52 protein-coding genes are annotated in these 54,855 nt (G+C 46.3%); 16 read left to right on the forward strand and 36 right to left on the reverse strand.

Annotated elements, in window-relative coordinates; all coding sequences use genetic code 11:
* Positions 1-231 precede the first annotated feature (231 nt).
* The 8 genes from fusA to fkpA form a co-directional block, all read right to left on the reverse strand.
* On the reverse strand, positions 232-2,331 hold the full coding sequence (gene fusA, locus R7Z78_RS22490) for an elongation factor G (RefSeq protein ID WP_005382794.1): 2,100 nt from the start codon (positions 2,329-2,331) through the stop codon (positions 232-234).
* Between the two features lie 75 nt (positions 2,332-2,406).
* Positions 2,407-2,877 (reverse strand): 30S ribosomal protein S7, encoded by a 471-nt coding sequence (gene rpsG / locus R7Z78_RS22495; RefSeq protein WP_005382796.1) that lies wholly within the window; start codon positions 2,875-2,877, stop codon positions 2,407-2,409.
* 101 nt (positions 2,878-2,978) lie between these two features.
* Positions 2,979-3,353: a 30S ribosomal protein S12 gene (gene rpsL, locus R7Z78_RS22500; RefSeq protein WP_004399892.1), complete on the reverse strand. Its 375-nt coding sequence runs from the start codon at positions 3,351-3,353 to the stop codon at positions 2,979-2,981.
* Between the two features lie 177 nt (positions 3,354-3,530).
* Positions 3,531-3,806, reverse strand: coding sequence for a sulfurtransferase complex subunit TusB (gene tusB / locus R7Z78_RS22505; RefSeq protein ID WP_005382799.1), 276 nt, complete (start codon positions 3,804-3,806; stop codon positions 3,531-3,533).
* A gap of 7 nt (positions 3,807-3,813) precedes the next feature.
* Positions 3,814-4,170, reverse strand: coding sequence for a sulfurtransferase complex subunit TusC (gene tusC, locus R7Z78_RS22510; protein WP_005382801.1), 357 nt, complete (start codon positions 4,168-4,170; stop codon positions 3,814-3,816).
* The gene (tusD, locus tag R7Z78_RS22515; protein WP_005382803.1) at positions 4,167-4,562 is read right to left on the reverse strand and encodes a sulfurtransferase complex subunit TusD; all 396 of its coding nucleotides are present in this window, start codon (positions 4,560-4,562) and stop codon (positions 4,167-4,169) included. The genes tusC and tusD overlap by 4 nt, the downstream gene beginning before the upstream one ends.
* Positions 4,559-5,281 (reverse strand): transcriptional regulator, encoded by a 723-nt coding sequence (locus R7Z78_RS22520; RefSeq protein WP_005382804.1) that lies wholly within the window; start codon positions 5,279-5,281, stop codon positions 4,559-4,561. The genes tusD and R7Z78_RS22520 overlap by 4 nt, the downstream gene beginning before the upstream one ends.
* Before the next feature lie 143 nt (positions 5,282-5,424).
* Complete coding sequence (fkpA, locus tag R7Z78_RS22525) at positions 5,425-6,207, reverse strand: FKBP-type peptidyl-prolyl cis-trans isomerase (protein ID WP_017821751.1); 783 nt, start codon at positions 6,205-6,207, stop codon at positions 5,425-5,427.
* A 128-nt stretch (positions 6,208-6,335) separates the two neighbouring features.
* Between fkpA and R7Z78_RS22530 the strand changes: the two genes are divergently transcribed.
* A complete protein-coding gene (locus tag R7Z78_RS22530) occupies positions 6,336-7,322 on the forward strand; it encodes a WD40 repeat domain-containing protein (RefSeq protein ID WP_017633742.1) in 987 nt (328 codons plus the stop codon).
* On the forward strand, positions 7,319-7,546 hold the full coding sequence (locus R7Z78_RS22535; protein ID WP_005381455.1) for a SlyX family protein: 228 nt from the start codon (positions 7,319-7,321) through the stop codon (positions 7,544-7,546). Before R7Z78_RS22530 ends, R7Z78_RS22535 begins: the two co-directional genes overlap by 4 nt.
* Before the next feature lie 83 nt (positions 7,547-7,629).
* Here the strand turns inward: R7Z78_RS22535 and R7Z78_RS22540 are convergent, their stop codons facing one another.
* From R7Z78_RS22540 to kefG, 5 genes are all read right to left on the reverse strand, one after another.
* A complete protein-coding gene (locus tag R7Z78_RS22540) occupies positions 7,630-8,571 on the reverse strand; it encodes an isoaspartyl peptidase/L-asparaginase family protein (RefSeq protein ID WP_031777285.1) in 942 nt (313 codons plus the stop codon).
* Between the two features lie 131 nt (positions 8,572-8,702).
* Positions 8,703-9,254, reverse strand: coding sequence for a peptidylprolyl isomerase (gene slyD, locus R7Z78_RS22545; RefSeq protein WP_005381451.1), 552 nt, complete (start codon positions 9,252-9,254; stop codon positions 8,703-8,705).
* A 92-nt stretch (positions 9,255-9,346) separates the two neighbouring features.
* Entirely contained in the window at positions 9,347-9,547 is a 201-nt protein-coding gene (locus R7Z78_RS22550) for a YheV family putative zinc ribbon protein (RefSeq protein WP_005381449.1), read from the reverse strand.
* Between the two features lie 33 nt (positions 9,548-9,580).
* On the reverse strand, positions 9,581-11,377 hold the full coding sequence (gene kefB / locus R7Z78_RS22555) for a glutathione-regulated potassium-efflux system protein KefB (RefSeq protein WP_017633740.1): 1,797 nt from the start codon (positions 11,375-11,377) through the stop codon (positions 9,581-9,583).
* On the reverse strand, positions 11,361-11,954 hold the full coding sequence (gene kefG / locus R7Z78_RS22560; RefSeq protein ID WP_005381444.1) for a glutathione-regulated potassium-efflux system ancillary protein KefG: 594 nt from the start codon (positions 11,952-11,954) through the stop codon (positions 11,361-11,363). Before kefG ends, kefB begins: the two co-directional genes overlap by 17 nt.
* 209 nt (positions 11,955-12,163) lie before the next feature.
* Between kefG and R7Z78_RS22565 the strand changes: the two genes are divergently transcribed.
* From R7Z78_RS22565 to crp, 6 genes are all read left to right on the forward strand, one after another.
* On the forward strand, positions 12,164-14,083 hold the full coding sequence (locus tag R7Z78_RS22565) for an ABC transporter ATP-binding protein (RefSeq protein ID WP_017633739.1): 1,920 nt from the start codon (positions 12,164-12,166) through the stop codon (positions 14,081-14,083).
* Entirely contained in the window at positions 14,080-14,568 is a 489-nt protein-coding gene (locus tag R7Z78_RS22570; RefSeq protein ID WP_017633738.1) for a TIGR02444 family protein, read from the forward strand. The genes R7Z78_RS22565 and R7Z78_RS22570 overlap by 4 nt, the downstream gene beginning before the upstream one ends.
* 87 nt (positions 14,569-14,655) lie before the next feature.
* Positions 14,656-15,663, forward strand: coding sequence for a hydrolase (locus tag R7Z78_RS22575; RefSeq protein ID WP_017633737.1), 1,008 nt, complete (start codon positions 14,656-14,658; stop codon positions 15,661-15,663).
* A gap of 33 nt (positions 15,664-15,696) precedes the next feature.
* Complete coding sequence (locus tag R7Z78_RS22580; RefSeq protein WP_005381436.1) at positions 15,697-15,909, forward strand: YheU family protein; 213 nt, start codon at positions 15,697-15,699, stop codon at positions 15,907-15,909.
* Between the two features lie 125 nt (positions 15,910-16,034).
* The gene (locus tag R7Z78_RS22585; RefSeq protein ID WP_005381434.1) at positions 16,035-16,904 is read left to right on the forward strand and encodes a phosphoribulokinase; all 870 of its coding nucleotides are present in this window, start codon (positions 16,035-16,037) and stop codon (positions 16,902-16,904) included.
* Positions 16,905-17,144: 240 nt separating this feature from the next.
* Positions 17,145-17,777 carry a cAMP-activated global transcriptional regulator CRP gene (gene crp / locus R7Z78_RS22590; protein ID WP_005381432.1) on the forward strand — a complete coding sequence of 211 codons (633 nt, stop codon included), beginning with the start codon at positions 17,145-17,147 and terminating at the stop codon, positions 17,775-17,777.
* Between the two features lie 136 nt (positions 17,778-17,913).
* On the opposite strand, the gene R7Z78_RS22595 is transcribed toward crp, so the two are convergent.
* The 6 genes from R7Z78_RS22595 to R7Z78_RS22620 all read right to left on the reverse strand — a co-directional run bounded on the left by R7Z78_RS22595 (position 17,914) and on the right by R7Z78_RS22620 (position 24,278).
* Positions 17,914-18,705 (reverse strand): DUF1338 domain-containing protein, encoded by a 792-nt coding sequence (locus R7Z78_RS22595; protein ID WP_042523639.1) that lies wholly within the window; start codon positions 18,703-18,705, stop codon positions 17,914-17,916.
* 248 nt (positions 18,706-18,953) lie between these two features.
* Complete coding sequence (astD, locus tag R7Z78_RS22600) at positions 18,954-20,411, reverse strand: succinylglutamate-semialdehyde dehydrogenase (RefSeq protein WP_085570106.1); 1,458 nt, start codon at positions 20,409-20,411, stop codon at positions 18,954-18,956.
* A 28-nt stretch (positions 20,412-20,439) separates the two neighbouring features.
* Positions 20,440-21,459, reverse strand: a complete 1,020-nt coding sequence (gene astA, locus R7Z78_RS22605) for an arginine N-succinyltransferase (RefSeq protein ID WP_005381422.1) — start codon at positions 21,457-21,459, stop codon at positions 20,440-20,442.
* A 109-nt stretch (positions 21,460-21,568) separates the two neighbouring features.
* Positions 21,569-22,780 carry an aspartate aminotransferase family protein gene (locus tag R7Z78_RS22610; protein ID WP_054575289.1) on the reverse strand — a complete coding sequence of 404 codons (1,212 nt, stop codon included), beginning with the start codon at positions 22,778-22,780 and terminating at the stop codon, positions 21,569-21,571.
* 361 nt (positions 22,781-23,141) lie between these two features.
* Positions 23,142-23,729 (reverse strand): aminodeoxychorismate/anthranilate synthase component II, encoded by a 588-nt coding sequence (locus R7Z78_RS22615; protein WP_104975650.1) that lies wholly within the window; start codon positions 23,727-23,729, stop codon positions 23,142-23,144.
* A gap of 69 nt (positions 23,730-23,798) precedes the next feature.
* The gene (locus R7Z78_RS22620) at positions 23,799-24,278 is read right to left on the reverse strand and encodes a MarR family winged helix-turn-helix transcriptional regulator (protein WP_033907165.1); all 480 of its coding nucleotides are present in this window, start codon (positions 24,276-24,278) and stop codon (positions 23,799-23,801) included.
* A 122-nt stretch (positions 24,279-24,400) separates the two neighbouring features.
* On the opposite strand from R7Z78_RS22620, the gene R7Z78_RS22625 reads away from it, so the two are divergent.
* The 4 genes from R7Z78_RS22625 to R7Z78_RS22640 all read left to right on the forward strand — a co-directional run bounded on the left by R7Z78_RS22625 (position 24,401) and on the right by R7Z78_RS22640 (position 28,790).
* On the forward strand, positions 24,401-25,273 hold the full coding sequence (locus tag R7Z78_RS22625) for an EamA family transporter (RefSeq protein WP_053303042.1): 873 nt from the start codon (positions 24,401-24,403) through the stop codon (positions 25,271-25,273).
* A 39-nt stretch (positions 25,274-25,312) separates the two neighbouring features.
* The gene (locus R7Z78_RS22630) at positions 25,313-25,906 is read left to right on the forward strand and encodes an NADPH-dependent FMN reductase (RefSeq protein ID WP_053303041.1); all 594 of its coding nucleotides are present in this window, start codon (positions 25,313-25,315) and stop codon (positions 25,904-25,906) included.
* 147 nt (positions 25,907-26,053) lie between these two features.
* A complete protein-coding gene (locus R7Z78_RS22635; RefSeq protein WP_104975651.1) occupies positions 26,054-27,226 on the forward strand; it encodes a M20 aminoacylase family protein in 1,173 nt (390 codons plus the stop codon).
* 52 nt (positions 27,227-27,278) lie between these two features.
* Complete coding sequence (locus tag R7Z78_RS22640) at positions 27,279-28,790, forward strand: AbgT family transporter (protein WP_053303039.1); 1,512 nt, start codon at positions 27,279-27,281, stop codon at positions 28,788-28,790.
* Between the two features lie 6 nt (positions 28,791-28,796).
* Here R7Z78_RS22640 and R7Z78_RS22645 read toward each other — a convergent pair whose 3' ends face one another.
* Both R7Z78_RS22645 and R7Z78_RS22650 read right to left on the reverse strand, forming a co-directional pair.
* Positions 28,797-29,711 (reverse strand): LysR family transcriptional regulator, encoded by a 915-nt coding sequence (locus tag R7Z78_RS22645; RefSeq protein WP_104975652.1) that lies wholly within the window; start codon positions 29,709-29,711, stop codon positions 28,797-28,799.
* A gap of 167 nt (positions 29,712-29,878) precedes the next feature.
* Entirely contained in the window at positions 29,879-32,830 is a 2,952-nt protein-coding gene (locus R7Z78_RS22650; protein WP_104975653.1) for an ExeM/NucH family extracellular endonuclease, read from the reverse strand.
* A 543-nt stretch (positions 32,831-33,373) separates the two neighbouring features.
* On the opposite strand from R7Z78_RS22650, the gene R7Z78_RS22655 reads away from it, so the two are divergent.
* Positions 33,374-33,748, forward strand: coding sequence for a hypothetical protein (locus R7Z78_RS22655; protein ID WP_005381401.1), 375 nt, complete (start codon positions 33,374-33,376; stop codon positions 33,746-33,748).
* 57 nt (positions 33,749-33,805) lie between these two features.
* On the opposite strand, the gene trpS is transcribed toward R7Z78_RS22655, so the two are convergent.
* The 5 genes from trpS to nsrR form a co-directional block, all read right to left on the reverse strand.
* A complete protein-coding gene (gene trpS, locus R7Z78_RS22660; protein WP_005381398.1) occupies positions 33,806-34,822 on the reverse strand; it encodes a tryptophan--tRNA ligase in 1,017 nt (338 codons plus the stop codon).
* A 116-nt stretch (positions 34,823-34,938) separates the two neighbouring features.
* Positions 34,939-35,625: a phosphoglycolate phosphatase gene (locus tag R7Z78_RS22665; protein ID WP_047103969.1), complete on the reverse strand. Its 687-nt coding sequence runs from the start codon at positions 35,623-35,625 to the stop codon at positions 34,939-34,941.
* Positions 35,626-35,735: 110 nt separating this feature from the next.
* The gene (gene rlmB / locus R7Z78_RS22670) at positions 35,736-36,479 is read right to left on the reverse strand and encodes a 23S rRNA (guanosine(2251)-2'-O)-methyltransferase RlmB (RefSeq protein WP_047103967.1); all 744 of its coding nucleotides are present in this window, start codon (positions 36,477-36,479) and stop codon (positions 35,736-35,738) included.
* 67 nt (positions 36,480-36,546) lie between these two features.
* Positions 36,547-39,054, reverse strand: coding sequence for a ribonuclease R (rnr, locus tag R7Z78_RS22675; protein WP_047103964.1), 2,508 nt, complete (start codon positions 39,052-39,054; stop codon positions 36,547-36,549).
* 115 nt (positions 39,055-39,169) lie between these two features.
* Entirely contained in the window at positions 39,170-39,595 is a 426-nt protein-coding gene (gene nsrR / locus R7Z78_RS22680; RefSeq protein ID WP_017633731.1) for a nitric oxide-sensing transcriptional repressor NsrR, read from the reverse strand.
* Positions 39,596-39,752: 157 nt separating this feature from the next.
* Here nsrR and hmpA point away from each other — a divergent pair, with 157 nt between their 5' ends.
* Entirely contained in the window at positions 39,753-40,937 is a 1,185-nt protein-coding gene (gene hmpA, locus R7Z78_RS22685; RefSeq protein WP_047103962.1) for an NO-inducible flavohemoprotein, read from the forward strand.
* A gap of 80 nt (positions 40,938-41,017) precedes the next feature.
* On the opposite strand, the gene motX is transcribed toward hmpA, so the two are convergent.
* Positions 41,018-41,653: a flagellar protein MotX gene (motX, locus tag R7Z78_RS22690; protein ID WP_005381388.1), complete on the reverse strand. Its 636-nt coding sequence runs from the start codon at positions 41,651-41,653 to the stop codon at positions 41,018-41,020.
* Between the two features lie 216 nt (positions 41,654-41,869).
* Positions 41,870-43,186, reverse strand: coding sequence for an adenylosuccinate synthase (locus R7Z78_RS22695; RefSeq protein WP_005381385.1), 1,317 nt, complete (start codon positions 43,184-43,186; stop codon positions 41,870-41,872).
* Between the two features lie 172 nt (positions 43,187-43,358).
* Between R7Z78_RS22695 and R7Z78_RS22700 the strand changes: the two genes are divergently transcribed.
* Complete coding sequence (locus R7Z78_RS22700; protein WP_005381383.1) at positions 43,359-43,544, forward strand: DUF2065 domain-containing protein; 186 nt, start codon at positions 43,359-43,361, stop codon at positions 43,542-43,544.
* A 63-nt stretch (positions 43,545-43,607) separates the two neighbouring features.
* Here the strand turns inward: R7Z78_RS22700 and hflC are convergent, their stop codons facing one another.
* The 8 genes from hflC to tsaE all read right to left on the reverse strand — a co-directional run bounded on the left by hflC (position 43,608) and on the right by tsaE (position 52,755).
* Positions 43,608-44,588, reverse strand: a complete 981-nt coding sequence (gene hflC / locus R7Z78_RS22705; RefSeq protein WP_005381382.1) for a protease modulator HflC — start codon at positions 44,586-44,588, stop codon at positions 43,608-43,610.
* A 2-nt stretch (positions 44,589-44,590) separates the two neighbouring features.
* On the reverse strand, positions 44,591-45,796 hold the full coding sequence (hflK, locus tag R7Z78_RS22710; RefSeq protein ID WP_005381381.1) for an FtsH protease activity modulator HflK: 1,206 nt from the start codon (positions 45,794-45,796) through the stop codon (positions 44,591-44,593).
* A gap of 45 nt (positions 45,797-45,841) precedes the next feature.
* A complete protein-coding gene (hflX, locus tag R7Z78_RS22715) occupies positions 45,842-47,131 on the reverse strand; it encodes a ribosome rescue GTPase HflX (protein WP_005381380.1) in 1,290 nt (429 codons plus the stop codon).
* A gap of 38 nt (positions 47,132-47,169) precedes the next feature.
* Positions 47,170-47,433 (reverse strand): RNA chaperone Hfq, encoded by a 264-nt coding sequence (gene hfq / locus R7Z78_RS22720; protein ID WP_005381379.1) that lies wholly within the window; start codon positions 47,431-47,433, stop codon positions 47,170-47,172.
* 194 nt (positions 47,434-47,627) lie between these two features.
* On the reverse strand, positions 47,628-48,560 hold the full coding sequence (miaA, locus tag R7Z78_RS22725) for a tRNA (adenosine(37)-N6)-dimethylallyltransferase MiaA (RefSeq protein WP_005381378.1): 933 nt from the start codon (positions 48,558-48,560) through the stop codon (positions 47,628-47,630).
* Positions 48,557-50,569: a DNA mismatch repair endonuclease MutL gene (mutL, locus tag R7Z78_RS22730; protein ID WP_017633727.1), complete on the reverse strand. Its 2,013-nt coding sequence runs from the start codon at positions 50,567-50,569 to the stop codon at positions 48,557-48,559. The genes miaA and mutL overlap by 4 nt, the downstream gene beginning before the upstream one ends.
* Before the next feature lie 18 nt (positions 50,570-50,587).
* Positions 50,588-52,297 carry an N-acetylmuramoyl-L-alanine amidase gene (locus R7Z78_RS22735; RefSeq protein WP_005381374.1) on the reverse strand — a complete coding sequence of 570 codons (1,710 nt, stop codon included), beginning with the start codon at positions 52,295-52,297 and terminating at the stop codon, positions 50,588-50,590.
* The gene (gene tsaE, locus R7Z78_RS22740; protein WP_005381372.1) at positions 52,291-52,755 is read right to left on the reverse strand and encodes a tRNA (adenosine(37)-N6)-threonylcarbamoyltransferase complex ATPase subunit type 1 TsaE; all 465 of its coding nucleotides are present in this window, start codon (positions 52,753-52,755) and stop codon (positions 52,291-52,293) included. Before tsaE ends, R7Z78_RS22735 begins: the two co-directional genes overlap by 7 nt.
* A 276-nt stretch (positions 52,756-53,031) precedes the next feature.
* On the opposite strand from tsaE, the gene queG reads away from it, so the two are divergent.
* Positions 53,032-54,159 (forward strand): tRNA epoxyqueuosine(34) reductase QueG, encoded by a 1,128-nt coding sequence (gene queG / locus R7Z78_RS22745; protein ID WP_104975654.1) that lies wholly within the window; start codon positions 53,032-53,034, stop codon positions 54,157-54,159.
* The last annotated feature ends 696 nt before the right edge of the window (positions 54,160-54,855 follow it).

Raw genomic sequence — 54,855 nt, forward strand, 5'->3', positions numbered from 1 at the left:
TGTTTTACCGTGGTCAACGTGGCCGATAGTACCAACGTTAACGTGCGGTTTCGTACGTTCAAATTTTTCTTTAGACACGATCGTGTTCCTTCCTAGTTATGATTCGTCGTGATCATTATTGATCGACGACGCGCCAGAAATTGTTATTTTATGCGCCAACGCCCGTTAGCGCAATATTTGGACGCCCTGATCTCGCAAAAAGTCGTAAACTTTTTGCAGTTCAATCGTCAATTAGTAACCACGCTCTGCAATAATTTTATCTGCGAAGTTTTTCGGCACTTCAGCGTACTCGTGAAACTCCATAGAGTAAGACGCACGGCCTTGAGTTGCAGAACGTAGATCAGTTGCGTAACCGAACATTTCGGATAGTGGTACTTGAGCACGGATGATCTTAAGACCAGCCACACCTTCGTCCATGCCTTCAATGATACCGCGACGACGGTTTAGGTCACCAACAACGTCACCCATCCAGTCTTCCGGAGTGGTTACTTCGACATTCATCATAGGTTCTAGAATCACAGGTTGTGCTTCTAGTGCACCTTTCTTGAATGCCATCGAGCCAGCGATCTTAAACGCCATCTCGCTTGAGTCTACATCGTGGTAAGAACCATCAAATAGTGTAGCTTTAATATCTAGTACAGGGTAACCCGCTAGAACACCACTATTCATTTGCTCTTCGATACCTTTCGATACCGAACTGATGTATTCCTTAGGAATCACACCGCCCACGATTTCGTCTACGAATACGAAACCTTCACCAGGCTCAGAAGGCTCAAGTTTGACCCAAACATGACCGTATTGACCACGACCACCTGATTGACGAACAAACTTACCTTCAACTTCCGCTTTACCACGAATGGTTTCACGGTAAGCAACCTGAGGTTTACCAACGTTACAATCAACGCTGAATTCACGCTTCATACGATCAACGATAATGTCTAGGTGAAGTTCACCCATACCTGAGATCAGAGTCTGACCTGATTCGTCGTCCGTTTCCACGCGGAATGATGGATCTTCCGCTGCTAGTTTACCTAGCGCGATAGCCATTTTCTCTTGGTCTGCCTTAGAACGAGGCTCTACAGCAATCTGAATAACTGGTTCAGGGAACTCCATGCGTTCTAGAATCACTTTGTGGTTCTGATCACACAGTGTGTCACCTGTTGTTACATCTTTCAGACCGATAGCAGCTGCAATATCACCAGCGCGAACTTCTTTCACTTCTTCACGCTTATTCGCATGCATCTGAACGATACGACCGAAACGCTCTTTCTTCTCTTTTACTGAGTTGTAAACAGCGTCACCCGAGTTTACAACACCGGAGTAAACACGCATGAAAGTTAACGTGCCCACGAATGGGTCAGTCGCAATCTTAAACGCTAGCGCAGAGAAAGGTTCGTTGTCGTCAGCATGACGCTCAACTTCATTTTCTCTTTCGTCGACACCTTTAATTGCAGGTACGTCAACTGGCGATGGCAAGAACTCAACTACTGCATCCAGTACCGCTTGAACACCTTTGTTCTTAAACGCACTACCACAAGTAGCCAGTACGATTTCGTTATTTAGTGTGCGAGTACGTAAAGCTTGTTTGAGCTCAGCTTCAGTCAATTCACCTTCTTCAAGGTACTTGTCCATCAGCTCTTCGCTAGCTTCAGCAGCGGATTCAACCATGTGGTTACGCCACTCTTCAGCAAGTTCAATCATGTCAGCTGGGATGTCTTCGTAAGTAAACGAAGTGCCTTGATCGGCATCATTCCAGTTGATCATTTTCATCTTGATAAGGTCGATGACACCTCTGAACTCATCTTCCGCACCAACGTTCAGCTGGATTGGAACAGGAGTCGCACCAAGACGATTCTTAATTTGGTTCACAACGCGTAGGAAGTCTGCGCCCGCACGGTCCATCTTGTTTACAAATACCAAACGTGGAACGTGGTATTTGTCTGCTTGACGCCATACAGTTTCAGACTGAGGTTCAACACCAGATGAGCCACAGAACACAACCACAGCACCATCAAGTACACGAAGAGAACGCTCTACTTCGATAGTAAAGTCAACGTGTCCAGGGGTATCAATGATGTTTACGCGATGCTCAGGGAACTGTGCTTCCATACCACGCCAGAATGTAGTAGTCGCAGCGGATGTGATAGTGATACCACGCTCCTGCTCCTGCTCCATCCAGTCCATGGTTGCTGCACCATCGTGAACTTCGCCGATTTTGTGAGAAAGGCCAGTGTAGAACAGAATACGCTCAGTTGTGGTTGTTTTTCCTGCATCTACGTGAGCACAGATACCGATATTACGGTATAGCTCAATAGGAGTTTTACGAGCCACGATTGTATCCTCTTACTAAGGTGTACCTTAGAGTATAGAAAAGTGCTGCGAGAGAACCTCGCAGCACAGAAGGTATTACCAACGGTAATGAGCGAACGCTTTGTTTGCGTCAGCCATGCGGTGAACGTCTTCACGTTTCTTAACCGCAGTACCTTTGTTCTCAGACGCGTCTAGCATTTCAGCAGCTAGGCGTTGAGCCATAGATTTTTCACCACGCTTGCGCGCAGCTTCAACCAACCAACGCATAGCAAGTGCGTTACGGCGAACCGGACGTACTTCTACAGGTACTTGGTAAGTTGAACCACCAACACGGCGAGATTTAACCTCTACCGCTGGGCGAACGTTTTCAAGAGCTTCTTCAAAAATAGCTAAGTGGTCTTTACCAGACTTTTCAGCCATAGCATCTAGTGCAGTGTAAACGATTTTCTCTGCAGTAGATTTTTTACCGTCAACCATTAGGATGTTAACGAATTTTGCCAGCAATTCAGATTTGAATTTTGGATCTGGAAGGATCTTACGCTGACCAATGACGCGACGACGTGGCATGGATTTATCTCCGTTGTCTTCTTCAGGTTTTATCCAAAACTTTTCAGTTTTTTCAAAAAATTAAAAATAATTTAGTGTTTGGCCTTACTTAACGGAATCCATTAAGACTTAGGACGCTTCACACCGTACTTAGAACGACCTTGTTTACGGTCATTTACGCCAGCACAGTCTAGTGCGCCGCGAACAGTGTGGTAACGCACACCTGGAAGGTCTTTAACACGACCACCACGGATTAGAACAACTGAGTGCTCTTGAAGGTTGTGACCTTCACCGCCGATGTACGATGTAACTTCGAAGCCGTTTGTCAGACGTACACGACAAACTTTACGAAGTGCTGAGTTAGGTTTTTTAGGTGTAGTAGTGTAAACACGAGTACATACACCACGTTTTTGTGGGCACGCTTCTAGTGCAGGCACGTTGCTTTTAACAACTTGCTTTGCACGTGGCTTACGTACCAACTGGTTAATAGTTGCCATTAACTAGCTCCTGATTTACTTGAAAGTAAGCTTTGTGAAAAATCTATCCCCAACTGCCAATGCAGTTAGGGACGCAAAATTCTATGCAGCAGTGAGAGGTGTGTCAAGAAATATACGGATCTTTTTTGTTCAATTAGAACAATTCATCCGTAAAGCTTTGTCGACAGCAAATCTTGTTCAATCCCAAGTTAGGGATTTATCCTGTTTTGCTGTTAGTTCAACGAAGCCTGAATAATTCACAATCGTCAGCGATGGACTGATACGATTTGCAATACCGCGAGCTTGTGCATCGCTCTCTAACACAAATACGCTGCGGTTTTTTAGATGGGAAAATGCTTTATGTTGCGAGTTAGCAGCGTACACTGCATCTTCTATAAGTAAGATGTCATCCTGTTCACTGCATAAAGGCATAGCGTCTTCTAGAGCAGAGACTGTTTTTATGATGTGTAACATAACTTCCTCAAAAAGACAGTAGCTTGCCAGCGTGTTGTAACTTATCTTTGAGCTGTTCTGAGCTTAACGCTTGGGCTTCAATGACTAAATCCGCTTGCGCCAAACCTCGCTGGGTTAACGACTCTGAACACACAAAGACTTGTTCGATGTCGTATAAATCGAAAAGCTTTAACATCGGCGCGTAATCTTTACTCAAAATATTGTTGGGGTCTTGTCCGAGTAGAAGCTGGTATACCCCGTCACCCATGAAAATGACGCTAATATCTTCACAGTAAGCCGACGCGGCTAACAGTGCATCCACACCTTCACGACCAGCTGCACTGCCATGCGGCGCACTACGAAATAGATAAGTTAACTGACTCAAAACTGTACCACTCTGTCTTGGGTTAACATCGCTTCAGCTAGGCTACCTAAGCCTGCTTGTTCAAAACCATCGGCTAGATTGTTCTGAACCAAACCATGTTGATTCGCTTCTTCTTCACTTACAATCCCGCGACGCAAAGCGGCCGCGACACAAGTTTCTAGGCGAACACCATGCTCTTTAGCCAAAAACTGCCACGCCTTATTGAGATCAAACTCATCGTTGGCTGGCACACTCAAAGCAGTACCATTAGTCACACCATCTTGATAAAAGAAGACGCTCACTAGCTGATGGCCTTGCTCTATCACCGCTTTGGCGAACTGATAAGCACTGCGCGCTGACTGGCTGCCATAAACGGGACCATTCACCACTAACGTGTAAGTCAGTTTGCTCACCTTTCATCATCCTCGGTTTTACGTTGACGAATGTACAAGTAAACGGTGTGTTTTGAAATATTAAGGCGATCCGCGACACGGTTGATGGCATCTTTAATATCGAAGATACCTTTGTCGTACAACTCCATCACGATCTGGCGATTTTTGGTGTTGTTAGACACGGACTTATCCGCATTGATCTCTTCGATGGTGCGTTCAACAGTTTGATCCACCAGCTCTTCTACATCACTAGCAAAGTTGACCGAGGAAGCCGCTTCTTTCGCTTCTTGCGTCGGCATGAAAGACTGAAGAACTTGCGAGAAAGGCGCATCCAAGTTGACGTTGATACACAACAAACCAATCACGCGATTTTCGCCATTACGAATGGCGACAGTAATCGACTTCATCAACACGCCACCTTTTGCACGGGTAAAGTACGAACGTGAGAAGTTGCGCTCCGAGCCTTCGATGTCTTTTAGCATCTTAAGCGCTAAATCAGTGATTGGTGAACCGACTTGGCGCCCCGTGTTTTCACCATTAGCGATTTTAATTGCAGAGGTATTTAAGTCTTCTAGAGAGTGAAGAACGATTTCACAAAATGGACCTATCAGGCTGGCGATACCATCCACGACCGCCTCATAAGATCTTAAAATGATTTTGTCGTGCTCGGTAAACGGCATCACGTTAACGGATTCCATTTCGAGCAACATCTCCGCGTTTATTGTTTCTGTAGTTGTCATAAGCCTTCGAGCGAAAAATCAACAAATTGGTGTAAGTTTATCAGAAAATTTGAAAAGCAACCTAGCAAACTCACCAACTAGTGACCTAGAACAAAAAAGGCCCGTTAAACGGACCTTTTTCAATAACTTATCGCAGCTTATTGTTATTGCTCTGCGTTGTCGTTCTCAACTTTTAGCAGCTCAACTTCAAATACTAGCGTTGAGTTAGCAGGAATGCTTGGTGTGTCTTGGTCACCGTATGCTAGCTCTGGCGGGATAACGAATTTGAATTTAGAACCCACAGGCATTAGCTGAACACCCTCTGTCCAACCTGGGATTACACGGTTAAGTGGGAACGTTGCAGGTTCACCACGATCGTATGAGCTGTCGAACTGAGTACCGTCGATCAGAGTACCTTTGTAGTGTACTTGAACCGTATCAGTGTCTTTTGGCTTCTCACCTTCAGCTGGTGTCATTACTTGGTATAGAAGACCTGTATCTGTCTTCACTACGCCTTCTTGCTTCTCAAACTCAGCACGGAAGTCATCGCCAGCTTTTTTCGCTTCAGCTGCTTTCTCAGCCGCTTGTGCTTGCATCTTTTCTGCAACACGCTTGTCTAGAGATTCTAGTGCTGCACGTGTTTCTTCTTCATTCAATTCAGCATTGCCTTTGAAGACGTCTTCGATACCTTTTAGTACCAAATCTTTGTTAAGATTAATGCCGATTTCGCTTGGCTTGTCGATGCTTGTGCTTAGGTAGTTAGCAAATGAAACACCGATTGCGTATGCCGCTTTGTCGTCGTCGGTTTTAAAGTGAACCGCTTTGCCGGTTTCTGCTTGAACTTGTTCTGCTTGAGGTGCGGTTTCTGTTTTAGTTTCTTCTTTCTGACAACCTACCGCTAGCATAACTGTTGCAGCAAGTAGCGACACTTTTAAAACTGATTTCATTAAATTCTCCCAATAATGGCTCTGCCATTGGTTGTTGTGCACAAATCTTCTATGAGACTAGTGAAGACAATCGTTATACCAATATACTAGCTATATGTCTTAAGACACAAACCGGATTATTAGATGTGATGCAAAGAATTTTTCATTTATTCCTATATTTAATTGTCATCACCACGTTAAATGGTTGCTTTTTCGCCGAGCGTGAAGTGCAGCGTTGGCCGATAGAACCTCAAGGTGCGACGAGCTTCGCACTTAGCAGAGATGGACGGTTTGCTCTGCTCTATTCTCAACAACGTCATTTGATGTTGTGGGACCTAGAGCAAAATGAACAACTAGCCAATCTGGGTGAACTCGATGCCGATGCCAATGTGGTTTCCCATATCCGCATATCTGACAATGGTCGCTACGCAATTACAGCAAGCCAAATGAACTTCGCAGTTTGGGACCTAGGCTGGACGCAATCCGAAGGCCTTTGGTCTATCTCTGATGCGCTCATTCGCGACGTTGATATCACCAGTAATGGTGAACAAGTTCTGCTTGGGTTATCCAACGGTAAAGCAATTTATGTCAACTTAGTCACCGGGCGTCGCATGGAGTTCCTTGCGCATCGTGAAAAAGTCAATTCCGTGGCCATTTCTCCTAATGGGCGCTTCGCCCTAACCGGAGGTAATGACTATAAAGCGTATCTGTGGGATACCGAAACCGGACAAGTACTACGAACCTTCGAACATGAACAACGAATTGTTCGCGTGGCCCTGCAAAGAGATGGAAAATTAGCAATGACATCTGATGGCGGAAACCAAGCGATTGTTTGGAATTTAAAAACTGGACAAGAAGTCACACAGTTGAGCAGTTGGTCACGCCAATTAATTTTCTCTACCGCACGATTTTCTGACGACGGGACTCAACTAGTCACAGGAAGCCCTTCTGGCCGTGTGTCGATATGGGATACTCAAACCGGAAAACGAATGAGTGGATTTGAAGTGGAGCCCAAAAAAGACACTCGCCCTCCCCGTGCGGTCGTGTATGATGCAGCCTTTGATTCAAAACAACGCGTAATTACTGCTACTTCAGCAGGTATTGCCCAAGCTTGGCAGTTAGAGAACGGATCATGACAGAAAAAATCATTCAGCAATTGGAAGCACGCATTAATGACTTAGAATGTCAGCTTGCGTTCCAAGAACAGACTATTGAAGATCTGAACGGCGCTTTATCGCAGCAACAACTGCAAATTACCAAGATGCTCGATCAGATGAAATATGTGGTAGGTAAAGTAAAAAATATGGACTCGTCGAATTTAGCCGATCCGTCAGAAGAAACCCCACCACCGCATTATTAAAATGCAGGCTCAAATAGCATAAAGCCCAGAACATGTTCTGGGCTTTGTTGTATTAATTACTTAAGAAGGTACTCAAGAAGAAGCTATTCGTCGGCGTAGATTTTAACGCTCAGCTCGCCTTGCGTATTAATGCCTGCTCGGTACATGCCAGAACTGTTCATCGCAAAGTGCATCTCACCTTTAGCATCAATGGCAATCAAACCGCCCTCTCCGCCCATCTGTTTGAGAGCACCTTGGATAATGTGTTCACAAGCCGTATGAATATCTTCTTGTAAGTAACGCATACGTGCTGCAACGTCTTCCGCAACACGTTTACGAATAAAGAACTCACCGACACCCGTAGTGGAAACTGCCACAACGCCATTTTCGGCCACCGTACCACAACCAATCAGAGCCGAATCTCCGACTCGGTTGTATTTCTTATTCGTCACGCCACCCGTACTGGTGGCAGCGGCTAAGTTGCCTTGTTGATCTAACGCTACCGCACCAACCGTACCGTGCTTACGGTCATCTGGGTAACGAGATTCCGACAAAGCAAACAGTCCTTTCTCACGCATAGACAGCAACTGCTCATAACGGCGATCAGTAAAGAAGTAATCTTGCTCGGTATACTCATGGCCTTGCTCAAAAGCAAACTTCTCTGCGCCCTCACCCACCAACAACACATGATTGCTGTTTCGCATCACGTCACGAGCGAGCTCAATTGGGTTTCTAATATGACGAACACCTGCGACCGCACCTGCTGCAAGGTTTCGCCCATCCATCACAGAAGCGTCCATTTCAACCATTTCGTTGTTGGTCAGCACTGAGCCTTTACCCGCATTAAAGTTAGGAGAGTCTTCCAATACTTTCACTGCCGCTACGACGGCATCTAAGGCTTCACCGCCCGTTTCTAGAATTTGATGTCCCGCTTTTACCGCAGCTTCTAAATCCGCCAAGATGGATTGTTGCAGCTCATCGCTCATCTGTTCACGCAAGATGGTGCCCGCACCACCATGAATGGCAATCGAGAAAGGTTTCGTCATCACTTTGTCCAACTGTTATTCCTTGTATGGTTGGCACTACACCTTAGATAAACAAAAAGCGCAAGTTGAAAACTCAACTTGCGCTTTTCAAAGCTTTGCTAGATAAGATTATCTAGTGAAGGAGCTTATGATTAGTGAGAACCACAGCTACCGCCGCCACAGCAGCCGCCTTCTTCTTCGTGATCGTGGTCATGATCGTGACCACCACAACAGCCACCACCTTGGTGGATGTGACCGTGTTCGATCTCTTCTGCTGTTGCTTCACGTGTAGACATAACCTCTACTTCGAAAGTTAGTGTTTGACCAGCTAACATATGGTTACCGTCAACAACCACTTCGTTGCCGTCAACTTCTGTTACTTCAACAGGGATTGGACCTTGGTCAGTGTCAGCTAGGAAGCGCATGCCCACTTCGATTTGCTCAACGCCTTGGAATACGTCCGCAGGAACGCGCTGTACTAGCGCATCGTTGTGCTCACCGTAAGCTTCTTCAGGAGCTACCGTTACTGAGAACTTGTCGCCAGCCACTTTACCTTCAAGTTCTTTTTCAAGACCTGTGATTAGGTTGTTGTGACCGTGAAGGTAATCTAGGGGTGCTTCTGCTGTTGATTGATCAACAACGACACCGTCTTCCATCATTACTTTGTATGCAAGGCTTGCAACAACGTTCTTTTCAATTTTCATACTAACTCCAGGGAGATTAATTGACTTAACCTGAATGGGGTTAAGTACTGAGATATCTGGGTGTATTATGGGGATCAATTATCGAAGTTCAATTATTCCGGCTTAAAAATTCCGATCATTTCCTGATCTGAGTGTTTATTTTTCTCTACAGATTGTGGTTTGCGCTGCTCTGTAAACTCACACTCGACACACTCAACTAACTCGATGTTATTTTCAATCCACCAGCGCAGGGTATCTTGCTGGCTGCAATTTGGGCAGCTAGCGCCTGCAATAAAACGTTTCTTGATTTTCACGCTATTTCCTTAGCTTGAGTCTTGGCTCAAGTACTACTTCCAATGATTAGGTGACTGATGGTCGCTCTCCATTTCACGACCAAATATTTCTTCTAGCTCTTTGCGTGCCTCTTTCGCCCTTTGAGCTAATTTCTTATCTTCATTGTGTTGAGGCAATAAGTCCTTAAGCATAGCATTATCCAACTTGCGAAAATGTGCTTCTGCCCGCTTTGCTTGATAAGGATGCATACCCAGTTCTACGAGCGCTTGGCGACCGAGATCTAGCGCCCCTAAAAATGTTTCACGAGAGTAATTCTCTACACCATGACTCATTAACTGGTAAGCCTCGACACGGCTTCTTGCTCGGGCTAACAACTTAAGTTTCGGGAAGTGCACGCGACAAATGTCCACGATGGCCATCACCTCATCAGGTGAATCAGTACAAATAATCAATGCTTCCGCTTTATCAGCGCCAGCAGCCCTCAATAGGTCAATTTGTGTAGCATCGCCATAAAACACTTTGTAACCATACTTACGTAATAGGTGGATTTGGCTGGCATCACTTTCTAATACTGTCACTTTGATTTTATTGGCATACATTAAACGTCCGACGATCTGACCGAAACGTCCAAAGCCTGCAATGATAACGCGTGGTCGGCGATCCACGACTTTCGTGGTCATGCCCTCTTCTTCTTGATTCAGGGTATGAGCAAACCACTTCTTTTGTCCCATCAGCAAAAGAGGAGTCGTCACCATGGATAGACTGACCACCACCAACAGAAACGCCACTTGCTCTTTGGACAAAATGCCCTCTTGGCTCGCCGCGGTAAATATGACAAAGGCAAACTCACCGCCTTGGCTCAAAATTGCAGCCATACGGCTTCTCGCTTTGGCTCCGACACGGGCAGCTCTCGCCAATGCATACAAAACCAAACCCTTAACCACGACCAAAGCCACCACCGCACCGAGAATCTCTAAAGGATGTAATGCCAATAACCCCAAGTTTACCGCCATGCCCACCGCAATAAAGAATAACCCCAACAACAGACCTTTAAATGGCTCGATAGCGATTTCCAACTCATGGCGATACTCACTCTCTGCCAGCAAAACGCCTGCTAAAAAAGTCCCCAATGCCATCGAAAGGCCGAGCTTTTGCATCACGACCGAAATGCCAAGCACGACTAAAAGTGCAGCAACGGTAAAGAGTTCACGAACGCCGCTCATCACGACAAAACGAAATAGCGGACGTAGTAAAAAGTGACCACCAATCAACAGTGCTACCACACTGCCTAAAATAGTGAAGACATCCAACCAACTTCCACCACTATGCCCGCCTGCTAGCAAGGGCAACATCGCCAGCATCGGGATCACTGCAATATCTTGAAAGAGCAGCACCGCAAAACCAGATTGCCCCGTTTCGGTACCATTAAGCCCTTGCTCTTCAATGACTTTAAGCGCAATCGCCGTCGAGGACAGCGCCAACCCCATCCCGATCACTAAACTCACTTGCATGCTTACGCCAAACATACTGACGACACTACCAATCACGGCGGTCGTGACCACAACCTGCGCACCGCCTAAACCTAAAATCGGCCCTCGCATCTGCCACAATTTTTTAGGGTTTAATTCCAGCCCTATCAAAAACAGTAACAACACAACCCCAAGCTCGGCAAAATGCAAAATAGCATCAACGTCGCTAATTAAGCCAAGCCCCCATGGGCCAATCAACACACCAGCGAGTAAATAACCTAAAACCGAGCCAAGCCCAAGGCGCTGAGCAATCGGCACCGCAATAACCGCAGCCGAAAGAAAGACCACACTGCTTTGAAGAAACTCACTGGTGATCGCCATACTGACCTCCTCGATCTGCCGCTTGCCAGTTTTCAAGTGGGTTACTCAGCCATCCACGGTATAACTCAGCATGTTCGTAGCGTTCAATATCTGAAACATTTCTTGACCAATACAACACCAGAGGTTCAATCCAGTGCATTTGGCATAGGGCTGCCGTCAGTTCAAACGGTTGCAAGATTTGCTCAAGTGGGTATTTGTTGTACCCCTTCGCGCTGAAGGCTTCTTCTTTACCACCTGTTGTAATGACACTGCGCCAGTATTTTCCTTCTAGCGCCGCACCTCCGCCAAACGCAAAGCCTTTACCTAACACTCGGTCTAGCCACTCTTTTAATAGGGCTGGACATGAATACATATAAAGTGGGTGGTGAAATACAATCACATCGTGAGCGAGCAACAACTCATGTTCGTAATTCACATCAATAAAGAAATCAGGGTAAACACCGTAAAGATCGTGCACAGTGACGTGATCAAGCGACTGAGCTTTTTTTATCATCACTTGATTGGCAATCGAGTTATGTGGCTCTGGATGAGCATAAATGACCAGAACTTTTGGGAGAATAGACGGTGCAACAGCCAAATGGTCGTCCTTGTGGTTATTTTTATCCGTTATCAAATTGTTATACTTTTTTGTACAGCATAATGCAATTAAAGCGAATCAATCGACTTTTCCGGCCAATACCCCTACTATTCACCGCTAGATATATACCCAAGTGGCTTTAAAAACGATTGAAACCACTTCGCTATGTAACCAAGCAACGCGCACTGCGCAAAGTGAATGAAAACTTTATGATTACCTTCTCTGATATTCAGTTACTGCGTGGCGGTAAACCTCTTTTAGACCAAGCTTCTGCGACTATTCACCCTGGCGATAAAGTCGGTCTTGTGGGCAAAAACGGCTGCGGTAAATCAACGCTGTTTGCCCTACTGAAAGATGAACTGTCAATTGATGCTGGCTCATTTAGCCAACCTCAACACTGGGAGTTGGCCTGGGTCGCACAGGAAACGCCTGCGCTAGAGCGCACTGCACTGGAATACGTCATTGATGGTGATCGCGAGTACCGCGCTCTCGAAAAGCAGTTAGCTGAAGCAGAAACACAAGACAACGGAACCCTAGTTGCCGAGATACACGGTAAAATTGAAACCATTGGTGGTTACAGCATTCGCGCTCGCGCGGCAGAACTGCTCGATGGTTTAGGGTTCAGCCAAGAGCAAATGAGTTGGAGTTTGACCCAATTCTCGGGTGGTTGGCGTATGCGTCTTAACTTGGCTCAAGCGCTATTGTGTCGTTCTGATCTACTGCTACTCGACGAACCAACCAACCACTTGGATTTGGACGCGGTAATGTGGTTAGAGCGTTGGCTACAAAACTACCCTGGCACGCTGATTCTGATCTCGCACGACCGAGACTTCCTTGATCCAATTGTTGGTCGCATCATTCACATCGAGAATCAGCAGCTGAACGAATACACGGGTAACTACTCGTCATTCGAAAACCAACGCGCACAAAAGATGGTGTTGCAACAAGCGATGTTTGAAAAGCAACAGAAGCAGATGTCGCACATGCAAAGCTACATCGACCGCTTCCGTTACAAAGCATCAAAAGCACGCCAAGCCCAAAGCCGTATCAAAGCTTTGGAGCGCATGGAAAAAGTACTGCCAGCTCAATTCGATAACCCATTTAGCTTTCAATTCCGTGAGCCAGCTGCGCTGCCAAACCCAATCATGATGATGGATGAAGTATCTGCAGGTTACGGTGACAACCTCATCTTAGAGAAGATCCGCTTAAACTTGGTTCCTGGCAGTCGTATTGGTCTACTCGGCCGTAATGGTGCGGGTAAATCGACCTTAATCAAGCTGCTCTCTGGTGAACTTAACGCGCAAGGTGGTGACCTAACTTACTCACAAGGCGTGAAAATTGGTTACTTCGCTCAGCACCAGTTAGAAACGCTTCATCCTGAAGAAACGCCGCTGCAACACATGATGCAAATCGCACCCGATCAAACCGAACAGCAGCTACGTGATTACCTAGGTAGCTTTGGCTTCCAAGGTGACAAAGCACTAGAAAAAGTTGCGCCGTTTTCTGGTGGCGAAAAAGCCCGTTTGGTATTGGCTTTAATTGTGTGGCAAAAGCCAAACCTGTTGCTACTTGATGAACCGACCAACCACTTAGACTTGGACATGCGCCAAGCACTTACGATGGCACTGCAAACATTCGAAGGTGCGATGGTGATTGTTTCGCACGACCGCTATTTACTGCGCGCTACGACCGATGACTTGTATTTAGTGCATGATCGACAAGTTGCTCCGTTCGACGGTGATTTAAATGACTATTATAAATGGTTAACCGAACAACAAAGAGCGGAACGCAAAGAAGCGCAGGCTGCGCAGCCAAGCAAAGATACGGCCAACAGCGCAGCTGCGAAGAAAGAGCAAAAACGTCGCGATGCAGAGTTTCGAAAACAGACAGCGCCAATTCGCAAAACGCTGACACAACTAGAAAGTAAAATGGATAAGTTAGGTGCTGCACTGGCCGAAGCTGAAGAACAATTGGCGGACAACTCACTGTATGCGGCCGAAAATAAAGCTAAACTTAACCAAGTGCTGGCACTTCAAGCTTCCAGTAAAGCTGAGCTCGAAGAAATTGAAATGGAATGGATGTCTGCTCAGGAAGAACTGGAGCAGATGGAGCTAGAGTTTAATCAATGAGTAATCAACACGCTGAATACACACTCACCCTAGAACACCTTTGGCAGTTCAGTCTGCAGTTTTATGGTGTGCGAGAAGTGAAAGAAGCGTGTTTATCATTGCAGAACAATTATCACGGCAACGTGAACCTACTCCTGCTGCTCAGATGGCTCGATGAGCAGCAACTCATTTTCCAAGAAAAAGACTGGCCCTTGGTGCAAGACTGTCTAGGTAGGAGCGAAACTTTACTTCACTCCTTTCGCGACCTTCGTCGCCACCTTAAGTCTCAAGTCAATGACGCTTTGTATCGTGAGACCTTGCAGTTTGAGCTGCAACTAGAAAAGCAGCAACAAGCGGATTTGGTGGACTGCATTAACTCACTTGCACTACTCAAAAATGATGATGACCCACTGACGTTGAGATACTGTCGTCAACTCGGTGGGGAACATTTGCAGCAAGCCTTTGCTATTCCGGTGCCAAACATTCAACCACCAAAACGCCCATAAATCTGTAGAATACCTATAATCTTTATAAAGGATTATATTAATAAGTTCTTCAACGGACACCGAAGGACCGCATAAGAGCAGTTAGGTATGACACAATTTTTCGCAGCCGCCGGGATCAAAAACCCGCATCTCCAAACGCTTTTGCCGCGTTTTATTCGCAAAAAAGCGTTGTTTACGCCGATTTGGCAAACCCTCGATACATCCGATGGCGACTTTCTCGATCTCGCGTGGAGCGAGGACCCAACCCAAGAGCCTGCACAAAAAAAGCCGATTTTTGTTTTATTTCATGGATTAGAGGGGTGCTTCTATAGCCCTTATGCCAATGGGCTAATGAATGCATTTGCTCAATCTGGATGGCTGTCGGTGATGATGCATTTCCGCGGTTGTAGCGGTAAGCCAAACAAGAAAGCTCGCGCCTATCATTCTGGTGAAGTGACTGACGCCCGCCACTTCTTAGAGCACCTTGAGCAACGCTTTCCTGATAACCCCAAGGTTGCGGTTGGTATTTCTCTTGGCGGTAACATGTTGGCGAATTATTTAGCCCAATATAAAGACCACCCTATTTTGAATGCAGCGACTATTATCTCAGCGCCTTTAGACCTAGCGGCGTGTGCGAACCGTATAGAACAAGGCTTTTCAAAAGTGTATCGCCGTTATCTGCTTTCTTCACTGAAACGTAACGCGTTACAAAAGCATCATCTACTGCATGGCGAGCTGGCGCTGTCCTACAACTCAATCAAACGTGTCACACGGCTGTATGAATTCGATGATTTGATTACCGCACCATTGCATGGCTTTAAAGACGCACAAGATTATTACGACCAATGCTCTGGCTTAAGTAAACTACAGCAAATCACGCTACCCACACTGATCATCCATGCCAAAGACGATCCGTTCATGACCGATGATGTGATACCGAAGTTTGTTCTGCCAGATAATATTGATTACCGTCTCTTTGAGCACGGTGGCCATGTTGGCTTCCTGACAGGAACGGCGTTAAAACCTAAGTTTTGGTTGGAGGAAGCGCTGCCCGCGTATTACGAAAGTATCGCCGCAGATTACCTTTCTGCTGTATCCAAGCAACGAACGCAGTAAACTAGCCGCTCATCATAAAAGTTAGAGGTATTTATGATCATTCCATGGCAAGACATTGCGCCGGAAACATTGGAAAACTTAATTCGTGAATTCGTCTTACGCGAAGGAACGGATTACGGAACCGTCGAGGTTTCTTTGCATGACAAAATTGATCAAGTTAAAGCTCAATTGGAAAAAGGTGAAGCGGTTATCGTGTTCTCTGAGCTACACGAAACCGTCGATATTCAGCATAAAACAAAATTTTAGACCCTTCACATTTTACCGTATCCCACTCGATGACAAGGTATTGTTACGTGCTATAGTGGGATATCGACCGTGCAGTAGTAACTCTACTGCACATTACAGGTAAGTAATTTTCGACAAGGTTTGTCATGTCAGCTAAACACCCAATTATTGCGGTTACTGGTTCGTCCGGTGCCGGCACGACCACTACATCTGAAGCCTTCCGTAAAATGTTCAATATGATGAACGTTAAACCCGCATGGGTTGAAGGCGATAGCTTCCATCGCTTTACTCGCCCAGAAATGGACATCGAAATCCGCAAAGCCCGCGAGCAAGGTCGACACATTAGCTACTTTGGCCCACAAGCTAATGACTTCCCGGGATTAGAAGAGTTTTTCCGTAAGTTCGGGCATGACGGCACTGGCAGCGTGCGCCGTTATCTGCACACGTTTGACGAAGCGGTTCCCTACAATCAAATGCCAGGCACGTTTACACCGTGGCAAGACTTACCCGAAAACAGCGACGTTCTGTTTTATGAAGGGTTACATGGTGGCGTGGTCGATGGCGATGTTAATGTTGCTCAACATGTGGATTTCTTAATTGGCATGGTGCCGATTGTGAACTTAGAGTGGATACAAAAATTCGTACGCGACACTCGCGATCGCGGCCATTCGCGTGAAGCGGTAATGGACTCAATCGTGCGATCCATGGACGATTACCTCAACTATATCACTCCTCAGTTTTCTCGTACTCACATCAACTTCCAGCGCGTACCGACCGTTGATACTTCCAACCCACTTAATGCAAAAGGCATCCCTAGTTTGGATGAGAGTTTTGTGGTGATTCGCCTACGCGGTATCAAGAATGTCGACTTCCCATATCTGCTGGCCATGATTGATGGCTCATTCATGTCACGCCACAACACGATTGTCGTACCCGGCGGTAAGATGAGCTTTGCAATGGAGCTCATAGTTCGGCCTATCCTACAACAGCTCATCGAAACAGGGAAAATTGGCTAAAAACCTGCCAGCGAAGATGTTTACTTTTCATACCGTGATCATGTGCACAGTTTTGCTTACAAAATCTCAATCATGGCACGATTAAAATCAAGAAATCGTTTTCGAAAAAGGATACTATTTCTTACCGAAACACAAGAGAGCTTGCAGCATATAAAAAGTGCTCTTATTCTAGTAGGCCTAATTCAGGCTTAGCTAAAATATGGATAGCGCAAGCGTACCCTGCAGAGGAAGTGAGATATTATGGTTCTAGGTAAACCTCAAACCGACCCAACATTAGAGTGGTTTCTTTCACACTGTCATATTCATAAGTACCCTTCAAAGAGCACGCTAATTCACGCGGGCGAAAAGGCAGAAACTTTGTACTACATCGTTAAAGGTTCTGTTGCGGTTCTTATCAAAGACGAAGAAGGTAAGGAGATGATCCTTTCTTACCTAAACCAAGGAGACTTTATTGGTGAACTTGGTCTATTCGAGGAAGACCAAGAGCGCACAGCTTGGGTTCGTGCTAAATCTCCTTGTGAAGTTGCTGAAATTTCTTTCAAGAAGTTCCGTCAGCTTATCCAAGTAAACCCAGACATCCTAATGCGTCTTTCTGCGCAGATGGCTCGTCGTCTTCAAGTAACTAGCCAAAAAGTGGGTGACCTGGCGTTCCTAGACGTAACTGGTCGTATCGCTCAGACGCTTCTGAACCTTGCAAAACAACCAGACGCAATGACTCACCCAGACGGCATGCAAATCAAGATCACTCGTCAAGAAATCGGTCAAATTGTTGGCTGTTCTCGTGAGACAGTAGGTCGTATTTTGAAGATGCTAGAAGAGCAGAACCTAATCTCTGCTCACGGTAAAACCATCGTGGTTTACGGTACTCGTTAATCTCAAACTAGAGTGACACGAACAAAATTATAAAAGCCACCAATGGCAACATTGGTGGCTTTTTATTTACTCATGACCAAATAAGATAGGGTGCAGCGAACACTAATGAGTAAGCTTAACAGGTTAACCCTAAAACTTAGCCATTCGTACTTTCAAAGATTTTGTCAGCTGAAGCGGCCACGAAACCTGGGTACAAATCACCATTTTCCATCGGATAGCGCTTAGCAAATTCATAAAACCCGCCAGGGATAATTTCAGTGCCTTCGCTAAAACGAACCGCTACTTTATCTGCCATGGTCGATGACTGCTCTAGCAACACCTCAGGAGTGCCCTTCACTTCACCACCATTTTCATTAATGGTAAACCCAGCGGTACGCAGATGATCGTTTACCTGCTTCACTTCTTCATATTCATTGAGTTGGTTAACGCTCACCGTGAAGTGGTTTGCTCCGTAACCATGCGCCGCAAGCCAAGATGCGTACTCACTTTCTTTAGCCAACGTTTGGTAATCAGCAAAGCTTAAATCCCACAAGCGTCCACCATGTAAGAATGCGCTATCGTTCAGCTTGTCAGCATCGACTTGTGCCACCAAATTTTTCACAATCTCTTGTAGCTCAGGCGAGCACTCTTCAACTTTTAGCTCACTAATAAATACTTTAGGTTGCTTCGGATCTGGGTGCTCATAGTGCTTAGCAACCAGCTTTTTGCTTTCGAAAACGTAATCACCACACGCCTTGTAACCAATAGCTACAAATGGCTTAGCTAGAGTTTCAATACCAAGAGGCGCGATATTGAAGGTACGTAAAGCTATATGATCATTAATCAGAGGCTCATCTTCTTGAAGCAGCTGATGCACTTTAGCCGCCGAAGGGCAAAGACGTTGAATGTAATCTTGCCATAGCGATTCAAATAACACATCGGGCGTCATAACGACTCCTTGTTACGAGATGTAGAGTTTAAAGGTAAGCGGAAGTTGGCTGCTCGTTCACAACAAAAGTTGTCCAGAATAATGAACGAGCAACCATCAACCTGTGACGGTAAATGCCAGTCAGTCAACACGCTTTTCCGAGTCTTTGCTCACTTTTCGTGTTCTGCCAACGATCACTACAACCCATACCTAAATGATGCGCCGGCAAGGTGAGCCGCAATGCATAGTTGCGACTCTATTATTAAAACTTATAGCGCTACACCTGGACTCAATGTTGCAGGCAAGACAGTCTCTTGACCTTCCATTGATGCCATTGGGTACGCACAGTAATCTGCTGCGTAGTAAGCGCTTGGGCGCAAGTTACCCGACGCCCCCGGACCACCAAATGGCGCATCACCGCTTGCACCAGTGAGCTGGCGGTTACGGTTCACGATACCTGCACGAATGTGGTCAACGAAGTATTCCCATTCTTGGTCGTCGGTTGAGACCAAACCAGCAGATAAGCCAAAGCGCGTATCGTTTGCTAGCGCCACGGCTTTGTCTAACCCTTCGTAACGCACCACTTGCAGAAGTGGGCCGAAGTATTCTTCATCTGGTAACTCAGCAATGTTCGTTACATCAATGATTCCAGGAGAAACAAACGCCGCCTCTCCTGCTTTCGCTTCAATCAAGCTTTCACCGCCAAGAGACTGTAGATTAGCTTGTGCATCAAGAATAAACTTGGCTGCCACGACCGAAATTTGCGGTCCCATAAATGGCGCAGGTTCTGCAAATGGTTGGTCTACGCGAATATTGCGTGTCGCTTCAACGAGCTTGGTGATAAGCGCATCGCCTTTTTCACCCAATGGCACATACAAACGACGAGCACACGTACAACGCTGCCCAGCACTGATAAACGCTGACTGGATGATGGTGTAAACCGTGGCATCCAAATCACCATATTTATCAGAGATCACCATCGGGTTATTACCACCCATTTCTAGTGCGAGCATCTTGCCTGGTTGACCCGCAAATTGACGGTGTAATACATGCCCCGTATTCGCGCTACCCGTAAACAGTACGCCATCAATGCCTTTTGCGTCAGCGAGGGCGATACCAGTTTCTTTCGCGCCTTGAACAAGGTTAATCACGCCTTTCGGCAGACCGGCATCTTCCCATAGCTTCATTGCCAATTCACCCGTCCATGGCGTTTGCTCAGACGGTTTGAAGACTACCGTGTTACCAGCCAGTAGCGCAGGCACAATGTGACCATTTGGTAGGTGGCCTGGGAAGTTGTAAGGACCAAACACCGCCATCACGCCCAATGGGCGGTGGCGCAATACGATTTGGTTGCCTGCTGCTTCACGGCTCGCCTCACCAGTGCGGTCATGATAAGCGCGAATCGAAATGGCAATTTTACCTGCCATGGCTGCTGCTTCAGTGCGCGTTTCCCAAATCGGCTTACCGGTTTCTTTGGCAATCACTTCGGCGATTTTTTCGCTGTTCTCTTTTACTTTCTCCGCAAAAGCCAACACGATTGCCTCACGCTCTGAAAATGAACGCTTTTTCCAGTCAATAAACGCTTCACGCGCTGCAGATACCGCTTGGTTCACCTGCTCTGCCGTTGCACCTTTGCCTTGCCAGATCACTTCTTGGTTGTACGGCGACAGAGACGTAAATGCTTCACCCTGACCTTGTACCCATTCACCTGCAATCCAATGTGTCATTGTTTCTATCCTTAAATTCTGTCGTCTGTTACTGCGGAAGAAGGCGAACGAAATCCCCTTCTTCAACCGAAAGTGCATCCGCAACGTCTGGTGCGATCATTACGCTCTGTGTCTCTGCGTCATACGCCGCCTTAGTGACTGTCGCACGGAAGTTCTCGAAAGATGAATTACACATCAAGAAGTCTTGTGTGCTGGAATGTTCAGAGATTTTGACTTGCGCGCGGAATGAATGACGTACCGACTCAATATTACGCAGATCACACTCAACCGTTGGGCCACCATCGAAGATGTCGACGTAGCCTCGGTTGGTAAAACCTTCACGCTCAAGCAGCTTCAGCGCTGGACGCGTGTTGTCATGTACTTGACCAATCACGGCTTGCGCTTCTGGGCTGAGCAGGTTGATGTAAATAGGCAGTTTCGGCATCAAGTCGGCGATAAAGCCTTTCTTGCCGATACCTGTCAGGTAATCTGCAAGCGTGAAATCGATAGAGAAGAAATGCTCTTGAAGCCATTGCCAGAATGGTGAATTACCCTCGTCGTCTGAAACGCCACGCATCTCCGCAAAGATCGTTTCAGAGAAGCGCTCTGGGTGCTCTGCCATCATTAGGAAACGACACTTCGACATTAGACGACCATTCAGACCTTGGCGGAATTTCTCACGCAAGAACAAGGTACAAATTTCGCTGTTACCCGTGTAGTTATTACCAAAAGTAAGCAGTTTAACGACGTTGTTAACGCCAAGCTTTGGCGACGAGTGCACGACTTTACTAATGTGATATGAGTAAAATGGGACATCCCAGCCGATAGATGCTTCGATTCCGGTGGTACCCGCAACCTCACCCGTTTCAGAGTCAAAGCCAACCATCAGGTAGCCTTCATCGCCTGGTTCTGCCACATCTGGCTTACCAAAGCTGTACTCTGAATGTTTGATTCGATTGGTTAACAGTTCTTCGTTAACCGGTAGAGATGTAAATCCGTGACCAGACTCCACCGCACAAGTGTGCAGTGCGTCGTAATCCGACATCGCGATAGGGCGAACTACTAGCATCAATACTCCCTCCAGATGCAAGAAGATCCTAACTATATTGTAGGAACAATTCCCCCATCAGAGATCCTTGACGGGGGTGTCTGCGTTGACGTTTAAACTGATATCGCGCTTAAACTAAAGTCGCGATCGCTTTATCCAGTTTCGCCAAGCCTTCTTCAATTTCTTGTTGTGTGATAACGAGTGATGGTGTGAAACGTACGACATTGGCACCCGCAACCAATACCATGAGACCTTGTTTACCTGCAGCAACCAGCACGTCACGCGCACGGCCTTGCCATTCTTCATTTAGTGCAGCGCCAAGTAATAGGCCTTGACCGCGCACTTCTGAGAAGATGTTGTACTTCGCGTTGATCTTCTCTAGACCTTCACGGAACATTGCTTCGCGTTCTAGCACACCAGCCAACACCTCTGGCTTGGTAACTTCATTTACAACCGCTTCTGCAACCGCACACGCTAGTGGGTTACCGCCATATGTAGAACCGTGAGTGCCCACTTTCATGTGCTCTGCCAATTTTGCTGTCGTTAGCATTGCACCGATCGGGAAACCGCCACCAAGTGATTTCGCAGTACTTAGAATATCTGGCGTGATACCTAAACCTTGGTAAGCGTAGAAGTTACCTGTACGGCCATTACCAGTTTGCACTTCATCGAAGATCAGTAAGGCGTTGTGTTTGTCACACAGCTCGCGAACCGCTTGAGCGAACTCAGGCGTTGGTGGCACGATGCCGCCTTCACCTTGTAGTGGCTCCATCATAACCGCACAAGTACGATCAGACATGTGCGCTTGTAAAGCTTCGATATCGTTGTAAGGAAGGTGTGTCACGTCGCCTGGCTTAGGACCGAAGCCGTCAGAGTATGCAGCTTGGCCACCAACCGTTACGGTAAAGAATGTACGACCGTGGAAACCTTGTTTGAATGCAATGATTTCAGACTTCTCAGTGCCATGAACGTCTGCTGCATAACGACGTGCCAGCTTCAAAGCGGCTTCGTTTGCTTCTGCGCCAGAGTTAGCAAAGAACACTCGCTCAGCAAAACTCACTTCTGTTAGCTTTTTCGCCAGACGAAGGGCTGGTTCGTTCGTCATAACGTTACTTAAGTGCCAAAGCTTGTTAGCTTGCTCTGTTAGTGCGTCTACCATTACTGGATGACAATGGCCAAGACAGCTCACTGCAATACCACCAGCAAAGTCGATGTATTCATTACCTTCCTGATCCCAAACACGTGAACCTTCACCTTTAACAGGGATCATTTCCATCGGGTTATAGCAAGGTACCATTACCTCATCGAATAAACCGCGCTCTACTTTAATTTCCGTTGTCATTGCACATTCCTTCTTGATACCGCATGCGTAGCAGATAAGCGAATTTAACCGGCTCTCTTTGCCAGCAAATAATGTTTTGCATTTAAGCTATTGCGGCATTGTATTTACATTTAATTAACCATTTCAATAGTGATTTATTCTTTTCGTTCTCGAAAGCAACTTCCATTAATCACTGCTTATGACTATTTATGCATCAAGAAAGTAAAATAGAGAAGTGATTTTTTATAAATGTTATGTAATACAGGGGATAGAAGGTTTAAAAAGACATGAATAGACAAAGAGACTCGAGAGAATCGCATAGTTTTGCAATCCGCTCACCTCAGCAAAAAGATGAATGATTTGTTAAGAAAAGTGATCGCGATCAGATCGCTTTGCGTGCTAAAAAGTTCGCAAGCAACTCGTGACCTTGCTCAGTTTTGATTGATTCTGGGTGGAACTGCACCGCATCAATTGGCAAGGTTTTATGTTGGTAACCCATTATTTCATCCATGCTTCCGTCAGGCAGTTCTGTCCATGCGGTCAGTTCAAACACGTCGGGTAAAGTACCGTTTTTCACCACAAGAGAGTGATAACGGGTTACCGTGAGTGGGTTATTCAGATTTTTAAACACACTACGACCGTTATGACGAATCGGTGAGGTCTTACCGTGCATCACTTGTCGTGCACGTACCACTTCGCCCCCAAACACTTGCGCTATCGCTTGGTGACCAAGGCAAACACCCAATATTGGAAGCTTACCAGCGAAGTGTTCTATCGCTTTCAGTGAAATACCTGCTTCGTTCGGCGTACATGGCCCTGGCGAGATCACCAAATGAGTTGAGTTGAGCGCCTCAATGCCTTGGATATCGATTTCATCGTTACGCACCACCTTTACGTCTGCACCAAGCTCGCAGAAGTATTGGTAAAGGTTGTAGGTAAACGAATCATAATTATCGATAATTAACAGCATGGGACTACATCGTGGAAACCTGAAAGCGAGTATTGTGCCGCCTTTTTATCTAAACGCAAGTACGATCAGTTATTCCACCTCGGCTTGCAGGAACTTACTCAGCAGGCTTTCCAACGCATTTCTTTCTTCAGAGTCGAGACAAGTTAAGTGCTGTTCCATGCTCGCGACATGCGCTTCAAGCACCTGATCTAAAAAGGCAACACCGTCTTCCGTCAATGTCACTCGATTACTTCTGCGGTCGCTTTCGCTCGCTACGCGGTGCACCCAACCTTTTTGTACCAAGCCTTCTAAGCGTGTACTCACTGCACCAGACGAAATCATCAACGTTTTGTACAACGTTGTCGGCGTGACGGGGTCTATGCTACGTCTTAGCGTGGCCAGAATATCGAACTCAATTGCGCTGATCCCAGCATCACCGCACACTTGGCCATGGACCTGTTCCCAGAAGTTTGCCGCGCGACGAATGCGCCCAACCACGCCCATCGAAGAACAATCTAAGTCAGGTCGTGCTTGCTGCCACTGCTGAAGAATCTTATCTACACCGTCCATTACATCATCCCCATTATCATCACCAACTAAAAATCTTTTCAAAAAGATACTTGACCAAAAGAAAAAACGCCATTACTTTTAAAAAACAATCTTTCACAAAAGATACTTTTACAAGAGGTATCATGACCAACGCAGAAAGGATTCAAGCAATACTGCTCACCGCGATTGCTCCCATCGTTTGGGGCAGCACCTACATCGTCACTACTGAGTTGCTACCCGCAGATAGTCCCCTACTCGCGTCTGCGATACGCGCACTTCCGGCGGGATTATTACTCATCGCTTATACGCGGTGCTTTCCGAACCAGCAATGGTGGGGAAAACTCGCATGCCTTGGAGTGCTCAACATCGGACTGTTCTTTTACTGCCTGTTTTTTGCTGCAAGTTACCTACCTGGAGGAACCGCGGCACTGGTCATGTCGAGCCAACCGATCATCGTGATGCTGCTCAGTGGGCTGGTATTAAAAAGTAAGATCGCTTTGAGCCACTGCATCGCAGCAATATTCGGTGTGCTCGGTGTAGCGCTTATCGTCATCAACGAAACGGTGCAGATCAGCGCGCAAGGAATTGCTCTGGCGGTACTAGGCACATTAAGCATGGCAAGTGGCGTGGTGCTAACCAAATACTGGGGACGTCCGAAGGATATGTCGACATTGGCGTTCACTGGCTGGCAACTCCTCGTCGGAGGCATCCTTTTATTACCTGCAGCGCTATGGTTTGAAGGTCTACCGGAGACCATTTCGCTAAAAAACTTGGCCGGATACAGCTACCTAACCATAGTGGGCGCGGTACTCGCTTACGCACTGTGGTTTAAAGGAATCGAGCGTCTTCCTGCAACAAACGTCGCGTTTCTAGGATTTCTGAGTAGCGTCTCGGCGAGCGTGTTGGGCTACGTATTTTTAGATGAAATACTCACACCACTGCAATTGTTAGGTGCAGGAGCAATACTGGTTTCGATCTTTTTGGCCTCCCATAGTCCTAAAGCTGCAAATGCATAACTCCAATAAACAAGATATAAAATTCAAAAGGAAATGATTATGAAACTAACGATTGTCTCTGGCAGCCAAAGGGCAAATTCACAAAGTCTCAACGTAGCTCGTTTTATCAAACAGCACGGTTTGCAAGAATTCGATCAAGTGGAAATCCTCGATCTGCATGAACTGAACCTGCCATTTTGGAATGAAGGCGTTTGGCAAGGTAGCGAAGAGTGGGGTGTCTGGACGCCAATCGCGCAAAAACTGAAAGAGTCTGACGCGTTTGTCTTTATCACACCGGAATGGCACGGGATGGCGACCCCAGCGCTGAAAAACTTCCTATTGCTGACGACCGCAAACGAACTGGCACATAAACCAGCACTATTGGTGAGTGTTAGCGTCAGTATCAACGGTGTTTACCCGATCAGCGAATTACGCATGACTGGCAGCAAAAATAACCATGTGTGCTTTTTGCCTGACCATCTCATTGTACGTGACAGTGATAAACTCATTGATCAAGAGGCGCACAGCGATGACAGTGACTTTGTCGCTCGCACTCAATACACTTTGAAACTGCTCAGCTGCTACGCGAGCGCATTAGCACCAGTGCATCAGGACATGCTGCCGCTCGGTAAACCATTTACCTATGGGATGTAATCGTCATTCAAGCCGCTCAGTATTGGGCGGCTTTTAGTTTAACCTCTCTCCAAGCAACTATTAGCAACGCTAATAGTTTCAGTAGAAATCCGGTTTGTTTGAATTGTTTCAATAGTGTTAAATCACTCTCAATTAAAGGGGAGATGTATGAACATTATTGAAGTCTTAGAACCTTGGTTAGCCGACGCGATTAGTATCCGTCATGCCATTCATAAGCAACCAGAATTAGGTTTTGAAGAAAATAACACTCAAGCGTTAGTGGTTGCCGAGCTCGAAAAGTACGGCGTCGATGAAATCTGTACTGATTTCGCCAAAACGGGCGTGGTGGGTGTGATTCACGGCTCGATCGGGGACGGAAAGAGCATCGGTCTTCGCGCCGACATGGACGCGCTACCCATCCATGAAGCCAACACATTTGCCCACCGTTCGTGCCGCGACGGTAAAATGCACGCCTGTGGCCATGACGGTCACACCACTATGTTGCTACTCGCTGCGCGCTACTTGGCCCGGTCGCGTAACTTTGCAGGCAAAGCGGTGCTGATATTCCAACCGGCAGAAGAAGGTCGCGGTGGCGCCGAGACCATGATCACCGACGGCGTGTTAGAGCGCTTCCCGATCGACGAATGCTACGCTCTGCACAATATGCCGGGCATTCCTGAAGGGCATTTCGCATTTAAGACGGGGCCAATAATGGCGAGCTCTGACCGTCTGTTTGTCACTGTCGACGGAAAAAGTGGTCATGCTGGCTTACCACACACAACCCAAGATCCATTGCTTGTCGCGACCCATATTTACCAAGGTATTCAAGGCATGGTCAGCCGCAACTACGACCCGTTTGATCCACTAGTGGTTTCGGTCACACAGCTGCATTGTGGAGAAACAACCAACGCCATCGCCGACCAAGCTCATATGAGCGGTACGTTCCGTACTTTGTCTCAACAAACACGAGATAGCTTGGTTGAACGACTCGAGCAACTAGTAGCTCACAGCGCCAAGGCGCACGGGATGCAAGCAGAATTTAAACTCGGACCAATTTCTCACCCACCGACGGTTAACACCGAAAACGAAACTCGGCGAGCGATCGACGCAGCGGCTCAAACCGTTGGAGCTGAGCGCGTTAACCCAAGCTGTGAAGCTATGCTAACCAGCGAAGACTTCGCCTTTTTCCTCAACAAAGTACCGGGTTGCTACGGCTTTATCGGCAACGGCACTGAGGAGCAAGGATGCAGCGTTGGCCTGCACAACAAAGCCTACGACTTTAACGACCGGCTGCTGCCGATTGGCGCCGCTTACTTTATCAATTTGATTGAACAGCAATAACAACAAATGAGGGGAAGTGACTCCCCTTTTTACACAAAGGAGTGTTCTAACAATGTCGACTGCAATTACGCAAAAATCGAGTTCAGGCGCGTCAATGATCGACCGCATTGAGCGACTGGGCGATAAAGTCCCTCATCCCTTCTATCTGTTTATCTTCCTGTGCCTCAGCGTCATGCTGCTCTCTTGCCTATTCTCGTTTATTGGCGGCGGCGTGACCCATCCATCTACGGGTGAAGTAGTGCACGTTAAGAGCCTAATCAGTGGTGAAGGTCTGGTTTACATCCTGCAATCGACGGTGAATAACTTCGTCTCGTTTAAACCACTCGGATTGGTCTTATGTATGATGCTAGCGGTGGGGCTATTGCAAGAAGTAGGCTTGGCCGACAGTGCAATCAAGCAATCATTGCTCAACGCGCCGCGTCAGTTTGTCACCGCGTCGATTTTCGTCACTGGTATCATCGGTAACCTCGCCTCAGACGCTGCGTTCATTTTGGTTCCCCCTCTCGCAGGTCTGATTTTTGCGGCAACCAACCGCAACCCAATTGTCGGCATCGCCGCAGGTTTTGTCGCGGTCGCGGCTGGGTTTACCGCCAACCTATTTATTGCTGGCACCGATGTATTACTTTCCGGTATTTCAACCGAAGCGTCTGCCATCGTTGAACACGTCGAAGTTAGCCCGGCAGCAAACTGGTACTTTATGTTGCTTTCCGTTCCGATTTTAGTCGTCACAGGGACGCTCATCACCGACAAATACATCGAGCCTAAATTCGCGCATAAAGTGACAACCAACCACGCCGATAGTGAACCGTCTTTTGAAATTACCACTAAGCAAAAGAGTGCGTTGAAATGGGCTGGAGCAGCGTCTTTGGTGTTTATCGCTTTGCTTTTGGCCGCCCTGCTGCCAGCCGATTCACCTCTACGTAATGCAGACGGCGGTTTGGTACCTTCACCTTTCCTAAAAGGGATTATCCCGATCATCATGGCATTCTTCTTTATGAATGCGGTGGTTTACGGCGTCAAAGCGGGTACGATCAAACAAGCCAGTGATATTCCTGACTTGATGTCCAAAGCGCTCAAGGGCGTTGGCGGCTACATTGTCTTGGTATTTGTGATTGCCCAGTTCATTGCTTGGTTTAAGTGGTCTAATTTAGCTATCTTTATTGCGGTGAATGGTGCGGAATGGATTTCGTCTGTCGAGATGCCAAAGCTGGCGATGATGGCGCTGTTTATGATGCTTGCTGGCGTGATGAACATGATTGTGTTTAGTGGTTCGGCGCAATGGGCGATCATGGCCCCGGTATTTATCCCACTCTTTATGTTACTTGGCGTAGACCCGCAAATTACGCAAATGGGCTATCGTATTGCCGACTCCACTACCAACATCATTTCACCGACCAATCCATATATTCCGATGGTACTGGCGCTGATCGCCAAATATAATCCGCAAGTGAAATTTGGTACTTTCCTCGCGATGATGGTGCCATACGCTCTGGTGCTATTTAGTGTTTGGGGCGGGCTATTCCTGATTTACATGCTGACAGGTTTACCCGTCGGGCCAATGTAACGTCGCTTAACGACTGGGGATAAACTCAGCAAAGCCCCAGTCGCTGACATGCTTTTTCAAAATCAAACTGAACTCATCGACTAACTCTCGATGAGTTTCTTTACGTGTAATGAGCCCTACTGAGCGGTACTGAACCGGTTGAACAACCGGAATAAAGCGAACTTCCACGTTGTTGCTCAACTCACCGATAGTGGAAGACAGAATCGTCGAACCTAGTCCGCTGGAAATCATCCCTAATAGCGTTGAGGTATGCGAAGCGCTCAACTCCGGATCATAGGTTAAACCAATGCGTTGAAACGCTTCGTCGGCAAGTGTGCGTAAACTGTTCCCGGGGCTGACACCAATCGACGCGTATTGATGCGCTTGTTCCCAACTGACTTGCTTATGCTCGGCGAGCGGATGGTCTTGCCGGCAAACAAAGCACAGGTAATCGCGAAACAGTAAATCAAAGTTCAATTCTGGGTGATTCGGATTGGTGTTGATGCCGATGTCTGCCTGCCCTTGTAGTACTGAATGGGTAATGTCATCAACCCGTTCTTCAATTAAGCGAAAAGTAAAATCTGGATAGCGCTTTTTCAGGTCATTGAGGGTTTTCGGCGCTAAGGATGCACACAACGTATATAGCGACGAAACCACCAGCGACTTGTTGTAGCCGTGCTGGCGGTCTTTGTTTTGCTGAACTAGTTTATCCAAGCGATTAACGATAAATCGCGCTTCCTGATACAACTGCTCGCCCGCTTCGGTGAGTATGATTTTCCTGCCTTGGCGCTGATAGAGTTCGCTGGCAAGTTGCTGGGTCAGCTTTTTCATCATCTGGCTCAACGCAGACTGGGTGATGTGCACCTTTTCAGCGGCATAAGTAAAATTTTGTTCCTCAGCCAAGGCGATAAAAGCTTTGAGCTGACGATAGCTAATGTCCATTTAGTAGTCTCACCCTTTGCTCTGCTGAAAAAGTATACCCAAACTTGGTAACTAATACGTCAATATGATTATCCATTTCTATATTTTTTCTGAACATAAAGGCCAGCATAGGCTGGCCTTTGGTCTTTACAGCTATTTAGGAACTGTTTGTCAGGAAGTAAATTCGCTTAGCGGCGACGGCGGAATAAGCCGAGACCTAGCAGCGCAAATAGCGCGCCAAAGCCAAATGAACCACCATCATCATCATCGTCTGATGGGTTAGTGCTCGACGGCTCTAGCGTAACATCGCGAGAATCACTGAACTTAACCGTGTTACCGGTAGAATCTGTCACTTTCTCTTCTAGAACGTACTGACCTTCCGTTGGTGCTTTGTCGAATTCCACACTCACGCTACGAGCATCAATGTCTGTTTGTGTCAGAGTTGCACTCGCTTCGTAACCATCAGTATCAGACGTTGACGACGCCGCTTGAGTTGCTTCCGTTAGGCTTACCGTCACGATATCACCGACAACTGCGTTTGGTGGTAGACGAACTTCCACTGCTAGGTTTTCACCTGAGCTTGGTAGATCGATATCTGTATCTGGTAAATCAATCGCGATGATCACTGGATCGTGGTCAGAGGCAGAGAACGCATCTTTGTACTTCGGCATATCACCTGTGTACTTGCTGCTGTATTCGAACAAGTTACTCTCTAGTGAGTTGATGTGCCAATCTTCAATTGCTACCACTTTTTGCGCTAGGCTGCTGCTTGCCAATGCGTGGTCCAAATTACCCAGCTCGCCCGAATAGGTGTAAGAAAACGTATCAGTGCCGTGCAGCAACGTGTTTAAGTTGTGCAGACCGTAACCTTTTTCAATTTTGGTCTTCTCTACTTGAAGTTCACCATCACCAATGGTTGTGTAAGCAGCAGTATAAATGTCACGGCCGTATTTCTCTTTCGAGTAATCAGTCAGTGTCAGAAGTGGGTCTTCCATGCCATAAGCATTGAGGTCGCCCATGAGCAATACATCGCCTTTCACCTCTTTCAACGCTTCACCCACTGCGTGCGCAGCAGAAACGCGGAAGTTGTTACAGTTGCCTTGCAGATCCGCTGGCTCAGAATCTTCTACACCGGCAATCCACTCTTCAATACACTCAGAGCCTTTCGACTTAAAGTGGTTTACGACAATAGACAAATCTTCACCCGTCTCTTTCACCGTAAAGGTCTGAAGTAGACTGTGGCGTTGGTACTTATCGTAAGCAGGGTTACTTTCTGTGCCCTCTTTACGAGTAATTGTGTTTTCTGCAATGTGCTGCTCTGGCGTGATGATCACTTTTGCAGCGTCTTTTGGCGTTACTGCGTTAGCACGATATAAAATCGCCACCATGATCGCATCACTGCCAAAGTATTCGTCTTGGTATTTGTCTTGCTCTTCGATTTCGACATACGTGTAATGATCTTCAGCGTCATCAATCTCAGCATTTAGGGCATCAACTAAGTTTTGGATAGCACTGCCATCACCAAAGCCGTTGTTTTCCACTTCCATCAAACCAATAACGTCTGCGTCCATCTTGTTCATCGCCGCAACGATTTTCGCTTGCTGGATCAGGAATTCGTCTAGATTAGTCGCACCGCGGTTTTGTCCGGTTGGGTTTTCATGACCACTGTCAGCCACGGAGTTGAAGTAGTTCAGTACGTTGAAGCTTGCAATACGCAAATCTGAGTCCGCAATCGCTGGGGCATCTTTACGAGCCACATCGAAGCCTTCACCTGAAGTCACAAAGTTGGTGTTATCGACTTCATTGGTCGCAATCAGGCGGTATTCGTTGTAGCTGTAAGCCACGACACCCTGAAGACCTTCTACTCGAGAACCAAGGCGAATGTGCTGCTCTGAAGAGCCATCTTGGTCTGCATCTTTAGCAAAATCTGGGTAGTATGGGATTTGTCCGTTTGGTGCTTTGCCATCTGATTCTAAGTATACGCGGTTCGCTGCGTTGTCTTTTGCTAGCTCAACGGCTGCATCGCTCTCTGCCGCGTGTAATTGAGTCGGCTTTAACAATGGCGCTTCATGAGAGAGCATCATATTGTTACGACGTGAATCGTAGTCGTAAGAGAAGTTTCGAGTTACAAACAAGTCACTTGCCGAGGTTAACTCAACTTGCATCCCTTCATGACGCTCAAGCGCATCACGTAGTGTCTCACCTTCTTTGATAACAAGATCGGTAACTCGAGGGGTTTCAGAGGTGCCTGTTTTCACATAGCTGTTAGCATCAGAAGCAAGCTGAGTATTGCTGTAATACTCTTGAACTTTACCTTTCACACAAACAACATCACCAGCTTTCAGCGCCGTGTCTGCCGCGTCAGTATGAATGAACAAGCCTTCTGAGGTCTTGTCGTTGTTGTCGCTTTCTAATGCTTGTAGGTAGAAACCTTTGGTTAGGCCAGTGGTAACAGCAGTCACGACACCCGTTACGAAATGATCTTCGTCAGTAATGTATGGGTAACCATCAATGAATGGAGACGTATCGCCTTCACCTTGAATATCTTGGATGGTAGTGAAGTTAGGTTGCTGACCGTCGACTTCACAAGCGAATGGTGCTGGTGGCTCAGTCGCATTTAGCTCACCAAGGCCGTCAATGTTGTCTTTCTCAAATGCCGTCCACTGAGATGCATCATAAGTAGCAGAAGGGGTTAGTGCATCACTGTTACGAACTAATGTGGTGTCTTTACCAAAATCTACGTCACCCATCACACCGATGATGTCGTGCACTTCACCATCTTTAAGCAGTGCGATCGGGTCGTCACCGTTAAAGTTCGCAACGCTTTTATCTGTGATATCCGAGACAGCTTTGATGGTATCGCTCGCGTCACCATGCGCCAGTACATACACTTGGTTAGCTTGTAGCGTCACTTGGCTAAGGTCGAATGTGCTACCCCAAGTACCACCACCGTTTGATGATTTCGCCAACTCGTAGCCAGTGAGTGTCACCGCAGTATCACCCGTATTAGCGATCTCTACCGCTTTATTATAAGCGCCGCCTTCTACGTATTGGGAAATAATAATCTCTGCGTTCGCGTTTGCACTAAGTGCACTGGCGATGGTTAATGCGAGTATTGAGGGTTTGATTAACGTGTCCATTGTCATACCTGATATTTATGTAAATGCAAACTTAGCTCTGGTTAGAGCCTGCCATTTGCGTCTACTATCAGGTTTATTTATGAAATAAATAAGAATGAGTAATTAAAGCCGTGAAATGAATCACATGTGAATATAATAAAATATGCCAGAGCATCCCATTCAAACATTTTTTGTAATAAATACAGAGCGCTATTGATAAACAAGTCAGAATTTAGATTGATTACTCAGTTTACTTTTTCACTTCATGTTAAGGAGTAGAAAATACATCACTTGTTGAGTGGCTTATTAACCCAACCGTTCCGTTACAAATAAAAAATATAATTAGTCACTAATTTAGAATGCTTTAATTTTCACTTGTATCACTGTTCAAGCCCAAGAATCTATTACTCGCTTCGTTCTCTCTTATACAGGCCCCTCATACTTCAAAGTTTTCATGATTTATTCAATAACTTTTCATTACTCACTAGCCAAAAACATACACAAAAGATATAACACCTGCGCGAGACAATAAGATCTCATTAGCTGTAAACCCAGGAACGACAAATGAAAAAAATTCAACGCAGTGTGCTAGCTCTCTCCCTACTTGGCTTGATAGCGGGGTGTCAGTTGACCGCCAGTGAGCCACTTCAACCTACGGCGAATCAAGACATCATCGAATCAGCCAAAAATGAACTGGATGGTATTGAAGAGCTAGAAGTCAGTGACGAGGGTGTTATTACCTTTACTCAGCGTCTAAGAACGCCAGGAACCTACTGGATTCCAGCGAGAATTAAAGAACTCAGCTACGATATATCATGCGTACAGCTTAGTTACTTCATTGATAGAGGCATGGTTGTGAAGTCTGCCTTTCTAGGGGCTCGAGGACGTGTTGAATATTACGACATGGAACGCTGTATGAAAGACACACCATTTCAGTAATACAGGCATAAAAAAAGCTCCACCAAAGTGGAGCTTTTTCGTATTCGTTCTTAGCGACTATGGGCGAGCTACAAAACCTACTGCTTCGTATGCTTTCTTAAGCGTTTCAGCCGCTCGTGCCGAGGCTTTCTCAGCGCCTTGCTGCATTACCTCGTCCATGTAAGCACGATCAGCGCGAATACGGTGATATTCTGCTTGAATTGGCTCAAGCATTGCTACAACTGCCTCACCAACATCTTTCTTAAATGGGCCATACATTTCTACGCCTTGGTACTTCGCTTCAATTTCTTCGAAGCTCATGCCTGTCGCCGCAGAGTACAGACCCATTAGGTTAGCAATGCCCGCCTTGTTCTCGATATCATGACGGATACTTGGTGGCGTTTCGGTATCGGTTTGCGCTTTGTTGATCTTCTTAAGGATCGACTTAGGCTCTTCCAGCAGCGTGATAACGTTCTTACGGTTGTCATCAGATTTAGACATCTTCTTCGTTGCGTCTTGAAGGCTCATTACACGCGCATTTACTGTCGGAATGTAAGGCTCTGGAACTTGGAAGATTGGCTGCTCTGGCGAGTAAATATTGTTGAAACGCGTTGCGATATCGCGCGCTAATTCTAGATGTTGCTTCTGGTCACTGCCTACAGGTACTTGGTGCGCACCGTAAAGCAAAATGTCAGCCGCCATCAACACCGGGTAGTCAAATAGACCGACGTTTACGTCATTCGCGTAACGTGCCGATTTGTCTTTAAACTGAGTCATACGGCTCAGCTCACCCATTTGAGTGTAGCAGTTAAGAAGCCAACCTAATTGAGCATGCTCTGGTACATGTGACTGAACAAATAGCGTGCTCTTCTTCGGGTCAACACCAACTGCCAGACAAATTGCCAGTGCGTCTAGAGTTGCTTCATGCAGCGCTTTAGGGTCCTGACGAACCGTAATCGCGTGAAGGTCTACCACACAATATTGGCAATCATAATCGTCTTGCATCTGCTGCCATTGACGTAGAGCACCCAAGTAGTTACCGATACTTAGTTCACCTGAAGGTTGAACACCACTCAATACAATGGGTTTGCTCATTAGAATGATTCCTTTGACTTCTTAATCTAATTAAATGAAAAAAACCGTGCAGTAATAGGTGCACGGTTTACTCAGTGTACTCATTAACGAGTATTTTGGAAGCTCTTTTGTAGCCGTTATGCAGAAACCGCTACAACGTCCAATAATTCTGCCAAACTGTCAGCGACGAAATCTGGATTTGATGCTGAAATAGGTTCACCGTGGTTGTAACCATATGTCAGACCAAATGAGGCACAGCCTGCATTCTTTGCTGCGAGCATGTCGTTTTTCGAGTCGCCAACCATCAGCATTTCACTTGGTTGGATTTGGTGCTTTTCCATTAGCCAGTTCAATGCTACTGGGTTTGGTTTTTTCTCTGGGAATGCATCACCGCCAAGGACATCAACGAAGTATTTTGCGATGTCGTGCTTTTCCAAAACGTCAGGCACAAACTTTGAAGGTTTGTTAGTCACCAACGCCATAACAAAGCCCGCTTTGTGCAGCTCTGCTAGTGTCTCTTTTACCGTTGGGTATAGGTGACTGAGCTTGTGACCACTTTGCTCGTAGTAATCATCAAACAATACACGCGCTTTAGCACGAAGCTCTTCACTCAGCTCTGGGTTGATGGTCAGGCTTTGGCTTAATGAGCGACCAATAAGCACGTCTGCGCCGTTACCCACATAATCACGAACTTGTTCTTCTGAAACCGATGGAAAGCCAAGCGCCTGTACTGCTTGGTCTGCCGCGACAGCTAGATCTGGCACGCTATCAAGCAAAGTACCATCTAGATCGAAGGCGATGAATTTAATGTCTTGTTGAGTCATAACTTCCCTGAGGATTTTTATTTATAAATCGGTGAAAACGACAAAGGATGGCACCCCATCCTTTGTTTTTATCATTATGTCTGATTCTACAGTAACTGTTTGTTTCGTCGTTACTTTGCAGCAATACGCTGACGAACTGCCTCAAACAAACAGATGCCGGATGCCACAGATACGTTCAAGCTTGAAACGCTACCAGCCATTGGGATCTTAATCAAATCGTCGCAGGTTTCACGAGTCAGACGACGCATACCGTCACCTTCAGCCCCCATTACGATAGCAAGAGGTCCAGTCAGTTTGGCTTGGTAGATGTCGTGCGTTGCTTCACCCGCAGTACCAACAAACCAGATGCCTTTCTCTTGCAATGTACGCATAGTACGAGCCAAGTTAGTCACTCGGATCAATGGTACGACTTCAGCTGCACCACAAGCGACTTTACTTACCGTCGCATTCATTGGCGCAGAACGATCTTTCGGTACGATGATCGCCGCAGCACCTGCCGCATCTGCGTTACGTAAACACGCACCAAGATTGTGTGGATCGGTCACGCCGTCTAACACTAAGAGCAGTGGTGATTCGTGCTTTGCAAGGATGTCATCAATATCGTTCTCATTCAGCTGCTTCGCTGGTTTCACACGAGCGATGATGCCTTGGTGATTTGCACCGCGTGCTTTGTCATCCAAGGTTTTACGTGTCATCTGCTGAATAGAAACACCACAAACCTGAAGATCATTTAGGATTGGCATTAGGCGATCATCTTGACGACCTTTTAAAACGTACGCCTCGATAAAACGCTCTGGTTCGCGCTCCAATACCGCCTTCACTGCGTGAATGCCGTAGATAAATTCGTTACTCATTGTTTAACCTGTTGTTCTGGTCGTATTGCCTGCGCCAACCAAGTTTGAACTAAGTTGGCGCTTCAACCTACTGCGCTTCTTTTTTAGTGCGCTTGGTTTTCTTCGGCTTACTGTGCGGCTTCTTTTTACGTGCTTTTTTCACTTTAGGCTTCTCGTTGCCTTCGGCGTCACCACGTTTTGGGCCATTACGCTTACTCGTTGCGCCCGTTTCTTCTGGGCGTTTAGTTGGCTCTATCGCAGGAATTACACGAGCCGCGCCACCTTCTTTCGATGAAGAGCGAGTCGCAGCGCGTTTTTTATCTTTCGCTTTGCGTTTTGCTTCCGCTGCGCGTTTCTTCGCAGTCTTACCTTCGCCGCGTAGCTTACGACTTGTTTCGACCAATTCAAAGTCAATTTGCTTATCATCGAGGTTAACAGCCAGTACTTTTACTTTTACTGCATCACCTAAGCGGTAGATGTTACCGAAACTTTCACCAATAAGTCGTTGACCAATCGGGTCAAATTGATAGTAGTCGTTCGCAAGGGTAGAAATATGTACCAAACCATCGATGTGCAAATCCGTTAAACGTACAAAGAAGCCAAAGCTAGTGACATTAGCGATAACACCGTCTAGTTCGTCACCGACGTGGTCTTGCATATATTCACACTTCAGCCAATCCGCAACATCACGTGTTGCATCATCAGCACGGCGCTCTGTCATCGAACATTGTTCGCCGTAAAAATCCATGTCGTCAAACGAGTAATGATAGCCACCTGTTGGTGTCCAGCGATCTTGATTACGACCTTCTTCTTTAGCAATCAGATACTTGATTGCACGGTGAAGTAACAAGTCAGGGTAACGACGAATTGGCGACGTAAAGTGCGCATAGCGTTTCAATGCCAACCCAAAGTGCCCCGCGTTATCTGCGTTGTATACCGCTTGCTTCATTGAGCGTAGCAGCATGGTCTGAATCAACTCTTGATCTTGACGCCCGGAGATTTGACGTGCGAGATCAGCATAGTCCGTTGGTGAAGGCTCTAAACCACCTTTTAGCTCAAGACCAAGTTCACTTAAGAAGTCACGGAAACCTTGAAGGCGTAATTCACCTGGAGATTCGTGGATACGATAAAGCGCGGGCTCTTTCGCTTTTTCTACCAGCGATGCCGAAGCAATGTTGGCTAAAATCATACATTCTTCGATGATCTTATGCGCGTCATTACGAATTACTGGCTCAATGCTTTCGATTTTACGTTCCGCATTGAAAATAAATTTGGTTTCAACGGTTTCAAATTCGATTGCACCGCGTTGATCTCGTGCTTCTTTCAGCACTTTGTACATCTTGTGCAACTCTTCTAGATGAGAAACAAGCGGCTGGTAGCGCTCACGTAGTTCTTCATCCCCTTCTAGAATCGCGCTCACTTTGCTATATGTGAGACGAGCGTGCGAGTTCATCACCGCCTCGTAATGCTTGTAACCAGACAGCTTACCTGTATCGGAAATGGTCATTTCGCACACCATACACAAGCGATCTACTTGCGGGTTGAGCGAACATAGGCCGTTCGATAGTACTTCTGGCAACATCGGCACAACTTGCGACGGGAAATATACTGAGTTACCACGATTGATCGCTTCTTTGTCCAACGCAGAGTCAGGACGAACGTAGTAACTGACGTCAGCAATCGCTACCCATAAACGCCAACCACCTTCTTTGTTCTTTTCACAGTAAACGGCATCATCAAAGTCTCGTGCGTCTTCGCCGTCAATGGTCACTAGTGGCAAATCACGTAGATCCACACGACCAACTTTCGCTTCTTCTGGTACTTCTTCGCCTAAGTTTTCGATTTGTTTATCGACGGCTTCTGGCCATTCGTGAGGGATTTGGTGTGTACGAATCGCAATTTGTGTTTCCATACCTGGTGCCATATTTTCACCAAGGACTTCAACCACTTTACCCATCATGCCGCGTGAGCGTGAGCCACGATCAGTAATTTCAATTACGACTACGTTACCCATGCGTGCACCCGCTTTGTGCTCATTTGGGATCAGGATATCTTGGCTGATACGCGAGTCATCTGGGACAACATAGGAGTATCCATATTCAAGGAAGAAACGACCGACGATTTGATCATTACGCTCCTCTAGCACACGCACCAAACGTCCTTCACGGCGGCCGCGCTTGCTGTTGTCTGTCGGTTGCACTAAGACAAAATCACCGTGGATGATGTTCTTCATCTGATGGTGCGGTAACAGAATATCATCATCCTTGCCGACGCTGCCTTCTGGACGTACCCAACCATGGCCATCACGATGACCAATCACGTAACCTTTCACCATTTCAAGTTTTTCAGGCAATGCATAGCACTGACGGCGGGTAAACACCAGTTGGCCATCTCGCTCCATCGCACGTAGCCGACGACGCAACCCTTCGTATTGCTCTTCGCCCTCAAGCTTTAGTGCCTCAAACAAGTCGTTACGATTCATTGGAACGCCCGCTTGCTCTAGAAACTCGATGATAAACTCTCGGCTTGGAATTGGATTTTCGTAATTTTTGGATTCACGATCTGCAAAAGGATCGTTTGGAATATTGTCTGACATAGGCACGCCTATCTAGCAAGGAAGGTATATGGCTAGTATATCTGAGTCTCTCGATAAGCTACAGAATTGCTTTGAAAAAAGAATGATCGAGATCGACTCTAGGCATGCAAATGAGTTAAGGACGAGCCAGCAAGATCAAAAGTTCAGAATTGTCACTGAGCAAGGATTCAATCGTGCAGTTATCCAACTCCGCCAGAAAGGCACTTTTTGCTTTCGCCAATTTATCTTTGAGGCGGCAAGCAGGGGTAATATGGCAAAAATCCACACCACAGTTGACTAAATCTAACGGCTCTAAATCGCGCACAACACCACCAACTGTGATTTCAGACGCTGGCTTCATCAGCCGGATACCACCGTTTTTTCCGCGCACGGTATGGACATAACCCAACTGCCCTAACCGATTGATAACTTTAACCATATGGTTGCGTGACACACCAAATAAATCCGTCACTTCGGTAATGCTGGTTAACTCATCTTCCGGCAACGAAGCCAAGAAAATTAAGGTTCTCAACGCATAATCAGTGAAACTAGTTAACTGCATATTCTCTCCCAAAGTGCGACTCAATAACCCGCTGGTGATGCTAAAACCCCAAACTTGAGCTATCGATAAAAGTGTAAATCTTTTCTTGATCGAAAGATACATTTGAGATACAACTTTAAACATGCATTATAAATACAACTTAAAGTAGGAAGCCCTTATGCTCAGCAATCAAACTATCGAGATCGTCAAAGCGACCGCACCACTCATCGCCGAAACAGGACCAAAACTGACCGCGCACTTTTACGAGCGTATGTTTACTCATAACCCTGAGTTGAAAGATATTTTTAACATGAGTAACCAGCGTAACGGCGATCAGCGTGAAGCATTATTCAACGCTATCTGTGCCTATGCTGCCAATATTGAAAATTTGCCAGCTCTGCTTGGCGCAGTAGAGAAAATTGCGCATAAGCACACGAGCTTTTTGATCACAGAAGATCAGTACCAAATCGTTGGTAAGCATTTACTTGCGACAATCGATGAGCTTTTTAATCCAGGTCAAGAGGTGTTGGATGCTTGGGCTGAGGCTTACGGCGTACTTGCGAATGTATTTATTCAGCGCGAAGAACAAATTTACCAACAAAATGAAGCTTTGGAAGGCGGCTGGCGCGGTCTACGCGAATTTGAATTAGTCGATAAAAAGATTGAGAGCGAACACATTTGCAGCTTTGTATTCAAGCCAACCGATGGTCAAAAAGTGGCGCCGTATAAACCGGGACAATACCTTGGCATCTACATCAACAGTGACCAGTTAGAAAACCAAGAAATTCGCCAATATAGTCTGTCTTCTGCGGTCCAAGAGAACACTTACCGTATCTCGGTAAAACGTGAAGAAGGCGGAAAAGTGTCGAACTACCTGCACGATAGCCTGAACATTGGCGAAAAAGTGCAGCTTGCGGCCCCTGCCGGTGACTTCTTTATGGATGCCGAACCACAAACACCCGTTGTTCTAATATCTGCTGGTGTGGGACTTACTCCAACGCTGTCAATGCTAGAAAGTCTCTCAGCACATCAAGCACCTGTAACCTGGGTTCATGCAACCGAAAATGGCCAACAGCATGCTTTCAAGCAACACGTAAACCAACTCGTTGCAGAAAAAGAAAATATGAACGCGCTCATTTGGTATAACCAACCAACGGCAGAAGACAAACTAGGTGAAGACTTCCACTTCACGGGCTTTGTCAATCTGTATGAAATTGAAGCTGCATTAAAGCAAGATAACGTGCAGGTGTACTTCTGTGGCCCTGTAGGATTTATGCAGCACATAGCGAAACAGCTATTAGAACTTGGCGTACCAGAAGAGCAATTCCATTACGAATGCTTCGGTCCACACAAAGTGGTTTAAGCGCTATCAGCTATCGGGAAAACAACAAAGCCCACGTGACGTGGGCTTTGTTGTATGAAGTTGTTTGCAATATTGAAGCGTTACCAAAAGGTGTCTCGCCGTTTAGCTCGAGCAATAACGTTTTGTGGCATGCGCTGTTCAAGGCCGTTTCTCAATACAGTTATGCGCTTATGCTGCCGCTTATCTGCTGTGACAGAGTTATATAACCAACGATACGCATCTTCGTAATCGAGTGGACTGCCATAATCACGTAAAAGCAACTCGGCCAGATGAATACGCGCGTTTAGGTTTCCCATTGACGCAGCTTCTCGCAAATATGGAATTGCACGTTCTTTATCTTGCTGTACTAAAGTGCCACGCGAATAGTATCGGCCAATCTGCTCTAGTGCAGCTGGTAACCCCTGATGCGCTGCATTTTCGATGTAGTAAAGACCCAGTTCGACATCTTGCTCGACACACACACCCCAAGCCAACATATCTCCGTACAGAAATTCATAAGCGGGTAAGTTAATTCGAGTCGCACGAGCTACGATATCCTCCACCAGCTGGCAGTTATCAGCGCGCACACGTTGTAAGTGCTTATTTTGCTCAATAAGCTTTATCAGCTCTGCTTCGGTATAGATCGGAACTGGTGCCCCCACATCAGCAACATTGGCTTTCACTGTGGTAGCAACCAAGGTCAACAACAGTGAAGCAGCCACTGTTCGTAACTTCATAAACGTACCCTTAAGGTATCTAAGAAACCAAAGATCGGTGAAGGATCTCCTCTGCTTGATAACCTTATCGGCAAAAAACAGCTAAGCTTTAGACAATTTTTGCCTCTGATTTAGGCTAAGAGGCAAAAGCTTGCCATATGAGAGTCACGCTGTTTTTGTTCAGATACAAAAAAGCCGACCATAAGGTCGGCTTTTGCAATCTTTAACGGCTATCAATTAAGCTTCGAATGGGTGAACTTTGATGATAGTTTCGTTACGGTCAGGACCTGTAGAGATGATGTCTACTGGAACGCCAGTTAGCTCTTCAATACGCTTGATGTAGTCAAGAGCTGCTTGTGGTAGAGCATCTAGTGACTTAGCACCAAATGTATTCTCAGACCAACCAGGCATTGTTTCGTAGATTGGCGTTGCTTTTTCGAATGCTTCAGCAGCCATCGGAGAAACTTCTAGCACAGAGCCATCTTCCATCTTGTAACCAGTACAGATTTTTAGCTCTTCTAGACCATCTAGTACGTCTAGTTTAGTTAGACAGAAACCAGATACAGAGTTGATTTGGATTGCACGACGCATAGCAACAGCATCGAACCAACCTGTACGACGTAGACGACCAGTTGTCGCACCGAACTCGTGGCCAACTTCACCTAAGTGCTTACCAATTGGATCTTGCTTATCTAAACCGTCGTATAGTTCAGTCGGGAATGGACCAGCACCAACGCGAGTACAGTACGCTTTTGCGATACCCAAGATGTAACCGATGTGACGAGGACCAAAACCAGAACCTGCAGCAACACCACCAGCAGTCGTGTTAGAAGACGTTACGTACGGGTAAGTACCGTGGTCGATATCAAGTAGTGTACCTTGTGCACCTTCGAACATGATCTTGTCGCCGCGCTTACGTGCTGCGTCTAGTTCGTCAGTTACGTCGATAACCATTGACGTTAGTAGTTCAGCGTAGCCTTTCGCTTGCTCAAGTACTTCTTCGTAGCTTACTGGTTCCGCTTTGTAGAAGTTAACTAGTTGGAAGTTATGGAACTCCATGACTTCTTTTAGCTTCTCTGCGAAAGTCGCCATATCGAATAGGTCGCCAACGCGTAGACCGCGACGAGCAACTTTATCTTCGTATGCTGGACCGATACCACGACCAGTAGTACCGATAGCTTTTTTACCGCGAGCGATTTCGCGAGCTTGGTCCATTGCAACGTGGTAAGGAAGAATTAGCGGACATGCTTCAGAAATGAAAAGACGCTCGCGTACTGGAATACCGCGCTCTTCAAGAGGCTTCATTTCTTTAAGTAGAGCTTCAGGTGATAGTACAACACCGTTACCGATAACACATTTTACGTTATCGCGAAGGATACCTGATGGAATTAAGTGAAGAACGGTTTTTTCACCGTCAATTACGAGAGTGTGACCTGCGTTGTGACCGCCTTGGTAGCGTACCACGTATTTTGCATCTTCAGTTAAAAGGTCTACGATTTTACCTTTACCTTCGTCACCCCATTGGGTGCCTAGAACGACTACGTTATTTCCCATCTTTCCAAGTCTGATTGCTAGTTAAAAATGGATTCTAGCACCGAATCACGCTTCTTGCAGTCATTTTTTGTTCACAGAGTTGCTACCAGAATGTCATCTTGCCGCTTTGTTCATTTTGAAATCAGCATATCACTGATAGTATTTAGCTTTCTCTATTCGACTGGAAAGCGCTATGTCTGAATCCATATGGTTGGCGATTGGGCTCGTCTTGATCGTGGAAGGCATTGGGCCACTGATTGCTCCTAACGGTTGGCGGAATATGGTGGCTCAATTAAGTGAACAACCCAACAATCAGCTACGACGCATCGGTGGCTGCCTAGTAGTTGCTGGAGCCGTCATCGCCATCATGATGAGCTAGCACTTAGCATCAGATACAAAAAAGGCTCCCTAAGGAGCCTTTTATTTCAATGAGACGCGGAGATTATTTCTCCATGCTGCCCTTCGACTGGTTCATGTATTGGAAGAACTCACTCTTCGGATCAAGCACCAGAATATCGCTCTTAGAGCTGAAGGACTTCTCATACGCACGTAGCGAACGTAGGAAGCTAAAGAACTCAGGGTCTTTGTTGTATGCTTCAGCATAAATCTTCGCAGCTTCAGCATCCGCCTCACCTCGTGTCACACGCGCAGTTTTATCAGCTTCAGCTAGAATAGTTGCTACTTCTAGTTCTGCTTGAGCACGAATAACTTCCGCTTTTTCACGACCTTGAGAACGGTGCTTACGAGCAACGGACTCACGCTCCGCACGCATACGACGGTAGATAGACTCACTGATTTCATCAGGCAGGTTGATTTTCTTCATTCGGAAATCAACGACACGAACACCCAAGTCTTTCATTGCGCTTTCACGCGTGTCTTTCAATACTTCGGACATGATTAGGTCGCGTTCACCATCAATCTCAAGCGCCTCACGAGCCGCTTCAGTTGCGACAACATCGGCACTTGCGTCTTCTGGTAGCACATCATCGTTACGTGGACCAGATACGATCTGTTTGATTTCACGAGCACCGATTTCAGAACGAAGCACGTCCGTCACTTTACGCTCAAGTAGTGCCTCTGCCGTTAGCGAGTTACCACCGCCAGTCGCGAGGTAGTAGCGACCAAAATCTTCAATACGCCACTTCACGTAGGTATCAATGATAACGTCTTTTTTCTCAGACGTTACGAAACGGTCTGCACGGCCATCCATTGTTTGGATACGTGCATCAAGTTGTTTCACACGGTCAAACAAAGGCATCTTGAAATGCAGACCAGGCTCGTAAATTCGAGTGATGTCGTTGTTGTCTTTCAAGACACGACCAAATCGAACCACGATACCGCGCTCACCTTCAGGAATCACAAACAAAGACATCAACATTAATGCCAGTGCGATTACCAGTACAGGGATCATTAACTTACGCATTCTTAGTATCTCCCTTGACGTGAACCTGTTGAACGAGACTGCGAGTTCGAAGTGTCTTCTTGTGTACGATCAGACTCAAGTTGAATTTGATCATAGGTTGAAGATGACTTCGATTTACGTTTGGTATCTGCTTTGCCCTCTTGTCCCGCCAACTTATCAATTGGAAGGTAAAGAAGATTGCCGCTTGATTCCGAGTCAATCAACACTTTCGAAGTGCTTGAGTACACCTCTTCCATTGCGTCAATGTACAGACGATCACGCGTTACACCAGGCGCTGCTTGGTATTCTGGTAGTAGTTTTTCGAACTGTGCTACCTGACCAAGAGCCTCGTTAGTGACACGCTCATTGTAACCTTGTGCTTCTTTCTTCAAACGCTCCGCACGACCCGTTGCCTTAGGCAAGATTTCGTTCTTGTATGCTTCAGCTTCACGAATGAAACGCTCTTCATCCTCACGTGCTGCGATTGCATCATCAAACGCATCTTTCACTTGCTCTGGTGGACGAGCAGACTGGAAGTTCACATCAACAAGTACCAGACCCATATCATAGCTATCAATGATTTGGTTCAGTGTTTCTTGCGTAGTTTGACGAATTTGCTGACGACCACTGGTTAGAATGCTATCCATCAATGAGTCACCAATTACTGCACGTAGTGCAGAATCCGTTGCTTGACGCAAGCTGTCGTCTGCATTGGTTACACGGTACAAGTATTTGTATGGGTCAGTCACTCGGTACTGAACATCCATCGCAACTGTTACAACGTTTTCATCTTTAGTCAGCATTAGACCAGATGCACGTAGTGAACGAATCGCTTGTACGTTTACCGCTTCGTACTCATCAATAAAGCGAGGACGCCAGTTAAGACCTGGGTCTACGATACGATCGTATTTACCTAAACGCAGTACAACACCACGCTCTGCTTCACCGATGGTGTAAAAACCAGCGAAGAACCAAACTGCAACAGCAATCAGAGCAATCACGCCAAAGCCAATTGCACTACCACCACCGCCGCCGATTGGAGAACCACCGCCGCCTTTTTTACCAAACTTGCCGCCCAGCTTTTGACTCAGTTTGTTGAACACTTCATCTAAATCTGGCGGACCTTGATCTCGGCCACCAGGACGCTGGCCACCACGATTATTATTACCCCAAGGGTCATTATCGCGGCCATTGTTGCCGTTGTTATTTCCAGGCTCATTCCACGCCATTAGAAAGCTCCATCATTTGATATGACGTTATACTGTAGCAGTCCTTTAAGTGACTATAAAGCCAGTCAAAACTGCCCCTTCTCTTTTTTCAAGTCTAGACCAATCTACTTGCTGCATTCGAATATCGATCAACAAGTTACCATCCTGGTCATATTCCTCACGTTGAATACACTTCATTTGGAAGAAGGTACTACGGAATCGTCCTTGATACTGTGGAGGAATTCGCAACTGATGCTCGACCATTTGTGACGCCAGACGTTCCGTCAGCGCCTCAAACAGGACATCAATGCCCAACCCATCCATTGCTGAAACCCAAACTGCGCGAGGTACGCCTTCCTCGTCTCGTTCTATACGTGGTTTCTGCGAATCTAGATTGTCGATTTTGTTCATGACAACCAGAGTCGGCACTTCATGCGCATCGATCTCTTCTAGTACTTCATGAACAGCTTGAATATTCTCACGAAAACGCTCATCACTGGCATCAACAACATGTAACAAAATGTCAGCTTCTTGCGTTTCCTGCAAGGTTGCCTTGAAGGCCGCAACCAAGTCGTGTGGCAAATGTCGAATAAAACCAACCGTGTCTGCCAGGATGGCAGGACCAACATCTGCTAACTCTATCTTACGTAAAGTCGGGTCCAAAGTAGCAAATAATTGATCAGCCGCGTACACGCCAGCTTCTGTAATACGGTTGAAGAGTGTCGACTTACCCGCGTTGGTGTAACCCACAAGTGAAACCGTTGGGATTTCAGCTCGATTTCGGGCGCGGCGCCCTTGTTCACGCTGCTTCGCTACTTTGTCTAAGCGTCGCAGGATGGCTTTGATTCTGTCACGCAATAAGCGACGGTCGGTTTCCAGCTGGGTTTCACCCGGGCCACGTAAACCGATACCACCTTTCTGCCTTTCAAGGTGCGTCCAACCACGAATCAAACGAGTAGAGATATGACGAAGTTGAGCCAGCTCTACCTGTAGCTTACCTTCGTGTGTTCGAGCTCGTTGAGCAAAGATATCGAGAATAAGACCAGTGCGGTCGAGAACTCGACATTGGCACAGTGCTTCGAGGTTACGTTCTTGGGCAGGAGAGAGGGCGTGATTAAAAATCACAATTTCGGCACCCGTTGATTGTACCGCTGTAGCAATCTCTTGGGCCTTACCCTCTCCGACATAGTATTTCGGGTGTGGGGATTGACGACTACCAGTTACCACTTGTAGCGCCTCTACCCCAGCAGAAGAAACCAGCATTTCGAACTCAGCCAGATCTTCCCATTCACCTTCTTGCGTGAAGTTGATATGAACAAGTACGGCTCGCTCACCGGATTCATAACGGTCAAACAAGCAATCAACTCCTTATTTTAAAAATACTCGATGAAGAATTAATCTTCTGATTTCTCTTGTGGACGCTCACCTTGTGGACGTTCACCGCTGTGATGGCTCACTGGACGAGCCGGCACAACTGTTGAGATCGCGTGCTTGTACACCATTTGGTTAACAGTATTCTTCAGCAGGATCACAAATTGATCGAATGATTCGATCTGACCTTGTAGTTTAATACCATTCACAAGGTAGATAGATACCGGGATACGCTCACGACGTAGCGCGTTTAGAAATGGGTCTTGTAGAGATTGCCCCTTAGCCATTTTTATTTTCCTTATTTAATTTGTAGTTGTAATTATTTAGCTAGTGGTGCAATGCAAAAGATACGGCTTTTGCATCTGAGCTAAACGAATCAAAAATGCACTCTAAGTAATTAGCAGCATAGTATAAAAACCGCCAACAACAGATCCTTTGAGAGTGCGTTCACGCAAAAACGATCACATTATACACAGCTATGTCAATCAGATGCTATTGCTTCCGACATCGTTTCTAATGCCTGTTCAATGTTCTCGCTATCCAACCAAGTTAAATCATCCCAGCTGCGTAACCAGGTGATTTGACGCTTGGCCAATTGACGAGTCGCGCATACGCCACGAAATACCGCTTCGTCACGTGTACACTCCCCATCTAAATACTCCCACATCTGTCGGTAACCGACGCATCGTATGGAAGGAAGATCGGGGTGAAGATCTTTTCGCGAATGTAACGCTTTCATTTCTTCTTCAAAGCCCGCTTCCATCATCTTCTCGAAACGGAGTTCAATCCGACGGTGAAGTTCTGCCCTATCCTTGGGAGCTATTGCAAACTGCTTGACTCGGTATGGTAGGCTTTCACCTTTCGTTTGAGTCAATTCAGTCAAAGTTTTACCTGAAATGCGAAAAACTTCCAATGCCCGAGATAAACGTTGGGGATCATTGGGATGGATTCTCGCGGCTGACACAGGATCAACCTCTTTGAGTTCATCGTGCAACACTGACCAACCTTTAGTCAATGCCTCTTGTTCAATTTGCTGACGAATTTCAGGATTTGCAGCAGGAAGTGGTGATAAACCTTCAAGTAACGCCTTGTAATACAGCATTGTTCCACCCACAAGAAGTGGAATTTTTCCTTCTGCAACAATATCATCCATCGCTTTCAATGCATCTCGACGAAAGTCGGCGACAGAGTAAGATTCACTTGGATCCAAAATATCTATCAAGCGATGAGGCGCCAAACTTAACTCTTTTTCATCCGGTTTCGCCGTACCGATATCCATCCCTTTGTAGATCAAAGCAGAATCAACACTGATGATCTCAATCGGAAATTTTTGACGAAGACGAATCGCCAGCTCAGTTTTGCCTGATGCAGTTGGCCCCATTAAAAATAGCGCCAAAGGTAGTTTATCTGTCATGGTTTTAATTTGGCTATCGTGGCAGAGAAATCAACAGCGGATACGAATTTTGTATCTTCTAATGGCAATTGACCATGTCTTAGCTGTTCAAGTTCCGCAATAATTTGAATGGCTTCAGAAAAAGTATAGTGACTCTTCACTGTCGTGACCTGTAATGCGAGCCAATCTATCAACTCAGACAGCATCTGAGCCGCTGCTATACCTTCGTTCACACAAGATTGCGCGTAAGATAACAGATCTGGTACTAAATTTTGTAAGTTTTGTTGACGCAGCGGAGCTGGGACGCCCATCACCATTAAGGCGTGCTCGTTTCTCGCTTTCAATTGAATACCAAGCAATGCCAAATCTTGTTGATAATCTTGGGCCAGTCTCACTAATTCGGCCTCTAACTTAATAGATAGAGGAACAAGCAGAGGTTGTGCCTTGAGTGCACCATCGCTTGGAGAAAGCTGGCCTTTTACACGATAAAATTCTGCTCTAGGTAACGAGACTAACGCCGCCCCACTGTCACTGCTCATCAAAACAAATTGTTCATCGACCACCATCAGCGCTTTGCCCAATGCAGTAATCGATGGCATTGATGTGTGCGAAGTTATCGTTTGGGGCGCTATTGGAGTGACTGCCTGAGCCTCAAACTCTGGCGTTTTCAACAGCTCGTGATAAGCGCGTACTTCTTGTTTAGTTGGCGCTGGTTCTACGTGGCGCTCTTTACTGTGACTTGGCTTTGGTGCAGGTTTGGATTCCACCCAATCATTACGTTTGAATGACTCCACTACGCGCGCCTCTCGCACGGAGGTTTCACTAGGACCGCTATTACGAGGCTTCACTTCATAATCACTGCGTCCAGGATAAGCCGGTGTACTCTCTATCGCTTGATAAACCCGCTCTGGTACTGGTGAAGATGCTGGCTCTTGTACATTTTCAGGCTCTGGCGAATGCTCAATCTCTTCGGACTCAGTCGGTTCCACGCGATGAAATGCCGATTCATTCACCTGTGGTTTATCAATCACGGCGCTTTGCGCAAGTGCATCCGTCAAAGCTTGATAGATGAAATCATGCACCAAACGAGCTTGGTGGAAACGCACTTCATGCTTAGCAGGGTGAACATTCACATCTACTTGGTGCGGATCTAGCTCAATAAAGAGCACATACGCAGCAAACTGATCTGGCTTTAAGCTCATTTCATAGCTTTGACGAATCGCGTGATTGATTAATTTGTCACGCATCATTCGGCCATTCACATAGCAATATTGTAAATCGCTTTGCTGCCTTGCTCCCTCTGGCGTGGTAATCCACCCATGTAGCTTTAACCCTTGATGCTCAAGCTCGATTCTGAGCATATGCCGCACAAACGCATTACCGCAGACAGCAGCAATACGCTTTTCGGTTTGAAGCTGATTTTTCGCCGCGCGATATTGACGGATGATCTTGCCGTTATGACGCACATTGATGGTGACATCAAAGCGGCTTAACGCAATACGTTTCAATAACTCATCAATATGAGCAAATTCGGTTTTCTCCGTACGAAGAAACTTGCGACGCGCTGGAGTATTAAAAAATAAGTCCAACACCTCAACAGTCGTGCCAATCGGGTGCGCTGCTGGCTTAAGCTTCACCTGCATATCACGCCCTTCGGAGTAGGCACTCCAGGCTTCTTCTTGTGCCGCAGGACGCGACGTGAGCGTCAAACGCGAGACTGAGCTAATACTGGCTAACGCTTCACCGCGAAAACCTAGACTCATAATGGCTTCGAGATCATCTAAGGTATGTATCTTAGATGTCGCATGACGACTGAGCGCTAAGCCAAGTTCATCTTTCGCGATACCTTTTCCGTTATCACGAACACGAATCAGCTTTGCGCCTCCTTTCTCGATATCGATATCGATTCGAGTTGCGCCAGAATCAAGACTATTTTCAACCAGTTCTTTAATCACAGAAGCAGGTCTTTCGACCACTTCCCCTGCGGCGATTTGGTTTGCAAGTCTGGCTGGCAAAATTTTAATCGTCATAATGAGTTAGAAGCTCACCTACTTGTTTGGAATGATCAGGACTTGCCCAACCGCTAGCTGATCAGAGCGTAAGTTATTCGCTTTACGAATGCTCGATACGCTAACGCCGTATTTGGACGCTATTTTGCCAAGGAACTCACCCCGAGAAACCTTGTGCTTACGAATCGGTTTATCTTTTACCGCGACCGTTATCTTCAACTTTTGCCCTACCCACAAGGTATCTGACTTCAAGTTATTCTCTCGGCGGATATCTGAAACCTTCACTTTATAGTGATTCGCAATCTTACCTAAGAACTCACCAGACTTAACCTTGTGCGTAATGGTTTCTGTCTCAACAGTAATCGGTTTACTTGGCACTTTAATCGTACCAGCAGAAGGAATGTTGAGCTTCTGACCAATTGCCAAGCCTGTCGACTTCAAGTTGTTTGCCGACATCAGCGCTTTAGAGCTAAGCCCATATTTGTTCGCGATCACCGATAATGACTCGCCACGCTTTACAATATGTACCATTGGCTTCGCTGAAGGCGAGAACACCGTACCCTCTGGTGGGTTATCTTTTAAGTACTTGACGACCGCCTTAGTGATAGCCTGAGCTAACTTATCTTGGTGCGCTCGTTGAAACAGTAAACGCTCTTCTGTTGGGTTAGAAATAAAGCCCGTTTCCACTAGCACAGACGGAATCTGTGGAGAGCGTAAAACCGCAAGGCTGGTGTTGATCGGTTTGGTGTTATGCAGGTGCGCAACACGTCCCATCTCACCTAGGATTTCTGTTGCCAGCTTATAACCTTCTTTTTGTGAATGACTAAACTGCAAGTCCAACAAAGTTTGGTTCACGTTACGATCTTTTGTCTTCGTGAAGAACGCATTACCCGAGCCGCCCAATAACTCAGACTGTTTCTCATGGTTCTCGACCCAACGAGCAATTTCGGTATTTGCACGACGAGTATTTAGTACGAAGACCGATCCACCGCGAGGCTTCGGTGAAGTAAACGCATCTGCGTGAATGGAGATCAGCAAGTGCGCATCATTTTCACGAGCAATCGCGACACGACGGTTTAAGTTTACAAAATAATCTCCCGTACGAGTCATGCGCGTTTTAATACCAGGAGTCGCATCGAGCTGAGCAGCAATTTTTCTTGAGATACTCAATACCGCATCTTTCTCGTACTTACGACGTGAAGGGCCAATAGAGCCAGGGTCTTCCCCACCGTGACCAGGGTCGATAACAATTAACACTTCTTGAGCTCGTTGAACTGAACTCATGTCTTTGCTGGCCGCCGCTGGCTTACTCGGTTTAGAGGTCGATGCCTTCTTACCGTGCGGTAAATCAATCACCAAGCGGTGACCATACTGCCCACCTGGTGTTGGGCTTAATTTAAATAATTCCGCTTGAACGCTCTTTTTTAGTTCAAACACCAAACGATAAGTGCCCTTCTCTGGAGGCGAGCTTTTTCGTACCAGTTTTAAAACAGGGCTATCCGTAACAGTAACAGGCAGTTTGGCCTGCATCGTCGTGCTTTTTAAATCCACGACAAGGCGATCCGGCCCTGATAAAGAGAAATAGGAATAGTCAGCTTCCGAGCCTAAATCGATGACAACACGTGTTTCATCAGGTGAAGGCCAAACTCGAAAACTCTTAACGACGTTAGCAAATGCTAAATTGGGGATGAGAAGGAGAAAAGTGGCGACAAACGTCGCCACTACTCTAAAATTAGAAAAACTCAACATAGCTCCAATCGACTGAGTAACTGCACACCATAATCATTATTAGCTGTTAGTTCGGCTACACGTTGCTCACCTTGGTAGCGAATGTTTACATCAAGATCCGGTTGTGGCAGTAAGCCATGCCCTTTTTCAGGCCATTCAACCAAGCAAATCGCATCGTCTGTGAAATAGTCTCGAATCCCCATAAACTCAAGCTCTTCAGGATCCGCAAGACGATAAAGGTCGAAGTGATATACTTGCCACTGATCCAACTGGTACGGTTCGACTAGAGTATAAGTTGGACTTTTCACGTTACCTTGATGACCAAGAGCACGGACAAAACCACGACTAAAGGTTGTTTTACCTGCACCCAAATCACCATGCAGATAAATTGTGGTTTGCTGGGAACAAAGCTGAGCCAAAGCGGTGCCTAGTGCAACCGTTTCATGCTCATCTTTTAAATTGAATTGTTTCGTGCTCATTGATGCTTCTCTAACTAATGATCGTTGACTATATAAAAATCAAAAGAACAGGAATAGTAAACCGTGTTGGTTTTGAGAGACAAGCTTTCAAATGTCATATGTGCGAAAAAAGTATCCAATAAACGGTATCTTAATCATCTTAGTATCGACCTAGATTTAGAATATATGCAAATGACTTCAATAAGCAGTATTCACAACATCAAAAACGTACCTAACTGGGTAGCACCAAAGCCAGAGATCCGTTAAGATCCGCCCCCCTTTATTCCGGTGGTTAATATGAACTACGAACAACTCGCACAACAAATCAAAGTTTGGGGAAAAGAACTCGGCTTCCAAAAAGTTGGGATCTGCGACGTTGATCTGAGTGAACATGAAGCAGCACTACAAAAATGGCTTGATGCAGGCTATCACGGCTCAATGGATTGGATGGCTCGTCACGGTATGATGCGTGCTAGACCCCATGAGCTACTCCCGGGAACCGTTCGTGTTATCAGCGTCCGGATGGACTATCTGCCACCAGAGGCTCAATTCGCTTCGAACCTCGCGAATAAAAGTCATGCCTATATTAGCCGCTACGCACTAGGGCGCGATTATCACAAGCTCGTCAGAAAGCAGCTAAATAAGCTCGGCAAACTTATTGAACAAGAGGTTGGTCAATATGGTTACCGACCTTTCGTTGATTCCGCACCAATATTAGAGCGACCTCTCGCCCAAAAAGCGGGCTTAGGTTGGACCGGGAAACATTCCCTGATTTTAGATCAAGACTGTGGATCGTGGTTCTTTTTAGGTGAACTACTTATCGACTTACCACTACCCGTAGATGAGCCAAGTGTTGATCAGTGCGGTAAATGCAAAGCATGCATTACATCATGCCCAACACAAGCCATCGTTGAAGACAAAATTGTCGATGCCAGGCGTTGTATCTCTTATCTCACCATCGAGTTCGGTGGCGTGATTCCTGAAGAGTTTCGAAAGCCAATGGGTAACCGCATTTATGGTTGTGACGACTGTCAATTGGTTTGCCCATGGAACCGCTACGCCGACATAACGGAGCAAGATGATTTCCACCGTCGTGACAGTTTCAAAAACCCTGACCTCGTCGACATGTTTAACTGGGATGAAGCGACTTTTCTAAAAAATATGGAAGGCTCCGCTATCCGTCGTATTGGTCATATACAGTGGCTACGTAACATCGCTGTCGCACTTGGTAATGCAGAATATAGTCAGCGAATCATAGATGCGCTGGAAAGTCGGCAAGGTGAAAATAAATTACTTGATGAGCACATTAAATGGGCTTTGACAGAGCAACTGAATCAACTCCCCACTGAGAGTAATTCATCTATAGAGACGAAAAAGCAACGCTTAATAAGGATAGTCGAGAAGGGACTGCCGAGAGACGCATAGAGCGTAGTCTATATGCAAGAGATTGAAAGTACTTTTGCATGTTCAATTCATGACCTTGTTCTCAATTTTGTAATGTGGAAAAAAATTTGAGATTCAAGAAAAACAAGCTAGCAGAAAAAAGTTAAACACAGCTCGGAGAAATGACTAGGATCAAAAAAATACCAGTTAATGATCGTATTTTAACGTACTCGATCCGACAAAAAACTTATTTTTTCTTTATATAACAAAGATTTAATTGGTATTTCTTTGTTGTTTCAACTTCATTTTAGAGAAAAGATCTTTCTTCCCCATCATAAAAAGTCAAGCTAAAAACACTTTATCAACCAACTTATCCACAGAACGACGTATGTGGATAACTCTGTTAATTAAAGTAGATAAAACACGCGAAGCCTCATCATACTTGTACGTCAGCCGATTCATATCGTGTTTTAAACACAAACGAAATCGTCCGACATCATATGATGCGGATAAAAGTTTAGCTTTTGGGGATTCATGCTTCGCAGCATTATGAAAAGAGCGATGTGATTGGTTGCGAGAAGCAGGCGTTGAATCAAGCGGCGCATCCGTAGACGACTTAACAATTGTATACTAAATAAGTACTCAATCTATCGTCTTGTATTTGGTTGCGGGGGCCGGATTTGAACCGACGACCTTCGGGTTATGAGCCCGACGAGCTACCAAGCTGCTCCACCCCGC

The organism is Vibrio sp. 1167, assembly GCF_033340375.1.
Classification (GTDB): Bacteria; Pseudomonadota; Gammaproteobacteria; order Enterobacterales; family Vibrionaceae; genus Vibrio; species Vibrio alginolyticus.

What these genes read in the sequence shown, in the direction of transcription:
- R7Z78_RS22565 (WP_017633739.1), top strand. Translation starts at nt 12,164, where the DNA reads ATGATTACCTTCTCTGATATTCAGTTACTGCGTGGCGGTAAACCTCTT.
- R7Z78_RS22540 (WP_031777285.1), bottom strand. Translation starts at nt 8,571, where the DNA reads ATGACGAAACCTTTCTCGATTGCCATTCATGGTGGTGCGGGCACCATC.
- hfq (WP_005381379.1), bottom strand. Translation starts at nt 47,433, where the DNA reads ATGGCTAAGGGGCAATCTCTACAAGACCCATTTCTAAACGCGCTACGT.
- R7Z78_RS22650 (WP_104975653.1), bottom strand. Translation starts at nt 32,830, where the DNA reads ATGGACACGTTAATCAAACCCTCAATACTCGCATTAACCATCGCCAGT.
- R7Z78_RS22535 (WP_005381455.1), top strand. Translation starts at nt 7,319, where the DNA reads ATGACAGAAAAAATCATTCAGCAATTGGAAGCACGCATTAATGACTTA.
- kefB (WP_017633740.1), bottom strand. Translation starts at nt 11,377, where the DNA reads ATGGCGATCACCAGTGAGTTTCTTCAAAGCAGTGTGGTCTTTCTTTCG.
- astD (WP_085570106.1), bottom strand. Translation starts at nt 20,411, where the DNA reads ATGACACATTGGATTGCAGGTGAATGGGTACAAGGTCAGGGTGAAGCA.
- R7Z78_RS22735 (WP_005381374.1), bottom strand. Translation starts at nt 52,297, where the DNA reads ATGTTGAGTTTTTCTAATTTTAGAGTAGTGGCGACGTTTGTCGCCACT.
- mutL (WP_017633727.1), bottom strand. Translation starts at nt 50,569, where the DNA reads ATGACGATTAAAATTTTGCCAGCCAGACTTGCAAACCAAATCGCCGCA.
- R7Z78_RS22580 (WP_005381436.1), top strand. Translation starts at nt 15,697, where the DNA reads ATGATCATTCCATGGCAAGACATTGCGCCGGAAACATTGGAAAACTTA.
- R7Z78_RS22655 (WP_005381401.1), top strand. Translation starts at nt 33,374, where the DNA reads ATGAAAAAAATTCAACGCAGTGTGCTAGCTCTCTCCCTACTTGGCTTG.
- R7Z78_RS22665 (WP_047103969.1), bottom strand. Translation starts at nt 35,625, where the DNA reads ATGACTCAACAAGACATTAAATTCATCGCCTTCGATCTAGATGGTACT.
- R7Z78_RS22610 (WP_054575289.1), bottom strand. Translation starts at nt 22,780, where the DNA reads ATGACAACGGAAATTAAAGTAGAGCGCGGTTTATTCGATGAGGTAATG.
- R7Z78_RS22695 (WP_005381385.1), bottom strand. Translation starts at nt 43,186, where the DNA reads ATGGGAAATAACGTAGTCGTTCTAGGCACCCAATGGGGTGACGAAGGT.
- motX (WP_005381388.1), bottom strand. Translation starts at nt 41,653, where the DNA reads ATGAAGTTACGAACAGTGGCTGCTTCACTGTTGTTGACCTTGGTTGCT.
- rpsL (WP_004399892.1), bottom strand. Translation starts at nt 3,353, where the DNA reads ATGGCAACTATTAACCAGTTGGTACGTAAGCCACGTGCAAAGCAAGTT.
- R7Z78_RS22620 (WP_033907165.1), bottom strand. Translation starts at nt 24,278, where the DNA reads ATGGACGGTGTAGATAAGATTCTTCAGCAGTGGCAGCAAGCACGACCT.
- astA (WP_005381422.1), bottom strand. Translation starts at nt 21,459, where the DNA reads ATGCTAGTAGTTCGCCCTATCGCGATGTCGGATTACGACGCACTGCAC.
- R7Z78_RS22530 (WP_017633742.1), top strand. Translation starts at nt 6,336, where the DNA reads ATGCAAAGAATTTTTCATTTATTCCTATATTTAATTGTCATCACCACG.
- nsrR (WP_017633731.1), bottom strand. Translation starts at nt 39,595, where the DNA reads ATGCAGTTAACTAGTTTCACTGATTATGCGTTGAGAACCTTAATTTTC.
- miaA (WP_005381378.1), bottom strand. Translation starts at nt 48,560, where the DNA reads ATGACAGATAAACTACCTTTGGCGCTATTTTTAATGGGGCCAACTGCA.
- rpsG (WP_005382796.1), bottom strand. Translation starts at nt 2,877, where the DNA reads ATGCCACGTCGTCGCGTCATTGGTCAGCGTAAGATCCTTCCAGATCCA.
- R7Z78_RS22640 (WP_053303039.1), top strand. Translation starts at nt 27,279, where the DNA reads ATGTCGACTGCAATTACGCAAAAATCGAGTTCAGGCGCGTCAATGATC.
- R7Z78_RS22595 (WP_042523639.1), bottom strand. Translation starts at nt 18,705, where the DNA reads ATGACGCCCGATGTGTTATTTGAATCGCTATGGCAAGATTACATTCAA.
- tusB (WP_005382799.1), bottom strand. Translation starts at nt 3,806, where the DNA reads ATGTTACACATCATAAAAACAGTCTCTGCTCTAGAAGACGCTATGCCT.
- R7Z78_RS22575 (WP_017633737.1), top strand. Translation starts at nt 14,656, where the DNA reads ATGACACAATTTTTCGCAGCCGCCGGGATCAAAAACCCGCATCTCCAA.
- R7Z78_RS22520 (WP_005382804.1), bottom strand. Translation starts at nt 5,281, where the DNA reads ATGACAACTACAGAAACAATAAACGCGGAGATGTTGCTCGAAATGGAA.
- R7Z78_RS22645 (WP_104975652.1), bottom strand. Translation starts at nt 29,711, where the DNA reads ATGGACATTAGCTATCGTCAGCTCAAAGCTTTTATCGCCTTGGCTGAG.
- rlmB (WP_047103967.1), bottom strand. Translation starts at nt 36,479, where the DNA reads ATGAGTAACGAATTTATCTACGGCATTCACGCAGTGAAGGCGGTATTG.
- fkpA (WP_017821751.1), bottom strand. Translation starts at nt 6,207, where the DNA reads ATGAAATCAGTTTTAAAAGTGTCGCTACTTGCTGCAACAGTTATGCTA.
- R7Z78_RS22630 (WP_053303041.1), top strand. Translation starts at nt 25,313, where the DNA reads ATGAAACTAACGATTGTCTCTGGCAGCCAAAGGGCAAATTCACAAAGT.
- tsaE (WP_005381372.1), bottom strand. Translation starts at nt 52,755, where the DNA reads ATGAGCACGAAACAATTCAATTTAAAAGATGAGCATGAAACGGTTGCA.
- R7Z78_RS22700 (WP_005381383.1), top strand. Translation starts at nt 43,359, where the DNA reads ATGTCTGAATCCATATGGTTGGCGATTGGGCTCGTCTTGATCGTGGAA.
- R7Z78_RS22625 (WP_053303042.1), top strand. Translation starts at nt 24,401, where the DNA reads ATGACCAACGCAGAAAGGATTCAAGCAATACTGCTCACCGCGATTGCT.
- slyD (WP_005381451.1), bottom strand. Translation starts at nt 9,254, where the DNA reads ATGAAAATTGAAAAGAACGTTGTTGCAAGCCTTGCATACAAAGTAATG.
- hmpA (WP_047103962.1), top strand. Translation starts at nt 39,753, where the DNA reads ATGCTCAGCAATCAAACTATCGAGATCGTCAAAGCGACCGCACCACTC.
- R7Z78_RS22615 (WP_104975650.1), bottom strand. Translation starts at nt 23,729, where the DNA reads ATGCTGTTAATTATCGATAATTATGATTCGTTTACCTACAACCTTTAC.
- hflC (WP_005381382.1), bottom strand. Translation starts at nt 44,588, where the DNA reads ATGCGTAAGTTAATGATCCCTGTACTGGTAATCGCACTGGCATTAATG.
- R7Z78_RS22635 (WP_104975651.1), top strand. Translation starts at nt 26,054, where the DNA reads ATGAACATTATTGAAGTCTTAGAACCTTGGTTAGCCGACGCGATTAGT.
- rnr (WP_047103964.1), bottom strand. Translation starts at nt 39,054, where the DNA reads ATGTCAGACAATATTCCAAACGATCCTTTTGCAGATCGTGAATCCAAA.
- trpS (WP_005381398.1), bottom strand. Translation starts at nt 34,822, where the DNA reads ATGAGCAAACCCATTGTATTGAGTGGTGTTCAACCTTCAGGTGAACTA.
- R7Z78_RS22570 (WP_017633738.1), top strand. Translation starts at nt 14,080, where the DNA reads ATGAGTAATCAACACGCTGAATACACACTCACCCTAGAACACCTTTGG.
- hflK (WP_005381381.1), bottom strand. Translation starts at nt 45,796, where the DNA reads ATGGCGTGGAATGAGCCTGGAAATAACAACGGCAACAATGGCCGCGAT.
- queG (WP_104975654.1), top strand. Translation starts at nt 53,032, where the DNA reads ATGAACTACGAACAACTCGCACAACAAATCAAAGTTTGGGGAAAAGAA.
- crp (WP_005381432.1), top strand. Translation starts at nt 17,145, where the DNA reads ATGGTTCTAGGTAAACCTCAAACCGACCCAACATTAGAGTGGTTTCTT.
- R7Z78_RS22585 (WP_005381434.1), top strand. Translation starts at nt 16,035, where the DNA reads ATGTCAGCTAAACACCCAATTATTGCGGTTACTGGTTCGTCCGGTGCC.